Origin of the sequence: Klebsiella sp. CN_Kp097 (assembly GCF_040064495.1) — a bacterium.
GTDB classification, from domain to species: Bacteria; Pseudomonadota; Gammaproteobacteria; order Enterobacterales; family Enterobacteriaceae; genus Klebsiella; species Klebsiella aerogenes.
Map to the genome: position 1 here is coordinate 1 of NZ_JBEAIL010000023.1, position 57,671 is coordinate 57,671.

General features: G+C 57.1%; 45 protein-coding genes and 1 riboswitch (1 of these 46 running past the window's edge). Of the genes, 20 read left to right on the plus strand and 25 right to left on the minus strand.

Annotated features, from left to right (window positions below; translation table 11 throughout):
• From ABLV07_RS19020 to citS, 4 genes are all read right to left on the minus strand, one after another.
• Window positions 1-1,286, minus strand: a 1,286-nt coding sequence (locus ABLV07_RS19020) for an oxaloacetate decarboxylase subunit beta (protein ID WP_116289758.1), incomplete at its 3' end; no start/stop codon positions are given.
• 15 nt (window positions 1,287-1,301) lie between these two features.
• Window positions 1,302-3,062, minus strand: a complete 1,761-nt coding sequence (gene oadA, locus ABLV07_RS19025; RefSeq protein WP_348853714.1) for a sodium-extruding oxaloacetate decarboxylase subunit alpha — start codon at window positions 3,060-3,062, stop codon at window positions 1,302-1,304.
• Between the two features lie 15 nt (window positions 3,063-3,077).
• Window positions 3,078-3,326, minus strand: a complete 249-nt coding sequence (locus tag ABLV07_RS19030; RefSeq protein WP_015703617.1) for an oxaloacetate decarboxylase subunit gamma — start codon at window positions 3,324-3,326, stop codon at window positions 3,078-3,080.
• 157 nt (window positions 3,327-3,483) lie between these two features.
• Window positions 3,484-4,824: a citrate/sodium symporter CitS gene (gene citS / locus ABLV07_RS19035; RefSeq protein ID WP_015368309.1), complete on the minus strand. Its 1,341-nt coding sequence runs from the start codon at window positions 4,822-4,824 to the stop codon at window positions 3,484-3,486.
• A 255-nt stretch (window positions 4,825-5,079) separates the two neighbouring features.
• Between citS and citC the strand changes: the two genes are divergently transcribed.
• The 9 genes from citC (at window position 5,080) to ABLV07_RS19080 (ending at window position 16,059) form a co-directional block, all read left to right on the plus strand.
• On the plus strand, window positions 5,080-6,108 hold the full coding sequence (gene citC, locus ABLV07_RS19040; protein ID WP_348853713.1) for a [citrate (pro-3S)-lyase] ligase: 1,029 nt from the start codon (window positions 5,080-5,082) through the stop codon (window positions 6,106-6,108).
• 30 nt (window positions 6,109-6,138) lie between these two features.
• Complete coding sequence (gene citD / locus ABLV07_RS19045; protein WP_012542888.1) at window positions 6,139-6,432, plus strand: citrate lyase acyl carrier protein; 294 nt, start codon at window positions 6,139-6,141, stop codon at window positions 6,430-6,432.
• Window positions 6,429-7,298, plus strand: coding sequence for a citrate (pro-3S)-lyase subunit beta (gene citE, locus ABLV07_RS19050; protein ID WP_015368307.1), 870 nt, complete (start codon window positions 6,429-6,431; stop codon window positions 7,296-7,298). The genes citD and citE overlap by 4 nt, the downstream gene beginning before the upstream one ends.
• A gap of 10 nt (window positions 7,299-7,308) precedes the next feature.
• A complete protein-coding gene (citF, locus tag ABLV07_RS19055) occupies window positions 7,309-8,835 on the plus strand; it encodes a citrate lyase subunit alpha (protein ID WP_058676292.1) in 1,527 nt (508 codons plus the stop codon).
• A gap of 19 nt (window positions 8,836-8,854) precedes the next feature.
• Window positions 8,855-9,763, plus strand: a complete 909-nt coding sequence (gene citG, locus ABLV07_RS19060; RefSeq protein WP_015704364.1) for a triphosphoribosyl-dephospho-CoA synthase CitG — start codon at window positions 8,855-8,857, stop codon at window positions 9,761-9,763.
• 227 nt (window positions 9,764-9,990) lie between these two features.
• Window positions 9,991-10,812 carry a 4-hydroxy-tetrahydrodipicolinate reductase gene (gene dapB / locus ABLV07_RS19065; RefSeq protein WP_047036906.1) on the plus strand — a complete coding sequence of 274 codons (822 nt, stop codon included), beginning with the start codon at window positions 9,991-9,993 and terminating at the stop codon, window positions 10,810-10,812.
• A 455-nt stretch (window positions 10,813-11,267) separates the two neighbouring features.
• Entirely contained in the window at window positions 11,268-12,416 is a 1,149-nt protein-coding gene (gene carA / locus ABLV07_RS19070) for a glutamine-hydrolyzing carbamoyl-phosphate synthase small subunit (protein WP_015704367.1), read from the plus strand.
• Window positions 12,417-12,433: 17 nt separating this feature from the next.
• Complete coding sequence (carB, locus tag ABLV07_RS19075; RefSeq protein ID WP_020079631.1) at window positions 12,434-15,658, plus strand: carbamoyl-phosphate synthase large subunit; 3,225 nt, start codon at window positions 12,434-12,436, stop codon at window positions 15,656-15,658.
• A gap of 167 nt (window positions 15,659-15,825) precedes the next feature.
• Complete coding sequence (locus ABLV07_RS19080; RefSeq protein WP_015704368.1) at window positions 15,826-16,059, plus strand: YgdI/YgdR family lipoprotein; 234 nt, start codon at window positions 15,826-15,828, stop codon at window positions 16,057-16,059.
• Between the two features lie 52 nt (window positions 16,060-16,111).
• On the opposite strand, the gene ABLV07_RS19085 is transcribed toward ABLV07_RS19080, so the two are convergent.
• Entirely contained in the window at window positions 16,112-18,922 is a 2,811-nt protein-coding gene (locus tag ABLV07_RS19085; RefSeq protein WP_348853712.1) for an autotransporter outer membrane beta-barrel domain-containing protein, read from the minus strand.
• 370 nt (window positions 18,923-19,292) lie between these two features.
• On the opposite strand from ABLV07_RS19085, the gene kefF reads away from it, so the two are divergent.
• The 3 genes from kefF (at window position 19,293) to folA (ending at window position 22,361) form a co-directional block, all read left to right on the plus strand.
• Window positions 19,293-19,826 (plus strand): glutathione-regulated potassium-efflux system oxidoreductase KefF, encoded by a 534-nt coding sequence (gene kefF, locus ABLV07_RS19090; RefSeq protein ID WP_015704370.1) that lies wholly within the window; start codon window positions 19,293-19,295, stop codon window positions 19,824-19,826.
• A complete protein-coding gene (kefC, locus tag ABLV07_RS19095) occupies window positions 19,819-21,684 on the plus strand; it encodes a glutathione-regulated potassium-efflux system protein KefC (protein WP_015368295.1) in 1,866 nt (621 codons plus the stop codon). Before kefF ends, kefC begins: the two co-directional genes overlap by 8 nt.
• Window positions 21,685-21,881: 197 nt before the next feature.
• The gene (folA, locus tag ABLV07_RS19100; protein WP_015368294.1) at window positions 21,882-22,361 is read left to right on the plus strand and encodes a type 3 dihydrofolate reductase; all 480 of its coding nucleotides are present in this window, start codon (window positions 21,882-21,884) and stop codon (window positions 22,359-22,361) included.
• Window positions 22,362-22,991: 630 nt separating this feature from the next.
• Here folA and apaH read toward each other — a convergent pair.
• The 6 genes from apaH to lptD form a co-directional block, all read right to left on the minus strand.
• Entirely contained in the window at window positions 22,992-23,840 is an 849-nt protein-coding gene (gene apaH / locus ABLV07_RS19105; protein WP_015368293.1) for a bis(5'-nucleosyl)-tetraphosphatase (symmetrical) ApaH, read from the minus strand.
• Window positions 23,841-23,844: 4 nt separating this feature from the next.
• The gene (apaG, locus tag ABLV07_RS19110) at window positions 23,845-24,222 is read right to left on the minus strand and encodes a Co2+/Mg2+ efflux protein ApaG (protein ID WP_015368292.1); all 378 of its coding nucleotides are present in this window, start codon (window positions 24,220-24,222) and stop codon (window positions 23,845-23,847) included.
• Window positions 24,223-24,224: 2 nt separating this feature from the next.
• On the minus strand, window positions 24,225-25,046 hold the full coding sequence (gene rsmA / locus ABLV07_RS19115) for a 16S rRNA (adenine(1518)-N(6)/adenine(1519)-N(6))-dimethyltransferase RsmA (RefSeq protein WP_042893971.1): 822 nt from the start codon (window positions 25,044-25,046) through the stop codon (window positions 24,225-24,227).
• Window positions 25,043-26,023 (minus strand): 4-hydroxythreonine-4-phosphate dehydrogenase PdxA, encoded by a 981-nt coding sequence (gene pdxA / locus ABLV07_RS19120; protein WP_042893973.1) that lies wholly within the window; start codon window positions 26,021-26,023, stop codon window positions 25,043-25,045. The genes rsmA and pdxA overlap by 4 nt, the downstream gene beginning before the upstream one ends.
• Before the next feature lie 112 nt (window positions 26,024-26,135).
• Window positions 26,136-27,422 (minus strand): peptidylprolyl isomerase SurA, encoded by a 1,287-nt coding sequence (surA, locus tag ABLV07_RS19125; protein ID WP_015368289.1) that lies wholly within the window; start codon window positions 27,420-27,422, stop codon window positions 26,136-26,138.
• A 54-nt stretch (window positions 27,423-27,476) separates the two neighbouring features.
• Window positions 27,477-29,825 (minus strand): LPS assembly protein LptD, encoded by a 2,349-nt coding sequence (lptD, locus tag ABLV07_RS19130; protein WP_042893977.1) that lies wholly within the window; start codon window positions 29,823-29,825, stop codon window positions 27,477-27,479.
• A 241-nt stretch (window positions 29,826-30,066) separates the two neighbouring features.
• Here lptD and djlA point away from each other — a divergent pair, with 241 nt between their 5' ends.
• Entirely contained in the window at window positions 30,067-30,894 is an 828-nt protein-coding gene (djlA, locus tag ABLV07_RS19135; RefSeq protein ID WP_015704375.1) for a co-chaperone DjlA, read from the plus strand.
• Window positions 30,895-30,926: 32 nt separating this feature from the next.
• Here djlA and ABLV07_RS19140 read toward each other — a convergent pair whose 3' ends face one another.
• Together ABLV07_RS19140 and ABLV07_RS19145 are read right to left on the minus strand one after the other, a co-directional pair.
• Window positions 30,927-31,625, minus strand: coding sequence for a response regulator (locus tag ABLV07_RS19140; protein WP_015368286.1), 699 nt, complete (start codon window positions 31,623-31,625; stop codon window positions 30,927-30,929).
• On the minus strand, window positions 31,615-33,240 hold the full coding sequence (locus ABLV07_RS19145; protein ID WP_032713342.1) for a sensor histidine kinase: 1,626 nt from the start codon (window positions 33,238-33,240) through the stop codon (window positions 31,615-31,617). Before ABLV07_RS19145 ends, ABLV07_RS19140 begins: the two co-directional genes overlap by 11 nt.
• A 274-nt stretch (window positions 33,241-33,514) precedes the next feature.
• On the opposite strand from ABLV07_RS19145, the gene ABLV07_RS19150 reads away from it, so the two are divergent.
• Window positions 33,515-34,879, plus strand: coding sequence for a 2-hydroxycarboxylate transporter family protein (locus tag ABLV07_RS19150; RefSeq protein ID WP_015368284.1), 1,365 nt, complete (start codon window positions 33,515-33,517; stop codon window positions 34,877-34,879).
• Between the two features lie 169 nt (window positions 34,880-35,048).
• Complete coding sequence (gene citX, locus ABLV07_RS19155) at window positions 35,049-35,588, plus strand: citrate lyase holo-[acyl-carrier protein] synthase (RefSeq protein WP_015368283.1); 540 nt, start codon at window positions 35,049-35,051, stop codon at window positions 35,586-35,588.
• Window positions 35,589-35,649: 61 nt separating this feature from the next.
• On the opposite strand, the gene rluA is transcribed toward citX, so the two are convergent.
• The 6 genes from rluA to araB all read right to left on the minus strand — a co-directional run bounded on the left by rluA (window position 35,650) and on the right by araB (window position 45,768).
• Window positions 35,650-36,309 carry a bifunctional tRNA pseudouridine(32) synthase/23S rRNA pseudouridine(746) synthase RluA gene (gene rluA / locus ABLV07_RS19160; protein WP_002888348.1) on the minus strand — a complete coding sequence of 220 codons (660 nt, stop codon included), beginning with the start codon at window positions 36,307-36,309 and terminating at the stop codon, window positions 35,650-35,652.
• A gap of 12 nt (window positions 36,310-36,321) precedes the next feature.
• Complete coding sequence (gene rapA / locus ABLV07_RS19165; protein ID WP_015704377.1) at window positions 36,322-39,228, minus strand: RNA polymerase-associated protein RapA; 2,907 nt, start codon at window positions 39,226-39,228, stop codon at window positions 36,322-36,324.
• Window positions 39,229-39,359: 131 nt separating this feature from the next.
• The gene (gene polB, locus ABLV07_RS19170) at window positions 39,360-41,717 is read right to left on the minus strand and encodes a DNA polymerase II (RefSeq protein ID WP_063410922.1); all 2,358 of its coding nucleotides are present in this window, start codon (window positions 41,715-41,717) and stop codon (window positions 39,360-39,362) included.
• Between the two features lie 79 nt (window positions 41,718-41,796).
• Window positions 41,797-42,492, minus strand: coding sequence for an L-ribulose-5-phosphate 4-epimerase (gene araD, locus ABLV07_RS19175; RefSeq protein ID WP_045411549.1), 696 nt, complete (start codon window positions 42,490-42,492; stop codon window positions 41,797-41,799).
• A 53-nt stretch (window positions 42,493-42,545) separates the two neighbouring features.
• Window positions 42,546-44,048 (minus strand): L-arabinose isomerase, encoded by a 1,503-nt coding sequence (araA, locus tag ABLV07_RS19180; RefSeq protein WP_015368279.1) that lies wholly within the window; start codon window positions 44,046-44,048, stop codon window positions 42,546-42,548.
• A gap of 10 nt (window positions 44,049-44,058) precedes the next feature.
• Window positions 44,059-45,768: a ribulokinase gene (araB, locus tag ABLV07_RS19185; protein ID WP_020079621.1), complete on the minus strand. Its 1,710-nt coding sequence runs from the start codon at window positions 45,766-45,768 to the stop codon at window positions 44,059-44,061.
• A 334-nt stretch (window positions 45,769-46,102) separates the two neighbouring features.
• On the opposite strand from araB, the gene araC reads away from it, so the two are divergent.
• Both araC and ABLV07_RS19195 read left to right on the plus strand, forming a co-directional pair.
• Window positions 46,103-46,948 (plus strand): arabinose operon transcriptional regulator AraC, encoded by an 846-nt coding sequence (araC, locus tag ABLV07_RS19190; RefSeq protein WP_015368277.1) that lies wholly within the window; start codon window positions 46,103-46,105, stop codon window positions 46,946-46,948.
• A 128-nt stretch (window positions 46,949-47,076) separates the two neighbouring features.
• Window positions 47,077-47,844: a DedA family protein gene (locus ABLV07_RS19195; protein WP_015368276.1), complete on the plus strand. Its 768-nt coding sequence runs from the start codon at window positions 47,077-47,079 to the stop codon at window positions 47,842-47,844.
• On the opposite strand, the gene thiQ is transcribed toward ABLV07_RS19195, so the two are convergent.
• The 4 genes from thiQ to sgrR form a co-directional block, all read right to left on the minus strand.
• Complete coding sequence (gene thiQ, locus ABLV07_RS19200; protein WP_032716012.1) at window positions 47,831-48,532, minus strand: thiamine ABC transporter ATP-binding protein ThiQ; 702 nt, start codon at window positions 48,530-48,532, stop codon at window positions 47,831-47,833. The genes ABLV07_RS19195 and thiQ overlap by 14 nt on opposite strands.
• Window positions 48,516-50,126: a thiamine/thiamine pyrophosphate ABC transporter permease ThiP gene (gene thiP, locus ABLV07_RS19205; protein WP_059305362.1), complete on the minus strand. Its 1,611-nt coding sequence runs from the start codon at window positions 50,124-50,126 to the stop codon at window positions 48,516-48,518. Before thiP ends, thiQ begins: the two co-directional genes overlap by 17 nt.
• Window positions 50,102-51,085, minus strand: a complete 984-nt coding sequence (gene thiB / locus ABLV07_RS19210; RefSeq protein ID WP_042893984.1) for a thiamine ABC transporter substrate binding subunit — start codon at window positions 51,083-51,085, stop codon at window positions 50,102-50,104. Before thiB ends, thiP begins: the two co-directional genes overlap by 25 nt.
• Window positions 51,086-51,116: 31 nt before the next feature.
• Window positions 51,117-51,336, minus strand: a riboswitch (TPP riboswitch).
• A gap of 37 nt (window positions 51,337-51,373) precedes the next feature.
• The gene (sgrR, locus tag ABLV07_RS19215) at window positions 51,374-53,029 is read right to left on the minus strand and encodes an HTH-type transcriptional regulator SgrR (RefSeq protein ID WP_015704384.1); all 1,656 of its coding nucleotides are present in this window, start codon (window positions 53,027-53,029) and stop codon (window positions 51,374-51,376) included.
• Between the two features lie 87 nt (window positions 53,030-53,116).
• Here sgrR and sgrT point away from each other — a divergent pair, with 87 nt between their 5' ends.
• Together sgrT and ABLV07_RS19225 are read left to right on the plus strand one after the other, a co-directional pair.
• On the plus strand, window positions 53,117-53,269 hold the full coding sequence (sgrT, locus tag ABLV07_RS19220; protein ID WP_348853711.1) for a glucose uptake inhibitor SgrT: 153 nt from the start codon (window positions 53,117-53,119) through the stop codon (window positions 53,267-53,269).
• A 160-nt stretch (window positions 53,270-53,429) separates the two neighbouring features.
• Window positions 53,430-54,614 carry a sugar efflux transporter gene (locus ABLV07_RS19225; RefSeq protein ID WP_015704386.1) on the plus strand — a complete coding sequence of 395 codons (1,185 nt, stop codon included), beginning with the start codon at window positions 53,430-53,432 and terminating at the stop codon, window positions 54,612-54,614.
• Window positions 54,615-54,657: 43 nt separating this feature from the next.
• Here ABLV07_RS19225 and ABLV07_RS19230 read toward each other — a convergent pair whose 3' ends face one another.
• The gene (locus ABLV07_RS19230; protein WP_015368270.1) at window positions 54,658-55,968 is read right to left on the minus strand and encodes an MFS transporter; all 1,311 of its coding nucleotides are present in this window, start codon (window positions 55,966-55,968) and stop codon (window positions 54,658-54,660) included.
• 230 nt (window positions 55,969-56,198) lie between these two features.
• On the opposite strand from ABLV07_RS19230, the gene ABLV07_RS19235 reads away from it, so the two are divergent.
• Complete coding sequence (locus ABLV07_RS19235) at window positions 56,199-57,095, plus strand: LysR family transcriptional regulator (RefSeq protein WP_042893987.1); 897 nt, start codon at window positions 56,199-56,201, stop codon at window positions 57,093-57,095.
• Between the two features lie 37 nt (window positions 57,096-57,132).
• On the opposite strand, the gene aroD is transcribed toward ABLV07_RS19235, so the two are convergent.
• A protein-coding gene (gene aroD, locus ABLV07_RS19240; RefSeq protein WP_015704389.1) for a type I 3-dehydroquinate dehydratase crosses the window boundary here: on the minus strand, window positions 57,133-57,671 show its 3' portion. The gene runs 217 nt beyond the window's last position; the window shows 539 of its 756 coding nt (coding positions 218-756); its start codon lies beyond the right edge, outside the window — the gene reads right to left on this strand; its stop codon occupies window positions 57,133-57,135.

Here is a 57,671-nt window from a genome sequence, read left to right on the forward strand (position 1 = left end):
TACTTGAGCATCACCCCGGCGGCGATCGCCGAGCCGATCACCCCGGCCACGTTCGGGCCCATCGCGTGCATCAGCAGGAAGTTCTGCCCGTCCGCTTCCAGACCCACCTTGTTGGATACCCTCGCCGCCATCGGCACCGCCGACACCCCGGCGGAACCGATCAGCGGGTTGATCTTGTGTTTACTGAACACGTTCATCAGCTTCGCCATGATCACCCCGGCCGCGGTGCCCACGCAGAAGGCGATCACCCCCAGCAGCAGGATCCCCAGCGTCTGCGGCTGCAGGAACTTATCCGCCACCAGCTTGGCCCCCACCGACAGCCCGAGGAAGATGGTGACGATATTGATCAGCGCGTTCTGCACCGTATCGCTCAGCCGATCCACCACGCCGCTTTCGCGCATCAGGTTGCCGAAGCAGAACATCCCCAGCAGCGGCGCGGCGTCCGGCAGCAGCAGCGCCACCAGCAGCAACAGCACCGCCGGGAAGAGGATCTTCTCGCGTTTGCTCACCGTACGCAGCTGCACCATACGGATCTTCCGCTCTTTGTCGCTGGTCAGCGCCTTCATGATCGGCGGCTGGATCAGCGGCACCAGCGCCATATAGGAGTAGGCGGCCACCGCGATGGCCCCCAGCAGCTCCGGCGCCAGCTTGCTCGACAGGTAGATAGCCGTCGGGCCGTCGGCGCCGCCGATGATGCCGATGGCCGCCGCCTGCGGCAGGGTGAAGTGGATGAAGCCGAAGTAGTTCAGCGTCAGCGCCCCGAGCACGGTGGCGAAGATCCCGAACTGCGCCGCCGCCCCCAGCAGCAGGGTGCGCGGGTTGGCCAGCAGCGGGCCGAAATCGGTCATCGCCCCGACGCCCATAAAGATCACCAGCGGCGCGATACCCGAGCCAATCGCCACCTTATAGAAGATGGCCAGCACTCCGGAGGAGTAGCCCATATCCACCGCCAGCGTCTCCATCTGCCCCTGTACCGACGGCAGGGCCAGCGCCAGCGCTTCCTTGATGGCGTGGACGTCCGGCGCGCAGTTGAGCTTCGCGGCAATCACCGCCAGCTGGACCGGGTCGTGATGGGCCAGCAGATTTTCCAGCGCGCTCAGCGCCAGCCCGGCCTCCGGGATATTGGAGAGCAGGCCGCCGAAGCCAATCGGCAGCAGCAGTAACGGCTCGAACTTTTTAGCAATCGCCAGCCACAGCAGCAGCAGGCTGACCAGCAGCATCGCGGCCTGGCCGGCCTGCAGATGCATCAGCCCCATGCCCTGAATCAGGGCGTTCAGACTTTCCATTTGCGCTCCTCGTCCTTACGCCAGCTGCAGCAGGGTGTCGCCGACCGCCACCGCATCGCCGGATTTCACCGCGATACCGCGTACGGTACCGGCCTGCGCGGCGCGGATTTCGGTTTCCATCTTCATGGCTTCCAGAATCAGCAGCACCTCGCCTTCCGCCACCGCCTGGCCTTCGCTGGCCAGCACCTTCCAGATGGTGCCCGCCAGCGGCGCGGTCACCGGGGTGCCGGCGCCAGTCGGGGCCGGGGCAGCAGCGGCTACCGGCGCAGCGGCGCTGAGCTGGCTGACGTCGCCGCCGTCGCTGACCTTGACCACGAAGGCTTTGCCTTCCACTTCGACGGTGTAGATACCGGAGGCGGCGGCTTTTGCCGGCGCGGCAGATTTTACTTCTTCCACCTGCGGCACCGGCTCAAAGGCCGCCGGGTTGTGGCGGTTTTCGAGGAACTTCAGGCCGATTTGCGGGAACAGCGCCACGGTGAGCACGTCGTCGATGGCGTTTTCGGCAAGCGTGATGCCCTTCTCCTGCGCCTGGCGTTTCACGTCGGCTTCAAGCTCCGCCAGCTCCGGCTTCAGCAGGTCGGCCGGGCGGCAGGTGACGGCGTCGGCGCCGTCGAGCACCCGCGCCTGCAGGGCGGCGTTAACCGGCGCCGGGGTGTGGCCGTATTCGCCTTTCAGGATACCGGCGGTCTCTTTAGCGATAGTTTTGTAGCGCTCGCCGCCCAGCACGTTGAGCACCGCCTGGGTGCCGACAATCTGCGAGGTCGGGGTCACCAGCGGGATGAAGCCGAGGTCCTCGCGCACGCGGGGGATTTCCGCCAGTACCTCATCCAGACGGTGGGCGGCGCTCTGCTGCTTCAGCTGGCCTTCAAGGTTGGTGAGCATGCCGCCCGGCACCTGGGCGACCAGGATACGGCTGTCGGTGCCTTTCAGCTGGCCTTCGAAGGCGTGGTATTTTTTGCGCACCTCGCGGAAGTAGGCGGCGATGCTCTCCAGCTTGTGGATATCGAGGCCGGTGTCGTACGGCGTGCCGGCGAGGGTGGCCACCAGCGCTTCGGTGGCCGGGTGGCCGTAGGTGGCGCTCATCGAGGAGATGGCGGTATCGACGCCGTCGACGCCGGCTTCAATCGCCTTCAGCAGTGCCATCTCCGCCATGCCGGTGGTGGCGTGGCAGTGCAGGTGCAGGGTGACGTCATAGCGTTTTTTGATTTCGCTGACCAGCTCAAAGGCGGCATGCGGGGTGAGGATGCCGGACATGTCCTTGATGGCGATGGAGTCGACGCCGGTCTCCAGCAGCTGTTCGGTGAGGTCGAGCCAGGTCTGCAGGGTGTGCGCCGGGCTGGTGGTGTAGCTGAGGGTGCCCTGGGCGTGGGCGCCGTGGCGGCGGACCGCCTGCAGGGCGGCCTGCATGTTGCGCGGGTCGTTCATGGCATCAAAGACGCGGAACACGTCCATGCCGTTTTTGACGGCGCGCTCGACAAAGCGCTCCACCACGTCATCGGCGTAGTGGCGGTAGCCGAGCAGGTTCTGGCCGCGCAGCAGCATCTGCAGCGGAGTTTTCGGCATCGCCTTTTTCAGCTCGCGCAGGCGGACCCACGGGTCCTCGCCGAGGAAGCGGATGCAGGCGTCAAAGGTGGCGCCGCCCCAGCATTCGAGGGAGCGGTAGCCGACGTCGTCGAGCGCAGCCGCAACGGGCAGCATATCGTCGAGACGCAGACGGGTGGCGAACAGGGACTGGTGGGCGTCGCGCAGGACGACATCGGTAATGGCAACGGTCATGAATTCCTCCGTGAATTAAGAATTAAGGCGGCGATGGTGGTGAATGGCGGCGACAATCGCCGGCTTTAAACGGGCGAAGTCGTCAGCGGGCGCGACGGCCGCAGGCGCCGGTTTGGGCGCGGCAGGCGGCTCAGGGAACAGACGGGTAACGGCGAGAGACATTCCCCGGATGGCGAAAATGAGCAGCAGCAGAAACGCCAGCACGAAGCCCATGCCGAGGAACATCAGGGTGAAGCCTTCGCCTAACAGAACGGCATCAGTCATAAAAAATCTCGAATAAGGGCACGATGGCGCGTTGGTTGGCGAGCTTGTCGACGCTTCCGGCTAAGGAGCAGGGTGGATTTCCCGCAGCCGCCCCCGGCGCTGGTCCCTGACTGGGTCAACTTCTTCGGCCGCTCAACGGCGCCATCGTGCGTATGGGTTAAATCATCATGCCGAACACGATGCTGGCGATGACCAGCACAATACCGCCGCCCAAACGGGAGGAGATTTGCGCATAAGAGATAAGGCTCATACGGTTACAGGCGGACAGAACTTCCAGGTCCCCGGAACCACCGCGGTTAGCCATACACAGGCCAGCGGTGATCGCTGATTCAATTGGGAAGAAGCCCATCATCCAGCCGCCGATCGCCGCGCCGAGCACTGCGCCGATAACGATAATGGCGGCGATAACGACGTTAGCGAAGGTGATGGCATTGATGATTTCCTGCAGGTCGGTGTAGCAGACGCCGACGCCGACCATCAGTACCCACAGCAGCTGTTTAGAGAAGAAATCAGACAGACGCTTGGCGCCGGCTTTGATTTCCGGTGAACACAGGCCGGAGGCGTTCAGCGCTGCAACGATCAGCACCATCCACGCGAAGTAGTGAATCGAAACGCCGCCAATGCTTGGCAGGATTTTCTTCGCGACGACATACGCCAGCAGGAAACAGGTTGTGGCAAGCACCAGACCGACGGCGGTTTCACGATGCGTGATTTGTCCCGCTTTCTCGTCATCTTCGACTTTGAACGAGGCTTTACGCACCAGTTCGCCTTCGCCGCTCATCCAGGTATGTTTTTTGCCGATGATATCGAGGACGGCGGCAAAGACGATGGCGAAGATGTTAGCGATGGTCAGAATAGCGATAGCGGTTGAGTAGTACTCTTCGCGAGAACGACCGGTGACGGAGTGATAGATCTCCGACAGCGGAACCGCGCCCGCGCCGTTGCCGCCGCCCATGATCGGCAGGACATACAGCATCATGATGCGATCCACCGGAATGCCGAACACCAGGCCGATAGCGATGCCGAAAATAGACGCGCCGACAATGCCCATCAGGATGGTTGGAATATAGCCGAGCAGTGATTTCAGCAGCAGGCGGCGGTTCACCGACAGAATTGCTCCGGTAATTAATACCGCGATGAATAAGTTAAGGAAGTTACTCTTATCCATAACGTTGCTGATAGCATCGATTTCTTTCTGCGTAAAAATACCGGCGTAAACAAAATAAGCGGCTACCAGGAAAATCATTACTGGAGCACCACCTATATATTTGTTGAATATTGGCAGGCGTTTGCCAATTTCACCGAATATAGCGCCGATGATAAACATGATGGCAAAACCGCCGACGATGTCGGTGGGTAAAGCGTTATAAAAATGTGAAAGTAATAGCGTAATTAACGCAAACGCGTAAAGGGGAAGCGGCATGCCGAAGATTTTAAATCCCAGCAGGTCGCTAACGCCCTTCTTCTCCGTCGCCGGAGCCTGACTCATGTTAGTCATAAACGTTTTCCTGTTTATTGATGGAGTAATAATACCGGCGCATAGTAATAAATAGCTTTAGTGGTAAGGTGTGATTACCTTCACTGAATACTCGTGTTTTTTATTAATTTAATTGGTTTAATGATGCTGAATTAATTAACAACATAAAAACCATAAAGACAATTAAGCCACGAGAAAAACTGTGACTTAAATACAAGTATCAACAGTCGAACGCTGGCGAAATACAGTTCGTTTTGGAATAACGAAGCGCTAAAAATGACTCTGATATTAAAACGCGTTCAGCTATTAAAAGATAAACCGCGCAGAGATGTGATCGATCGGTTTCTTCGCCAGCATCAGCTGTCGTTAGAAGCCGACTGTGAAATGGCGATCGTCGCCGAGTATCAACAGCGGCTGGTCGGCTGCGGTGCTATTGCCGGCAATGTACTGAAATGTATTGCCATCGATCCCTCGCTGCAGGGGGAAGGGCTGAGCCTTAAATTACTGACCGAGCTCCTGACGCTGGCCTATGAACTGGGGCGCAGCGAACTGTTTTTGTTCACTAAACCTTGCAATGCCGCGCTATTTTCCGGCGCCGGCTTCTGGCCGATAGCCCAGGCGGGCGACCGCGCCGTGCTAATGGAAAATAGCCGCGAACGACTGACTCGTTACTGCCGACAGCTGGCGATGTATCTTCAGCCGGGAAGAAAAATCGGCGCTATCGTGATGAACGCCAACCCCTTCACCCTTGGCCACCGCTGGTTGGTGGAACAGGCGGCCAGCCAGTGCGACTGGCTACATCTGTTTGTGGTCAAAGAAGATGCGTCCTGCTTTTCCTATCACGATCGCTTCAAACTCATTGAACAGGGGATTGCCGGCATCGATAAGGTGACGCTGCATCCTGGTTCGGCGTATCTGATCTCGCGGGCGACGTTCCCCGGCTATTTCCTGAAAGAGCAGGGGGTGGTTGATGACTGCCACAGCCAGATTGACCTGCAGCTCTTCCGCGAGCGTCTGGCCCCGGCGCTGCAGATTACCCATCGTTTTGTCGGCACCGAGCCGCTGTGTCCCCTGACCCGTAATTACAACCAGCGCATGAAGTCCCTGCTGGAAGCGCCAGGCGACGCGCCGCCCATTGAAGTGGTTGAGCTGGCGCGAATCGAAAAAAATGGCGGACCCGTGTCGGCCTCCCGAGTGCGCGAACTCTATCGACAGCGCAACTGGCAGGCGGTCGCGGCGCTGGTACCGCCGGGGACCCTCTCTTTTCTGATGCAACTGGCGGAAAGCGAACATCAAACCGCCTGATTTTTATGCCCTAACTAAGGATTTTCCCCTATGGAAATGAAGATTGACGCCCTGGCCGGCACGCTGGAGTCCAGCGATGTGATGGTCAGGATTGGACCGGCGGCGCAGCCGGGCATTCAGCTGGAAATCGACAGCATTGTGAAACAGCAGTTTGGCGCCGCGATTGAGCAGGTGGTCAGAGAAACGCTGGCGCAGCTTGGCGTGAAGCAGGCCAACGTGGTGGTCGATGATAAAGGCGCGTTGGAGTGCGTACTGCGGGCCCGCGTACAGGCCGCGGCGCTGCGCGCGGCGCAACAGTCCCAATTACAATGGAGCCAGCTATGAAACCACGTCGCAGTATGCTGTTCATCCCTGGCGCCAATGCCGCCATGTTAAGCACTTCATTCGTTTACGGCGCCGATGCGGTGATGTTCGACCTTGAAGATGCCGTTTCGCTACGCGAAAAAGATACCGCCCGCCTGCTGGTGCATCAGGCGCTGCAGCATCCGCTGTATCAGGATATCGAAACCGTGGTGCGCATTAACCCGCTGAATACGCCGTTCGGTCTCGCCGACCTTGAAGCGGTAGTCCGCGCGGGCGTGGATATGGTGCGTCTGCCGAAAACCGACAGCAAAGAAGATATCCATGAGCTGGAAGCGCATGTTGAGCGGATTGAACGCGAGTGCGGCCGGGAAGTGGGCAGCACCAAGTTAATGGCGGCGATCGAGTCGGCGCTGGGCGTGGTGAACGCGGTGGAGATCGCCCGCGCCAGCCCGCGTCTGGCGGCGATCGCGCTGGCGGCCTTCGATTACGTCATGGATATGGGCACCTCCCGCGGCGACGGTACTGAACTGTTCTACGCCCGCTGCGCCGTGCTGCATGCCGCGCGCGTTGCCGGCATCGCCGCCTATGACGTGGTGTGGTCGGATATCAATAACGAAGAGGGCTTCCTGGCGGAAGCGAATCTGGCCAAAAACCTCGGTTTTAACGGCAAATCGTTGGTTAACCCACGACAAATTGAACTCCTGCATCAGGTCTATGCCCCGACGCGCAAAGAGGTCGATCACGCGCTGGAAGTGATTGCCGCGGCGGAAGAAGCCGAAACGCGAGGTCTTGGCGTGGTATCGCTGAACGGCAAGATGATCGATGGACCGATTATCGACCATGCTCGCAAAGTGGTGGCGCTCTCGGCTTCCGGTATTCGTGATTAAGGGGAATAAGATGAAAGAGACAGTAACAATGCTTAATCAGCAGTACGTGATGCCGGAAGGGTTAGCGCCTTATGCGGGCGTGACGGCGAAAAGCCCGTGGTTGGCGAGCGAAAGCGAAAAACGTCAGCGTAAAATCTGCGATTCGCTGGAAACGGCGATTCGTCGTTCCGGTTTGCAAAACGGCATGACCATTTCGTTCCACCACGCGTTTCGCGGCGGTGACAAAGTCGTCAATATGGTAGTGGCGAAGCTGGCGGAAATGGGTTTTCGCGATCTGACGCTGGCATCCAGTTCGCTGATCGACGCCCACTGGCCGCTGATCGAGCATATTAAAAATGGCGTGATCCGCCAGATCTACACCTCCGGCCTGCGCGGCAAGTTGGGCGAGGAGATCTCCGCCGGTTTGATGGAAAACCCGGTACAGATCCACTCCCACGGCGGTCGCGTACAGCTGATTCAAAGCGGCGAGCTGTCGATTGATGTCGCGTTTCTCGGCGTTCCTTGCTGCGATGAGTTTGGCAACGCCAACGGCTTTAGCGGTAAATCACGCTGCGGTTCGCTGGGCTACGCGCGCGTTGATGCGGAACATGCCAAATGCGTAGTGCTGCTGACCGAAGAGTGGGTGGATTATCCTAACTATCCGGCCAGTATCGCCCAGGATCAGGTCGATCTGATAGTCCAGGTGGACGAAGTCGGCGATCCGGAAAAAATCACCGCTGGCGCGATCCGTCTGACCAGCAACCCGCGCGAGCTGCTGATCGCCCGCCAGGCGGCAAAAGTGGTTGAGCATTCCGGGTACTTTAAAGACGGTTTCTCGCTGCAGACCGGTACCGGCGGCGCCTCGCTGGCGGTGAGCCGCTTCCTCGAAGACAAAATGCGCCGTAACGGCATTACCGCCAGCTTTGGCCTTGGCGGCATCACCGGGACCATGGTTGACCTGCACGAAAAAGGGTTGATTAAAACGCTGCTCGATACCCAATCGTTCGATGGCGACGCGGCGCGTTCATTGGCGCAGAACCCAAACCACGTTGAGATCTCCACCAATCAGTATGCCAGCCCGGGCTCTAAAGGCGCCTCCTGCGAGCGATTAAACGTGGTGATGCTCAGCGCGCTGGAAATCGATACCGACTTTAACGTTAACGTGATGACCGGCTCTAACGGCGTGCTGCGCGGCGCATCCGGCGGCCATAGCGATACCGCCGCCGGCGCGGATTTGACCATCATTACCGCGCCGTTAGTTCGCGGCCGTATTCCCTGCGTCGTGGAAAAAGTGCTGACCCGCGTCACGCCGGGAGCCAGCGTAGATGTGCTGGTCACCGACCACGGCATAGCGGTAAACCCGGCGCGCCAGGATCTGATCGACAATTTGCGCAACGCGGGCATTGCGCTGATGACTATTGAGGAACTGCAGCAGCGTGCGGAACTGCTAACCGGCAAGCCGCAGCCGATCGAGTTTACCGAGCGGGTGGTGGCGGTGGTGCGCTATCGCGATGGCTCCGTGCTTGATGTTATTCGTCAGGTGAAAAACAGCGACTAAACGCAGAGGGGGAAGGGCAATGAGCGAAGTGTTAATCAATCCGCAGCGTTCGCTGCGCGTGAAACCGCTGAACGCTGAAGAGGTGGTCAGTGCGGTAGAGCGAGCGCTGTTGACCGAAGTTCGCCTGACCCCAAAGCCCGGGTTGGTGGATATTCGTAACGCTGGCGCCCATCACGATATGGACCTGGCCTCGTTTGAGGCCAGTACCGCGGTGGTGGCGCCGTGGATGGAGAAATTTTTCATCATGGGCCACGATACCGCGGCGATCGTGCCGGAACAGGTGTTAATGATGCTGCGTCCGGTGGGAATGGCCTGCGAGAACGATATGCTGGAGGCCACCGGCGGAGTGAATACCCATCGCGGGGCGATCTTCGCTTTCGGTTTGCTGAGCGCGGCGGCGGGAAGGCTGGTATCGAAAGGCGAGCCGATTGAACAGCATCGGCTATGCGACCAGGTGGCGCGATTCTGTCGCGGCATGGTTATGCAAGAACTCTCCGCTTCCAGCGGCGAACCGTTAAGCAAAGGCGAAGCCCATTTTCTACGTTATGGTCTCTCCGGCGCCCGCGGCGAGGCTGAGAGCGGCTTTCGTACCGTGCGTACCCAGGCGCTACCGGTGTTCAACCGCATGATGGAAGAGACTGGCGATAGCAACCTGGCGTTGCTGCAAACCTTGCTGCATCTGATGGCGTGGAATGATGACACCAATCTGGTCTCACGCGGCGGGCTTGCCGGCCTGAACTTTGTGCAGCAGGAGGCGCAGCGGCTGTTGTGGCAGGGCGGCGTCATGGCTGACGGCGGGCTGGAGGCGTTGCGTCAATTCGATGACGAACTGATTGCCCGCCACCTTAGCCCCGGCGGCAGCGCCGATTTGTTGGCGGTAACCTGGTTTTTGTCCGCTTTTCCCGCCGGTGAGCTTTTCCCTCTTTGATTTAGTACAACAACGCCTTAGCCCGCACCGCGCGGGCGGGGCGCTACCGTACCCCCACCCGAATTCCACTACTTAAACGCCGAATCGCGGCACAATCATATAGTTTTTACTGATATCGACCGCCGTTTGTCATAAATTTCTAATTATCGGCGTTTTTGAGTAGCGGCTATGCAACGGGCTGGTTACTCTGAAAACAATTCACGTGAAGTTAACAAAAGAGAATAGCTATGCAAGATGCACAAATCCGCGTGGCCATCGCCGGCGCGGGAGGCCGGATGGGACGCCAGTTAATTCAGGCTGCGCTGCAGATGGAAGGCGTGGCGCTTGGCGCGGCGCTGGAGCGCGAAGGTTCAAGCCTGGTGGGCAGCGATGCGGGCGAGCTGGCAGGCGCAGGCAAATCAGGCGTTACGGTACAAAGTAGCCTGGCGGCGGTAAACGATGATTTCGATGTATTGATCGATTTTACTCGCCCGGAAGGCACGCTCAACCATTTGGCTTTCTGCCGTCAGCACGGCAAAGGGATGGTGATCGGCACCACCGGTTTTGATGATGCCGGAAAGCAGGCGATTAGCGATGCCGCGCAGGACATTGCCATCGTCTTTGCCGCTAACTTTAGCGTTGGCGTCAACGTGCTGTTAAAGCTGCTGGAGAAGGCGGCGAAGGTGATGGGCGATTATACCGATATCGAAATTATCGAAGCGCACCACAGGCATAAAGTGGATGCGCCATCAGGTACCGCGCTGGCGATGGGCGAGGCGATCGCCGGGGCATTGAACAAAGATCTGAAGGACTGCGCCGTCTATAGTCGTGAAGGTCATACCGGCGAACGCGTTCCGGGTACCATTGGCTTTGCTACCGTTCGCGCGGGCGACATCGTCGGCGAACATACGGCGATGTTCGCCGATATCGGGGAACGTATCGAAATCACCCACAAGGCTTCCAGTCGGATGACTTTTGCCAATGGCGCCGTTCGTTCTGCTTTGTGGTTGAAAGACAAAAAAAGTGGTCTCTTTGACATGAAAGATGTGCTTGATCTGAATTCTTTATAATGATTATTACCCATCGTGATGTGGTTATTGCATTCAATATGTGATTGATTGCAAAGGGCAATATTTTATTGCCCTTTTTTATTTTTGCATCTTGAACTTTTTTTCTTTGTTAGTGGTTTAAAAAACTGACTTATCTCATGATTTATGGTTATTGGATTGTAAATTTTGACCATCTGGTCCACTTTTTTCCCCTCCGGTGAGTGATTTTACAGTTTTCCACGCCCGCAAGCGTTTTCTCAACCAGGTTAGTTGATCTTTTTACCGTAAAAATCGCCCGTTACGCGCCAGTGGCGTAAAATAAGGTTAAAAATATCTGCTTTAAGTTGACTTTTACCCGACATCTCTCCAGAATGCCGCCGTTTGCCAAAATTCTGCGGGCAAAAATTTGCATTGATTCAGATCCATGTATGAATTAATATGCAAATAAAGTGAGTGAATATTCTCTGGAGGGTGTTTTGATTAAGTCAGCGCTTTTGGTTCTGGAAGACGGAACCCAGTTTCACGGTCGGGCCATCGGGGCAACCGGCACGGCGGTTGGGGAAGTCGTTTTCAATACTTCAATGACCGGTTATCAAGAAATCCTCACTGATCCTTCCTATTCCCGCCAAATCGTCACTCTTACTTATCCCCATATTGGAAATGTCGGCACCAACGCCGCCGATGAAGAATCTTCTCAGGTACATGCACAAGGGCTGGTCATTCGCGACCTGCCGCTGATTGCCAGCAACTTCCGCAATACCGAAGACCTTTCTTCTTACCTGAAGCGCCATAACATTGTGGCCATTGCCGATATCGATACCCGTAAGCTGACGCGTTTACTGCGTGAGAAAGGGGCGCAGAATGGCTGCATCATCGCCGGCGATAATCTTGATGCCCAACTGGCGCTGGAAAAAGCCCAGGCATTCCCTGGTCTGAACGGCATGGACCTGGCTAAAGAGGTCACGACCGCAGAGACTTACGCATGGACCCAGGGGAGCTGGACACTGGCAGGCGACCTGCCGGAAGCAAAGGCGGAAAGCGATCTGCCGTTCCACGTCGTGGCTTATGACTTCGGCGCCAAGCGCAATATCCTGCGGATGCTGGTTGACCGCGGCTGCCGCCTGACTATCGTTCCGGCGCAAACGTCGGCAGAAGACGTGCTTAAGCTGAATCCGGACGGTATTTTCCTGTCTAACGGTCCTGGCGACCCGGCGCCGTGCGATTACGCCATCGCGGCGATTGAAAAATTCCTCACCACCGATATTCCGGTCTTTGGCATCTGTCTCGGCCATCAGCTGCTGGCGCTGGCGAGCGGCGCGAAGACCATTAAGATGAAATTCGGCCACCACGGCGGTAACCACCCGGTTAAAGATATCGATAACAATGTAGTGATGATTACCGCTCAGAACCACGGCTTTGCCGTTGACGAAGCGACGCTGCCTGCCAACCTGCGCGTGACCCACAAGTCACTGTTCGACGGCACCCTGCAGGGGATCCATCGTACCGACAAGCCGGCGTTTAGCTTCCAGGGGCACCCTGAAGCGAGCCCGGGCCCGCACGATGCCGCGCCGCTGTTCGACCACTTTATCGAGTTAATTGAGCAATACCGTCAGTCCGCGAAATAATCAGGAGTAAAAGAGCCATGCCAAAACGTACAGACATAAAAAGTATCCTGATTCTGGGCGCGGGCCCGATTGTTATCGGTCAGGCGTGTGAGTTTGACTACTCTGGCGCACAGGCCTGTAAAGCCCTGCGCGAAGAGGGTTACCGCGTTATTCTGGTGAACTCTAACCCGGCGACCATCATGACCGACCCGGAAATGGCCGATGCGACCTATATCGAGCCGATTCACTGGGAAGTGGTGCGTAAAATTATCGAAAAAGAGCGTCCGGACGCGGTGCTGCCGACCATGGGCGGCCAGACCGCGCTGAACTGCGCGCTGGAGCTGGAGCGTCAGGGCGTGCTGGCAGAGTTCGGCGTGACCATGATTGGTGCGACCGCCGATGCGATCGATAAAGCGGAAGACCGCCGTCGCTTCGACGTGGCGATGAAAAAAATCGGTCTCGACACCGCGCGTTCCGGCATTGCGCACACCATGGAAGAAGCGCTGGCGGTGGCCGCTGAAGTTGGCTTCCCATGCATCATCCGTCCGTCCTTTACTATGGGCGGCACCGGCGGCGGTATCGCCTATAACCGCGAAGAGTTCGAAGAAATCTGCGAACGCGGCCTGGATCTCTCTCCGACCAACGAACTGCTGATTGATGAATCGCTGATCGGCTGGAAAGAGTACGAGATGGAAGTGGTGCGCGATAAGAACGATAACTGCATCATCGTCTGCTCGATTGAAAACTTCGATGCCATGGGGATTCATACCGGCGACTCCATTACCGTCGCCCCGGCGCAGACCCTGACCGACAAAGAATACCAAATCATGCGTAACGCCTCGATGGCGGTACTGCGTGAAATCGGCGTGGAAACCGGCGGTTCTAACGTACAGTTCTCGGTGAACCCGAAAGATGGTCGCCTTATCGTTATCGAAATGAACCCGCGCGTCTCCCGCTCTTCGGCGCTGGCCTCGAAAGCGACCGGCTTCCCGATTGCCAAAGTCGCGGCGAAGCTGGCGGTAGGTTACACCCTCGATGAGCTGATGAACGACATTACCGGCGGCCGTACTCCGGCTTCCTTCGAACCGTCCATCGACTATGTTGTGACCAAAATTCCACGCTTTAACTTTGAAAAATTTGCTGGCGCTAACGACCGTCTGACCACGCAGATGAAATCCGTCGGCGAAGTGATGGCGATTGGTCGCACGCAGCAGGAATCTCTGCAGAAAGCGCTGCGCGGCCTGGAAGTGGGCGCCACCGGCTTCGACCCGAAAGTCAGCCTCGACGATCCGGAAGCGCTGACCAAAATCCGCCGCGAGCTGAAAGATGCGGGCGCCGAGCGTATCTGGTACATCGCTGATGCCTTCCGCGCCGGCCTCTCCGTCGACGGCGTCTTCAACCTGACCAATATCGACCGCTGGTTCCTGGTACAAATCGAAGAGCTGGTGCGCCTGGAAGAGAAAGTAGCGGCTGTGGGCATCAACGGCCTCGACGCTGACTTCCTGCGCCACCTGAAGCGTAAAGGCTTTGCCGATGCGCGTCTGGCGAAACTGGCGGGCGTGCGCGAAGCGGAAATCCGCAAGCTGCGCGATCACTACAACCTGCACCCGGTTTACAAGCGCGTGGATACCTGCGCGGCGGAATTCGCCACCGATACCGCCTACATGTACTCTACCTATGAAGACGAGTGCGAATCTAATCCGTCCGTTGACCGCGATAAAATCATGGTGCTCGGCGGCGGCCCGAACCGTATCGGCCAGGGTATCGAGTTTGACTACTGCTGCGTACACGCCTCGCTGGCGCTGCGCGAAGACGGTTACGAGACCATCATGGTCAACTGTAACCCGGAAACCGTTTCGACCGACTACGACACCTCCGACCGTCTGTACTTCGAGCCGGTAACGCTTGAGGACGTACTGGAAATCGTGCGTATCGAGAAGCCAAAAGGCGTTATCGTGCAGTACGGCGGCCAGACCCCGCTGAAGCTGGCGCGTGAACTGGAAGCCGCAGGCGTGCCGGTTATCGGCACCAGCCCGGACGCCATCGACCGCGCTGAAGACCGCGAGCGCTTCCAGCATGCGGTTGACCGCCTGAAACTGAAGCAGCCGGCGAACGCCACCGTGACCGCGATTGAGCAAGCGGTTGAGAAGGCAAAAGAGATCGGCTATCCGCTGGTGGTGCGCCCGTCTTACGTGCTCGGCGGCCGCGCGATGGAAATTGTTTATGACGAAGCTGACCTGCGCCGTTACTTCCTGACCGCGGTGAGCGTCTCCAACGATGCGCCGGTACTGCTGGACCGTTTCCTCGACGACGCGGTTGAAGTCGACGTCGACGCTATCTGCGATGGCGAAATGGTGCTGATTGGCGGTATCATGGAACATATCGAACAAGCGGGCGTGCACTCCGGCGACTCCGCCTGTTCTCTGCCAGCCTACACTCTGAGCAAAGAGATTCAGGATGTGATGCGTGAGCAGGTGCAGAAACTGGCCTTCGAACTGCAGGTTCGCGGCCTGATGAACGTACAGTTCGCGGTGAAAAACAACGAAGTGTACCTGATTGAAGTCAACCCACGCGCGGCGCGCACCGTACCGTTCGTGTCGAAAGCCACCGGCGTACCGCTGGCGAAAGTGGCGGCACGCGTAATGGCCGGTAAAACGCTGGCGCAGCAGGGCGTCACCAAAGAAATCATCCCGCCGTACTATTCGGTCAAAGAAGTGGTGCTGCCGTTCAACAAATTCCCGGGCGTTGACCCGCTGTTAGGGCCGGAAATGCGCTCTACCGGGGAAGTGATGGGCGTGGGCCGCACCTTCGCGGAAGCGTTCGCCAAAGCACAACTGGGCAGCAACTCCACGATGAAGAAACAAGGCCGCGCGCTGCTCTCCGTTCGCGAAGGCGACAAAGAGCGCGTTGTCGACCTGGCGGCAAAACTGCTGAAACAGGGCTTCGAGCTGGATGCAACCCACGGTACCGCGATTGTTCTGGGTGAAGCCGGTATCAATCCGCGTCTGGTGAACAAGGTGCATGAAGGTCGTCCGCACATTCAGGACCGTATCAAGAATGGCGAATATACCTACATCATCAACACCACCGCAGGACGTCAGGCGATTGAAGACTCCAAGCTGATTCGCCGCAGCGCGCTGCAATACAAGGTGCATTACGACACCACCCTGAACGGCGGCTTCGCCACCGCGATGGCGCTGAATGCCGATGCGACCGAGAAGGTGATTTCGGTGCAGGAAATGCACGCGCAAATCACCAAATAAGCGTACCGGCCGGGCCGGATAGCGACACACAGGGGCTGACGATATCGTCGGCCCTTTTTTTTATGGCAATCATCTTCGGAGAGTTCTGCTTTTATCTGCCTGCCGGGTCAGGCTAACTATAGTTAGCACGATAACGATACCAATTGATGAAAAGACAGGAGGATACAATGCGGAACAAAATTCTGGTGGCATCCGCGCTGGCGGCAACGGCGATGGTATTTGTGGCAGGTTGCTCATCAAATCAGTCGCTCAAAACGACAGATGGCAAAACAATTGTGACCAGCGGTAAGCCGCAGGTCGATGATGATACAGGCCTTGTATCCTACAAAAATGCGGAAACCGGTCGCGTGGAGCAGATTAATCGCGACCAGGTGAAGTCAATGGACGAGCTGGATAACTAAAAAAAAAAGCAGTGGCTTCGGCCACTGCTTTTTACCTTTCAGGGTATAGCGATTACCAACGGTGATTCAGCAGAATGTGGCCGCCATACGCGGCGTAGCTGTTTTCACCCCATTCGCCGCTGGCGCGCAGCGAGAGAGTGGTGGTCTCGTTCACATTGCCGGTTATGCCCAGCTCTAACTGACCGCGATCGTCTGGCGTATCATTGCTGACTTTTTCGCCATTGAAGGCCAGATCGTTTTGACCCGCGCCTTTCAGCCAGTTCACGGCAACATAAGGCTGCCACGCTTTAACATCGTGTTGCTCGAAATAGCTGCTCTTCACGCCGAGACGGCCAAACAGGCTATTGTTATCCACGGTCGTTACCCGCACGCCATCCGGATCGGTATGATTTTCCTGATCGAGATAGCTGTAGATCATCTGCGCCTGAGGTTCAATCTTCCAGGTACGCGCATTGTCTGAAGGGATCACCCATGCATGGCCGACTTCGACAGAGGCGGCAAAGCCTTTGCTATCATACTTTTCATTGTTGCGATTGCTGGTGACCGTGTTGTTATACCAGCTGTAGGACGCCCAGGTATCGATGTAGCTGCCCAGACGTAATTTCGGATCTTCCTGCCAGGTCGCGTACAGGCCAACGTTGAAACCGTCGACTTTACCCTGCGCGTCACGCACGTTGTGTTTCGCATCCGAGTCTGTTTTCGCCTGGCCCGCGCCAAACATGCCGCCGGCACGCAGTATCCCTTTGTCCATCGGCTTGCTCATGAAATCACTGCCGACCTGAAGCACGGTGGTAGTGGTGTCATAGCTGACTTTATCGCCGCCGGCATCGTTCTCATGATAGCGGCCCTTAACGTACATCCAGGTGTTCAGATTGTCTTCGTTGCGGAACGTGAGCTGGTCGCGATCGTCACGTTTATGCAGGAACATACTCTGTGCAGCAAGGTAGTTACCCAGATAAGCGCCGACTTCCGGCGCCATCACTTCTGGCGCGGATTGACCGCCATTATCGGTATTGCTGCCGTTATCGCTGCCGCCATCAGTGCCGCTATCACCATCGTCAGTATCATCCGACGGATCGTCAGACGGGGTCGCTTTGGATTCCAGATACCAGTTGCCGTTGTCGTGTTGATACAGACCATACTCATAAGCCCCGGCGACAACCGGTTTGGATAAGGTTAGCTGGGCTTCGGAGCTGCCGCTGACGCTGACAATCTCCATACCATTAACGGTTTGCGCGCCCAGCCCGCCGATATTGGCGATGCTGACGCCAGACTGCCCGTAGCTGCTGCCGGTGATGGACAGATGGTCGGTCGGCGAGCTGTCTTCACCAAGTTGGCTGTTCATCACGATCTGGCTGCCGGCGGAACCGGTATAGTCGCCGTTAATGGTAAAATTGTTGCCAACGCTATTATCGGCGGCGCTGAGTAACAGCGTACCGCTGTTGGTCACATTGCCGTTAATCGTATCGACGCCGGATGTTCTTAGCGTTGCGTTACCTTCAACCGCATTCCACGCCGCGAGGATACCGCCGCTGAGGATATCAATGTTGTTATTCACTTCGCCGGCGCTGGCAAATTGCGCGCCATTTTCGATGGTGATGGTGGCGTCGCTGTCTGCTACACCGAGAGTGGCGCCTTCCGCGACCAGAGTAGTACCGTTTTTCAGAAGGGTATTACCGGTATAGCTATTGGTGCCGGTTAAGGTCAGGGTATTGGCATCGACTTTTTCCACATTGCCGCTACCGATGATGCTGGTGGCAAACGTAGAGTCGCTTCCCTGATTGAAGATCACTGTGCCGTTGTTGGTCATGCTGCCGGTGAGGGTTGCGGTTTTCTGCCCGTTGCCCAACTGTAGCGTGGCCGCTTCCACGACCAGCGTGTTGCCGCTATTAGCGACAGCGCCCGCCAGCGTTAACTGACCGCTATTAACCTGGAGGGAATCGCCGCTGCCGATGATGTCCAGGTTGCCGGTGAGCGTCCAGGCCTCGCCGTTCATTTTCACGGAGGCAAAACCGTCGCCGTCATTCAGGCCGACGAAGTTGCTGTCTTCTGTGCCAGAACCGACCAGCGAGAGTGTATTACCCGTTGAGCCCGTGGAGATGACATCGCCGATGAGGGAAGAGCCGGTATTGAGCACCAGGCTGTTATGTTTGCTGCTGGCAAACATGACGGCCGTACCGCCGCCGCCGAGTAAACCGCTGTTGATGATATCGGCTTTCGCGCTATCAACAACGTTGATCCCGTTCTCGCTGCCCTGCACGGTGCCGCTGTTGTTGATTTTGCTGTTGCCGTCGCTTAACGCAATACCATCGCCAGCGGTACCAGTGATGGCGCCGCTGTTATCTAACCCGACGCCAATTTGCGAACTCAGGCCGTTTTTGCCGCTGATCACGCCGGTATCGGTATTGGTGATATTAATTGCCGATGACTCTTCGCTAACGAAAATACCGTTGTTGGCGCCAGTAATGATTCCACTATTATTAAGGACACCCGCCATTGATTGCACGTTAACGGCATTATCAGTTGCAGATGAAATAATTGCATTTTCATTATTATTAATTTCGACTGATTGCGCATTGATATTAATATCCAGACCGATACCCGCTCCGGCAATATTACCTTCGTTGGTGACTTTTTCGACGTTTATCCCGCTAACGGATACCGCTGGGGTGTTATCTGCGGAGGAGACGGTAACGTCTCTATTAATAACGTATTCGCTATCAGCCGAGAAGTCTTGCGGCGTGGAGGTTGACTGGTCAATGGTTGCCGCGCCGACAACTATTGGCGTTAACATTAATAAGGCGGGAAATATCCTTGCCAGCGTTTTGGTTGTTCTGTTTAGTTCAAAGTGTTTATTGCTCATGTACACATCCATTTGAGTAAATAGCGGTCCGGGATATCGCTATAAATTAGTGTTTATATTTAGTGTAAAGAATGGGCTCAAAACGAAGAGCGTAAAATTATTGGATTTACTTTCTATGGTGTATAGGGTTATTTATTAAATAATGCTTTTAGGCCCTCTTAAAATATATGACGATTGTATTATTGCTAATCATTAATTCGTAGAGTGGATTATTTCGGCAGCAGGGTGGGTTTTTCTGGCAACCATGTCAGCACGACAGGAAAGCTTGCCAATAGCTGCGATTGACTTTTCCCTGGGCGTTCCCCCCTTTCAGTGAGCGAGTTAACTGTCTACACTCACTGCTACAAGAATACAAAAGACAGGCCCATTCATGATTCTGATAATTTACTCGCATCCTTATCCGCATCACTCGCATGCGAATAAACGGATGCTTGAGCAAGCAGGGACGCTTGATGGCGTAGAGATACGCTCCCTCTATGAGCTATATCCCGACTTCAATATCGATATCGCTGCCGAGCAGGCGGCGCTGGCGCGCGCCGATCTGGTTATCTGGCAGCATCCAATGCAGTGGTACAGCGTACCGCCGCTGCTAAAACTGTGGATGGATAAAGTGCTGTCTCACGGCTGGGCGTACGGCCACAATGGTATTGCGTTGCATGGTAAATCGCTGATGTGGGCGGTTACTACCGGCGGCGGCGAAAGCCATTTCGATATTGGTTCATTCCCCGGCTTTGACGTGCTGGCGCAGCCTCTGCAGGCGACGGCGCTGTACTGTGGCATGAAATGGCTGCCGCCGTTTGCCATGCACTGTACCTTTATCTGCGATGACGAAACGCTGCAGGCGCAGGCCCGTCATTATCGTCAACGCTTAATCGAATGGCAGGAGGCGCATAACAATGGATAGCCATACGCTAATACAGGCGCTGATCTACCTCGGATCCGCTGCGCTTATCGTGCCGATCGCCGTGCGTCTGGGGCTGGGGTCGGTACTGGGGTATTTGATCGCCGGCTGCGTTATCGGCCCGTGGGGGCTGCGCTTGGTCACTGACGCTGAGGCGATTCTGCATTTCGCCGAAATCGGCGTCGTACTGATGCTGTTTGTCATCGGTCTTGAGCTGGATCCGCAGCGCTTATGGAAGCTGCGCGCCTCGGTGTTTGGCGGCGGCGCGCTTCAAATGGTGGTGTGCGGCGCGTTTATCGGGCTGTTCTGCATGCTGCTTGGATTGCGCTGGCAGGTTGCGGAGCTCATCGGGATGACGCTGGCGCTGTCGTCGACGGCGATTGCGATGCAGGCGATGAATGAACGTAACCTGACGGTGACGCAACTGGGGCGTAGCGCCTTTGCCGTGCTGTTGTTCCAGGATATCGCCGCTATTCCTTTGGTTGCGATGATCCCGTTGCTGGCGGCCAGCGGCGGCTCAACGACCCTGGCCGCGTTTGCGCTGTCAGCATTGAAAGTCGCCGGCGCGCTGGCGCTGGTGGTGCTATTAGGTCGCTATCTGACCCGCCCGGTGCTGCGCTTCGTTGCCCGCTCCGGTCTGCGCGAAGTATTCAGCGCCGTGGCTCTGTTCCTGGTCTTCGGCTTCGGATTGCTGCTGGAGGAAGTCGGGCTGTCGATGGCGATGGGCGCGTTTCTTGCCGGGGTGCTTCTGGCAAGTTCGGAATACCGTCATGCCCTGGAGAGCGATATCGAACCGTTTAAAGGGTTGCTGTTGGGGCTGTTCTTTATCGGCGTCGGCATGTCTATTGACTTCGGTACCCTCGTCACCCATCCGCTACGTATCCTGATCCTGCTGGTGGGATTCCTGGCGATCAAAGCCCTGATGCTGTGGCTGATTGCTAAACCGCTGGGCGTACCGCGCGCGCAGCGCCGCTGGTTTGCCGTGCTGCTGGGGCAGGGGAGTGAGTTCGCTTTCGTGGTCTTCGGCGCCGCGCAGATGGCCGATGTGCTGGATAGCGAATGGGCGAAGGCGCTGACGCTGGCGGTGGCGTTATCCATGGCGGCAACGCCCATCCTGCTGGTGCTGCTGACGCGGATGGAGAAATCTGCCAGCGGCCAGGAGCGCGAAGCGGACGAGATTGATGAAGAGCAGCCGCGAGTGATTATCGCCGGTTTTGGCCGCTATGGGCAGATTGCCGGGCGCGTGCTGCTTTCCAGTGGCGTGAAAATGGTTATCCTCGATCACGATCCGGATCACGTTGATACCCTGCGCAAGTTCGATATGAAGGTGTTTTACGGTGATGCCACGCGAGTGGATCTGCTGGAATCGGCAGGGGCGGCAAAGGCAGAAGTGCTGATTAACGCCATCGACGACCCGCAGGCCAGTCTGCAACTGGTGGAGCTGGCGAAAGAGCACTTCCCGCATCTGCAGATCATTTCGCGTGCCCGCGATGTCGATCACTACATTCAGCTGCGCCAGGCCGGTGTGGAAGCGCCGGAGCGTGAGACCTTCGAATCGGCGCTGAAAAGCGGCCGCATGACGCTGGAAGCCCTGGGCCTTGGCGCTTATGAGGCCCGCGAGCGCGCCGATCTGTTCCGTCGTTTCAACCAACAGATGGTAGAAGAGATGGTGGCGATGGCGGAAAATGATGCCGCCTCGCGGGTGGCGGTGTTTAAACGGACCAGCGATATGCTTACCGGCATTATCAACGAGGACCGTAATCATCTGTCGCTGGTGCAGCGCCACGGCTGGCAAGGTACTGAAGAAGGACGGCACACCGGAGACGTTCGCGATGAGCCGGAGAATAAGCCTTCAACCTGAGGTGGTAAGCAAATGTTGCGTTAACTTTACAGCTAACATTTTGTTTTCAATTTAGTTCCTGATCTGGCGGCTCATAAGGGTTACGTGGGCTCGCCAGCAAATCTAAAAATTTTCATGTTCTTTACTCTTCGTTCAGTCGACGAAGTATTACGCTTTCCGTATAGTGGCGGCAATTTTTTGCATTCGGGAAATTTTCAATGATTAGTCTGATTGCGGCGTTAGCTGTAGATCGCGTAATTGGCATGGAGAACGCTATGCCATGGGACTTGCCTGCCGATCTCGCCTGGTTTAAACGTAATACCTTAAACAAGCCGGTGGTTATGGGGCGTTTGACCTGGGAATCTATCGGTCGCCCGTTGCCAGGACGTAAAAACATCGTTATCAGTAGCAAGCCGGGCAGCGACGATCGCGTGCAGTGGGTGAAGTCTGTTGATGAAGCGATTGCCGCCTGCGGCGACGCGGAAGAGATTATGGTGATCGGCGGTGGCCGCGTTTACGAGCAGTTCTTGCCAAAAGCGCACAAACTCTACCTGACCCATATTGATGCGGAAGTTGAAGGGGATACCCATTTCCCGGATTACGATCCGGACGAATGGGAATCGGTATTCAGCGAGTTCCACGATGCTGATGCGCAAAACTCCCATAGCTACTGCTTCGAGATCCTCGAGCGCCGTTAAGCGAAATCACATGGATTAAAAAACCCCGGTCGCGTCAGGCGTGGCCGGGGTTTTGTTTTATCAGGAATCTCCCGGCGACCATCCGGTACAGGCCGTAGGTCGGGTAAGGCGTAGCCGCCACCCGGTAAACAAACGGCGCCGTGGGTAGATACTGTTATCAGTTTGCAATGGTTTCGCTCCTGGAAAAGCGGTTGTTCTGTGCTGTTTCCGAACATATTGCGCTCCCAATATTTCTTCTGCGTTATGTCTCTCATGGCGCAGGGAGCGCACAGAGGGCGGCCAGTCGCCGCCGCCCTCTGTACTCCCGGGCTCTGGCCGCCAAAATCGCCACTTCGTGGTACCTTCGACTTATCCCTGCAGGCTTCGGGTCGGGCCGAGGCAGCGTCCTTGCAAATCACGGCCCTCAGCCCGCATCCATGCGGGCTGCCCCGGCCTTCCGGGAACGTCTCAGCGATTTTGAGGCCACCAACACCGGCAGTTTCAGTAGCCATGGGGAGAGAGGTAGAGTTGAGAGCTTCAGCTCACAACGGTACAGGCCGTAGGTCGGGTAAGGCGTAGCCGCCACCCGACAAAAAAACGGCGCCGCGGGTAGCCCGGATAAGGCGCAGCGCGCCACTATCCGGGATCGACTCAGGAGGCGACCGCTTCGCCCTCGTCGAGGCTTTTCTGGCGGTTGGAACGCTGGGTGAAATACGTTTTATCTTCCCAGCGCAGGCAGGTCAGATCGCCCCCCCAGCAGCAGCCGGTATCCAGCGCGTAGATCCCTTCCGGCGTACCGCGGCCTTCCAACGACGCCCAGTGGCCAAAGGCGATACTGTACTCGCGAGCGACAGGGCCCGGAATGGCAAACCATGGCTTCAGCGGGGCGGGCGCGTCTTCCGGCGCCTCTTTGCTGTACATATCCAACTGGCCGTTCGGGAAGCAATAGCGCATGCGGGTGAAGGCGTTGGTGATAAAGCGCAGGCGCGCCAGGCCGCTGAGCTCATTGCTCCAGTGGTTCGGCATATCACCGTACATCGCGTCGAGGAAGAACGGATAGGAGTCGCTGGCTAGCACGGCTTCGACATCGCGCGCGCACTGTTTGGCGGTTTCCAGATCCCACTGTGGCGTGATGCCGGCATGAGCCATCACCAGCTTTTTCTCTTCGTCCACCTGCATCAACGGCTGGCGACGAAGCCAGTTAAGGAGTTCGTCAGCGTCGGGCGCTTCCAGCAGCGGCGTCAGGCGGTCTTTGGGTTTGTTGCGGCTGATGCCGGCAAATACCGCCAGCAGGTGCAGGTCATGGTTGCCCAATACGATGCGCACGCTATCGCCGAGCGTTTTCACAAACCGCAGCACTTCCAGAGAGCCGGGGCCGCGTGCGACCAGATCGCCAGTGAGCCACAGTGTGTCCGTATCAGGGTTAAACTCCACCTGCTCCAGCAATGCGATCAGTTCATCGTAGCAACCATGAACGTCGCCAATAAGGTATGTAGCCATTGTTTTAATGTATAAGCGTTGGAACTGCGAGACGGAAGACAGGGATCTCGATATTGAACGGCACGCCGTTGCTATCAATCATCTCATAGTGACCCTGCATGGTGCCCAGCGGCGTTTCGATAACCGCGCCGCTGGTATATTGATACTCTTCGCCGGCAGGGATGTGCGGCTGTTCGCCGACCACCCCTTCACCCTGGACTTCCGTCTCGCGACCGTGTCCATTGGTGATAAGCCAGTAGCGGCCGAGAAGCTGAACCTGACTCCGCCCCAGGTTGCGAATGGTGACGGTGTAAGCGAAGACGTAGCGCTCTTCTTCCGGAGAAGATTGCGATTCGATATAGACGCTTTGCACCTGGACGCAAACACGAGGCGAATTAATCATGGTTAGTTCTCCTTCGAAGGCAGATTGTTGGATAACCAGTTGGCCATCTTACAGTACTGCTCTACAGAAATATTTTCCGCACGTACCGCCGGGTCGACGCCCAGCTCCGCCAGCACTTCAACGCTAAACAGATTGCCGAGACTATTACGAATGGTCTTACGGCGCTGGTTGAAGGCTTCAGTAGTGATACGGCTCAGCACGCGGACATCCTTCACCGGGTACGGCATGGTGCGGTGCGGCACCAGACGCACGACGGCAGAATCCACTTTTGGCGGCGGCGTAAAGGCGGTCGGCGGAACTTCAAGTACCGGGATCACCTGGCAGTAGTACTGCGCCATTACGCTTAAACGACCATACGCTTTACTGTTCGGCCCGGCAACCAGACGATTAACCACTTCCTTCTGCAGCATAAAATGCATATCGGCAATGGCATCAGTATAGCTGAAGAGGTGGAACATCAGCGGCGTTGAGATGTTGTACGGCAGGTTGCCGAAGACGCGCAGCGGTTGGCCCATTTTCTCCGACAGTTCGCCGAAATTCATGGTCATCGCATCCTGCTGGTAAATGGTCAGCTTAGGTCCGAGGAACGGATGCGTCTGTAGGCGGGCCGCCAGATCGCGGTCCAGCTCGATAACGGTTAATTGATCGAGGCGTTCGCCGACCGGTTCGGTCAGCGCGGCGAGACCTGGGCCGATTTCGACCATCGCCTGGCCTTTCTGTGGATTGATGGCCGAGACAATGCTGTCGATCACGAACTGATCGTTGAGAAAGTTTTGCCCGAAGCGTTTACGGGCTAAATGGCCCTGATGGACTCGATTATTCATTGGGTATTAACAATCATTTTGATGGCGAGATTAAGCGCCGTGATAAAACTGCCGACGTCCGCTTTTCCCTGACCGGCTAATTCCAGCGCGGTACCGTGGTCAACGGAGGTACGAATAAAAGGTAAACCGAGCGTAATATTCACGCCACGGCCAAAGCCCTGGTATTTTAGCACGGGCAGGCCCTGATCGTGGTACATCGCGAGTACCGCATCGGCATTATCGAGATATTTTGGCTGAAAAAGGGTATCCGCAGGCAGTGGACCGCTAAGATTCATGCCCTTCGCCCGCATCTCTTCCAGCACCGGAATGATGGTATCGATCTCTTCCGTCCCCATGTGGCCACCTTCGCCGGCGTGGGGATTCAGGCCGCAAACCAGCACATGCGGTTGAGCGATGCCAAATTTATGCCGCAGATCGGCATCCAGGATGGTAATCACTTCGCGCAGCAGCTCCGGCGTAATCGCCTCGCTTATTGCCTTCAGCGGAAGATGGGTCGTGGCCAGCGCGACCCGCAGCTCTTCGGTCGCCAGCATCATCACCACTTTACTGGCGTGAGCGCGCTCTTCGAAGAACTCGGTATGACCGGTAAAGGCGATGCCGGCGTCGTTGATGTTGCCTTTGTGCACCGGCCCGGTAATCAGCGCCGCGAATTCGCCATTAAGGCAGCCATCGCAGGCGCGCGCCAGCGTTTCCACCACATAGCTGCCATTCTCGACATTGAGCACGCCCGGCTGCACCGGCGCGTTGAGGGGGACGGGAAGCAGCGTGAGCGTTCCTGCCCGCTGCGGCTGCGGAGGGCGCGTTGGATCGTAGGGGAGGAGCGATAAAGGAAGACCGAGCTGGCGGGCTCGGTCAGTTAACAGGGCGCCATCGGCGCAAATAACCAGTTCAACCGGCCAGTCGCGCTGCGCAAGCTCGGCGACAAGGTCGGGACCAATCCCTGCGGGTTCGCCGGGAGTGATAACAACACGTTGCATAGAAACGTTCCTTCGGGCTCGTTATTGCCCGGCTACGCAGTCAACCCCAGCGTTTGCTGGGGTGACCGGTCTACCCTCCGGCACGTCTTAACGTGGCGCAGAGGGCTGAACTTTAGTTGCTCAGAATTTTGACGTAAGCGCTGGCGCGCTGTTCCTGCATCCAGGTTGCCGCTTCTTCAGAGAATTTGCGGTTCATCAGCATGCGGTAAGCGCGGTCTTTCTGCGCGGCGTCGGTTCTGTCGACGTTGCGGGTATCCATCAGTTGGATTAGATGCCAGCCGAAGGAGGAGTGAACCGGACCGCTAGTCTGGCCTTTGTTGAGGCGCATCAGCGCATCGCGGAACGCAGGATCGAAGATATCCGGCGTTGCCCAGCCTAAGTCGCCGCCCTGGTTGGCGGAGCCCGGGTCCTGAGAAAACTCTTTCGCTGCTTTATCGAAAGTCGTTTTACCGCTCTTAATGTCTGCCGCAATCTGCTCCAGCTTCGCCTGGGCCTGGGCGTCATTCATGATCGGCGACGGCTTCAGCAGGATGTGACGGGCATGAACTTCGGTGACGGAGATATTCTGGCTGCCGCCGCGCATATCGTTCACTTTCAGGATGTGGAAGCCGACGCCGGAACGAATCGGACCGACAACATCGCCTTTCTTCGCGGTACTCAGCGCCTGCGCGAAGATACCCGGCAGCTCCTGAATACGGCCCCAACCCATCTGGCCGCCTTTCAGCGCCTGCTGGTCAGCGGAATAGGTGATAGCCAGTTTGCCGAAGTTAGCGCCGCTACGGGCCTGTTCAACGACGGACTTCGCCTGTTCTTCCGCAGCCGCAACCTGATCGGAGGTCGGGTTTTCCGGCAGCGCGATCAGGATGTGGCTCAGGTTCAGCTCGGTGCTGGCATCGTTCTGATCGCCAATCTGCTTGGCCAGCGCTTCAACTTCCTGCGGCAGCACGGTGATGCGGCGGCGCACTTCGTTGTTACGCACTTCCGAAATCAGCATCTCTTTACGGATCTGGTTACGGTAGGTGTTGTAGTTGATGCCTTCATAGGCCAGACGGCTACGCATCTGATCCATCGACATGTTGTTCTGTTTGGCGATGTTAGCGATGGCCTGATCAAGCTGATCGTCGCTGACTTTTACGCCCATTTTCTGCCCCATTTGCAGAACGATCTGGTCCATGATCAATCTTTCGAGGATCTGATGACGCAGGGTTGCGTCATCCGGCAGCTGCTGTCCCGCCTGACCAGCGTTGAGCTTCACCGACTGCATCAGACCATCGACGTCGCTTTCCAGAACAACGCCATTATTGACGACAGCCGCTACTTTATCGACCACCTGCGGGGCGGCGAAACTGGTATTCGCGATCATGGCGATACCGAGAAGCAGCGTTTTCCAGTTCTTCATACTTTTTCCATTTCAATTAACCGCAAATGCGGATTACGTTTTAAACCAGACGCCTTACAGGGAGCTCTGGTACGGCAAAATGTTCGAGCGCAGCATCTGCTGGGTGCCAAGACCGTAGTTGGAGCTCAGACCACGCAGTTCGATGTTGATACCGAAGGTGTTATCGTATTTGCTCTCGCCGCCGTTGCTGTTGTTATCCCAGCCGTTGAGCTTACGTTCGTAGCCAAGGCGGATAGCGTAGCAGCAAGAGTTGTACTGCACCCCTAACATCTGGTTAGCCGCTTTTTTGGTATTGGTATCGAAGTAGTATGCGCCGACCACAGACCAACGATCGACAATCGGCCAGCTGGCGGTCATACCTACCTGAGAAATACCCTCTTTGTACTGCTGAGCGGTGGAATACGAAGGCAGCGTCGCCTGAATATATTCCGGACTCGCATAACGGTAGTTCAGTTGCACTAAGCGGTTTTCGTCGCGGCGGTATTCAATGGTTCCGTTGCCGGTTGCGACGTTATCCAGACGCGTATCATACTGGATCCCCCCGCGTAAACCCCAGTCATCGGAGATGCGCCAGTAAGTGTCGCCGGCCCACACCAGTGAACCCGTGGTGTCGTTATTCTCCCAGTTGATGTTGTCCGCACCGGTCCGAGACTCGGTGAAATAGTAGATTTGACCAACGGAAATATTAAAACGTTCAACGGCCGCGTCATCATATACGCGAGATGTGAGACCGGTGGTGACCTGGTTTGCCGAGGCAATACGGTCCAGACCGCTGTAGGAGCGGTCGCGGAACAGGCCGCTATAGTCGGACTGCAGCAGGGTCGAGTCGTAGACGCCGATGTGGCTCTGGTCGCGATACGGGATATACAGGTACTGCATGCGCGGTTCCAGGGTTTGGGTATAACCCTCCTGCATATCGCGCTCGAAGACCAATTTGCCGTCAATTTTGAACTCTGGCATCACGCGGTTAACGGAATCTTTGTAATCGGTACCGTTGGCCGCGTTGTACTTATCGAGATTGCTCTGCTGGTAATGCGTCGCCAGCAGCTTCGCCTCGGTGTTGATGCTTCCCCAGCCGTTAGACAGCGGCAGGTTGATCGTCGGCTCCATGTGCAGACGCGTTGCTTCCGGCATATCGCCGTTGGTGTTGACGAAGTGCACCGCCTGCGCATACAGATGGGTGTCGAACGGGCCAACGTCATTCTGATAGGCGTTAACATCCAGCTGCGGTTCGGCGCCGTAGGAGTTGCTTGAGCTACGGTCGAAGACCTGGAACTGCTTAGTCGACACGGTGGCGTCAAAATGCTGGTTAACGTAACCGGCGCTGAATTTCTGCGTCGCGTAGCCGTCGGTACTGGAGCCGTACTTAGAGCTAAAGTCGTTAAAGTAATCCGGGTCGCTGACTTTGGTGTAGTCGGCGTTCAGACGCCACACCTGATCGATAACCGCGTTGTGGTTCCAGTAGAACATCCAGCGGCGGCTGTTGCTGTCGTTGGAGTGATCGTCTTCGTACACTTTATCGGAAGGCAGGTAATCGAATTCGAATAAACCTGCGCCCGCCTGGGTCAGATAGCGGAATTCGTTTTCCCACATCACGCCGCCGCGTTTATTCATGTAGTGCGGCGTAATCGTGGCGTCGAAATTCGGTGCGATATTCCAGTAATAAGGCAGCGAGAACTCAACGCCATTTTTAGTACTGTATTTGGCGTTAGGGATCAGGAAACCGGAACGGCGCTTATCGCCGACAGGAAGCTGCAGATACGGGCTATAAAAAATAGGGACGGAACCAAGCTTAAAGCGCGCGTTCCAGATTTCGGCAACCTGCTCTTCGCGGTCATGGATAACTTCGCTGCCGACGACGCTCCAGGTATCAGAGCCCGGCAGACAGGAGGTGAAGCTGCCGTTTTCAAGTATGGTATAGCGGTTTTCGCCGCGCTGCTTCATCAGGTCGGCAGTACCGCGCCCCTGACGGCCAACCATCTGATAGTCGCCTTTCCAGACGTTGGTATCCTTGGTATTCAGGTTCGACCACGCCTTCGGGCCTTTCAGAATAACCTGGTTATCGTCGTAATGAACGTTGCCAAGCGCATCAACGGTACGCACCGGCTGCGGTTGTCCCGCCGGCTGCTGCTGATGCAACTGCACCTCGTCGGCCTGCAGGCGACTATTCCCCTGATTAATATCAACGTTGCCGGTAAATACCGCATTATCAGGGTAGTTGCCTTTCGCATGATCGGCGTTAATCGTCACCGGCTGATCGTTAGGCTTCCCTTCAACGAGAGGGCGATTATAGCTTGGCACGCCAAGCATACATTGCGTGGCGAGATCGGCGGCCATGCCCTGTTGGCTATACAAGGCGCTGGCGATCATGGTGGCCAGGAGGCTGGGGATACGTTTTTTCATACGTTTTATTTGTTGTTCCGTCATCTTGTGGCAGCGGCTTGCAAACGGTCAGAGCCTAACGTACTCATCTTAATCGCGCTAGTCTTAATCCGCTCGTTTCGTTTCTGAGCGTTAGGCACCGTGTAGAATGGCGAGTATGATAAAGCAAATTATAGGCGATGTCCCACATGACCGTGGCGTCAACGCTTGGTAACGTGCGGTCAGATATAGCTTAACTGGTAGCGGAAAGATTGGGGAGTCTATGCAGTATTTGGGTAAAGTGATTGGTGTAGCGGTTGCATTATTGATGGGTGGCGGCTTCTGGGGCGTGGTGCTTGGCTTTTTAGTCGGCCATATGTTTGACCGGGCCCGTAGCCGTCGCCTGAATTTATTTGCCAACCAGCAGGAGCGGCAGTCGCTGTTCTTTTCCACCACTTTTGAAGTGATGGGGCATCTGACCAAATCGAAAGGCCGCGTCACGGAAGCCGATATTCATGTGGCGAATGTGCTGATGGATCGAATGAACCTGCACGGCGAGTCGCGCACCGCGGCGCAGCAGGCTTTTCGCGCCGGTAAGGCCGATAATTATCCGCTGCGCGAGAAAATGCGTCAGCTGCGCAGCGTCTGCTTTGGTCGCTTCGATTTAATTAGGATGTTTCTGGAAATTCAGCTGCAGGCGGCCTTCGCCGACGGCGAATTACATCCCAATGAGCGCGAAGTATTGTTTGTTATCGCCGACGAGCTCGGTATCTCGCGCGCGCAGTTCGAGCAGTTCCTGCGTATGATGCAGGGCGGCGCGCAGTTCGGCGGCGGCTCGCAACAGCAATCCTATGGTCAGCGCGGCGGCAATGGCGGCTGGCAACAGGCGCAGCGCGGCCCGACCCTTGAAGACGCTTGTAACGTGCTCGGCGTGAAACCGACCGATGATGCCACAACCGTCAAGCGCGCCTATCGTAAATTAATGAGCGAACATCATCCGGACAAGCTGGTGGCCAAAGGGCTGCCGCCGGAGATGATGGAAATGGCGAAACAGAAAGCGCAGGAGATCCAGAAAGCCTGGGAGCTCATCAAAGAGCAGCGCGGCTTCTGAAAACCGTGAGGCTTCTCCTGCGGGGAGAAGCCTTAGTTCGCGCCCCGCGCGCGGCGATACATCCGCCGCGGGTGGCCAATCTTACCGTACAGCATTTCCACTTCCAGAAAACTCACTTCTACGCAGTGCTCGAGATAACGACGGGCGGTGGTCTTGCTCAGTCCGGTTTCGCTGACCACTTCGTCCACTGAAAAGCAGTGCGTTTCGCGGCCATGAAATAAATTTTGCACCAGCGCCAGGGTCTTTTCCTCGATGCCCTTGCTGCCGTTATCGGCGCGAAAATTTTTAGCCTGCAGCTGATACAGGGAATCAACGTTTTGCTGATCGACGATTTTCCATTCCCGCTGCTGGTCATAAAACTGAATAAAGCGCTCCAGCGACTGGCTCAGCCGTTTCCATGAGACCGGCTTGAGAATGTAGTCGAAGGCGCCATTGCGTATCGCCTGGCTGCAGGTTTCCATATCGCTGGCGGCGGTGATGAAAATGACCGAACAATTGGCGTTGGCCAGAAGCGGGTCGGTCATCAGCGTAACGCCTTTGCCGTCCGGCAGATAATTATCCAGCAGGACCAACTGCGGCGGTCTGGCGTTCAGCATCTGCCGTGCCTGGGAAAGCGAGGCGGCCGTTCCCGCCAGCCGCATGCGCGGGTGTTTCTGAATGAGCTCGGCGTGCAGGCGGGCCAGCTCGTTTTCATCTTCGATGATCAGCACATCGACCAGATCATGATGCATCGTTGGTCTCCGGTTGCGGATGGGCTGGCGGGTCGGCGGGAATAAACAGAGTAAATATCGTTCCGCGCGGCGCATTATCGGCGACTTCAATCGTGCCGCCAGCCTGAGTCACATAATGTTCAATAAGATACAGACCAATACCGTGATCGCCACGGGTTTTCGTCGTCACTCCACGTTCAAAAATACGCTCGCGGATATCCGGGCGGATACCGACACCGCGGTCGGCCACCTCAATCATCAGCTCGCGGGCGTTGAGTTGAATCAGTACCTCGACCGGCTCGTGCGGTAGTTCGGCGCGTTGCGTGGCTTCAATGGCGTTATCCAGCAGATTGCCGATGATCGAAATAAGTTCCGACTCCATCAGCGACGACAGCGGGCGATCGATACGGCAGGCCGGATCAAAGCTCAGTTCAACGCCTTTTTCATAGGCGCGGGTGGCTTTACCCAGCAGTAGGCCGCATAGCGTCGGCGATCGGAAACGCGAGGAGATGAAGTCCAGTAGCTCCTGGGCATGCTCCGATTGCGCCTGTATATAGCGAATGGCTTCGTCGTAGTGGCCCATATGCAGCAGGCCGGAGAGCGTGGTCATGCGGTTGAGCTGTTCGTGGCGCATAATGCGCAGGTTATCGACATAGCGTTTCACCTGGCTTAGCTGAGCGGTGAGGGCGTTAATTTCATCGCGGTCGCGGAAGGTGATCACCCAACCCTGCAGCGAGTTTTCCAGCATGATGCGCACCCGGCTGGCGAGTACCGTCAACTGGTTAAAGCGACACAGTTCATCATGAGTATCATTCGCCAGCATTGCGCCGCTGGCGAAGAACGGCTGAGGGGCGATCACGCTATCAATCGATTTGCCGCGCAGCAGATGCGCGGGCTGCTTAAGCCCCAGCAGGCTGCGGGCGGCGTGGTTAATCACCTCAATCCGTCGCTGGCTGTCGATAACGATAACCCCTTCGAAAATCGATTCCATCATCGCTTTTTGCTGGCGCACCAGCAGGCCAATTTCGCGCGGCTCCAGCGAAAAAATCTGTTTTTTAATACTGCGGGTAAAATACCAGGAGAAGATAAACAGGGCGATCAGCAACAGAATGGCGGCGACAAAAATATTCACCACCTTTTGCACGGTGATGCTGTCGAGATAGCTGGTCAGATAGCCGACGGAGACGATGCCAATCACCCTCCCGTTATCATCGACAATGGGCGTTTTACTGCGTAGCGAGACGCCTAAACCACCTTTACGGATGGTGGTGATAGTTTTGCCTTCCAGCACCGCCTGGTTATCGCCGCCCACTAAGCGGGTGCCGACCCATTCCGGGTGGACGGAATGAAACAGGTGCACGCCTTTATCATCACCGATGACGATAAAGCTGGCGTCGCTGTGGACGGCGATTTGCTTCATGAAGGCGCCGATAGCCTGCGGGTCGTGCAGGCTAACCTGCTGGCGCAGATTGGGCATCAGCGCAATCTCTTCGGCCTGAATTTTCGCCCTGGCGCTCATTTCCTGATACAGCTGGCGGCTGGCGTCGAGATAATAATAAACGCCAAGCAAAGCGAATAAGATGGAGAAAAAGGCCACCAGGGAGATGAACAGCTTAAATTGAAATGAAACTTTCATAGTTATGCGCACAGTATTTGAGATGCGGCAACGATATCGTCAGCGGCAGAGGGACAATTTATCTACTGGCACCTATTTATAAAGGGTAATTATCCGGTTATTAAAAAAACCATAAAAACCACGCTAAGAAATTAGATATATATCACTAGAGTCAATAGAAACCATAAAAACCATAATGACCATTAAAACTTCTTTTTTAATCTGCCTTTTCTCACATTAACGCCGTGCTCCCCCCTCTACCCTGAACAGGAATAATAACTACAGGGCTGAATTTATGAGCACCACAGACAACGCATTCTCTGCAACCCTTGAACCTATTAACAAACCGAAGGCCTCGCTGAAGCAGCGCTGGTGGCACGTGATGGATAGCTGGAAAGTGGGGATTATCCCGCTGCCGCTATTTTTGCTGGCCGGCGGTCTTATCGCGCTGGACTGCCTTGGCGGCAAGCTGCCGAGCGATATCGTGGTGATGGTGGCGACGCTGGCCTTCTTCGGTTTTGCCTGCGGCGAGTTCGGCAAGCGCCTGCCGGTACTTGGTAAGCTTGGCGCGGCGGCGATTTGCGCCACCTTTATTCCTTCCGCGCTGGTCCATTACGGCCTGCTGCCGGATGTGGTGGTTGAATCCACCACCAAATTCTATAAATCGACCAATATTCTTTATCTCTACATCTGCTGCATTATCGTTGGCAGCATTATGAGCATGAACCGTACCACGTTGATTCAGGGGTTCCTGAAGATCTTCCTGCCGATGCTGTGCGGCGAAGTTGTCGGTATGCTGGTCGGCGTGGGAGTTGGCAGTCTGTTGGGGATGGATCCGTTCCAGGTCTTCTTCTTTATCGTGCTGCCGATTATGGCCGGCGGCGTGGGCGAGGGGGCGATCCCGCTGTCGATTGGCTATGCGGCGCTGATGCATATGGATCAGGGCGTTGCGCTGGGACGCGTGCTGCCGATGGTGATGCTGGGCAGCCTGACGGCGATTGTCATCGCCGGCTGTCTGAACCAGCTTGGTAAACGCTTCCCGCATCTGACCGGCGAAGGCCAGCTAATGCCGAACCGCAGTAATGAAACCCGCAGCCTGAGCGAAAGCGAAGGATTTGGCGGTAAAACGGATGTGGCGACGCTGGCCTCTGGCGCGCTGCTGGCGGTGCTGCTGTATATGATGGGCATGCTGGGACACAAATTGATTGGCCTGCCGGCGCCGGTTGGCATGTTGTTCCTCGCGGTGCTGTTGAAGCTGGCGAATGTCGTTTCGCCGCGTCTGCAGGAGGGCTCGCAGGTGGTGTATAAATTCTTCCGTACCGCGGTGACTTACCCGATTCTGTTTGCCGTTGGCGTGGCGATTACCCCGTGGCAGGAGCTGGTAAACGCCTTCACGCTGACCAACCTGCTGGTCATTGTTTGCACCGTGTCGGCGCTGGTGGCCACCGGGTTCTTCGTCGGCAAAAAAATGGGGATGCATCCGGTCGACGTGGCGATTGTCTCCTGTTGCCAGAGCGGGCAGGGCGGCACCGGCGACGTCGCCATCCTGACTTCCGGCAACCGTATGAACCTGATGCCCTTCGCCCAGATAGCCACCCGTATCGGCGGCGCGATTAATGTGTCGTTAGGGCTGCTGTTCTTAAGTCATTTCTTATCGTGATTTAGTGCTGCGCTAATAGCAAAAACTGCCATTTCCCTCCGCAGGACGAAGAAAATTTCTTTGTCCTGCGCCCTAAATTCTGTGCAATTAGCGATACAATAGGCGGCGTTATCCGCGATAGCGACGGCAGCCCCGAGCTGTCTTTTTGATCATTAAAGGAGAGGAAAGAATGTCAGTGCATACTCCCGCCCGGGCGGGCGTCAGCATGGAAAATCTGCTGGCGGCGAAAGAGCAGCGCGCAGCCCGTCAACAAGACTGGCTCAACCATTATCAACAACCGGTCATTTCTCTCACCCTGGTAACGCCTGGGGCGGTAAAAGACAGTATTCGCTATCGCAATATGATGGGTGTTGCGCTGCAGGCCTGTGACCAACTTCTGTGGCAGCAGCGTTGGAAAACGCTCGACCGCCAGGTGTTGTGGCTGCCTACCGGCCCGGAAGCGATGTGGTGCGTTGAGCACTCCGCGGAAGAGATCAAAGCGCTATGCAGCGAACTGGAACAGAATCATCCGCTGGGTCGCCTGTGGGATATCGACGTCATTTGCCCGCAAGCGGGGCTGATTAGCCGCCAGGCGCAGGGCGAAGCGATGCGCCGCTGCCTGCTGTGCGATGAACCGGCCCACGCCTGCGCACGCAGCCGTCGTCACGACACCGGGCTGGTGGTCGCTCGCGTTGAACAGATGATTGATGCGTGGTTTGCCCGCGATTAATCGCGTTAGCGTTAGAGATTTCCCCGGCGGCGTAGCGCGACCGGGGCGTCCGGATAACGACTTAAAAGTCGATCGGCGCGCGGAAGGTCATCGCGTTGCCGTAGGCGGGATGGGTGATGGTTAACGTTTCTGCATGCAGTAGCAGGCGCGGGGCCATCGCCAGCGCCTCCGGCGTGGCGTAAAAGCGGTCGCCGAGGATCGGATGCCCTAACGCCAGCATATGCACGCGAAGCTGATGCGAGCGCCCGGTAATCGGCTTCAGGCGCACGCGGGCGGTGTTGTCCTCCGCGTACTCCAGCACTTCATATTCGGTTTGCGCCGCTTTGCCGGTTTCATAACACACCTTCTGCTTTGGCCGGTTCGGCCAGTCGCAAATTAGCGGTAAATCCACCAGACCTTCCGCAGGCTGCGGATGACCCCAGACGCGGGCGACGTACTGCTTTTTCGGCTCGCGCTCGCGGAACTGACGCTTTAGTTCACGCTCGGCGGCCTTATTCAGCGCCACCACAATCACGCCGCTGGTAGCCATATCCAGGCGATGCACCGATTCGGCCTGCGGGAAATCGCGCTGGATACGCGTCATCACGCTATCCTTATGCTCCTCCAGCCTGCCGGGCACGGACAACAAGCCGCTCGGCTTGTTGACCACCATAATGTGCTCATCCTGATACAGAATCACCAGCCAGGGATCCTGCGGCGGATTGTAGTTTTCCATCGCCATTTTCGCGTTCCGTTACTGGTGAGTGACGACGATCAGACGCAGCGCGTCCAGACGCCATCCGGCCTGCGCCAGCGCATCCATCACCTGCTGGCGGTTGCTTTCGATAGCCGCCAGTTCGTCGTCACGGATGTTCGGGTTCACCGCCTTCAGCGCTTCGAGACGCGACAGTTCCGCCGTCAGTTTATCATCGGCTTCGTTACGTGCCGCGTCGATCAGCGCCTGCGCCGCTTTGGCTATCTGCGCTTCGCCCTGCTGCAGAATCGCGTGAACGTCCTGCTGCACCGCGTTGACCAGTTTGCTACCGGTATGGCGGTTGACCGCGCTCAGCTGGCGGTTGAAGCTTTCGAACTCCACCTGCGCGGCGAGGTTGTTGCCGTTTTTATCCAGCAGCATGCGAACCGGGGTCGCCGGCAGGAAGCGGTTAAGCTGTAATTGCTTCGGCGCCTGCGCTTCGACGACGTAGATTAGCTCCAGCAGCAGTGTGCCAACCGGCAGCGCCTTGTTCTTCAGCAGCGAAATGGTGCTGCTGCCGGTATCGCCGGAGAGGATCAGATCCAGACCGTTGCGAATCAGCGGGTGTTCCCAGGTGATGAACTGCGCGTCTTCACGCGACAGCGCCACGTCACGCTCGAAGGTAATGGTGCAGCCATCTTCCGGCAGGCCCGGGAAATCCGGCACCAGCATATGATCGGACGGGGTCAGGACGATCAGGTTTTCGCCGCGGTCATCCTGGTTGATGCCGACGATATCGAACAGGTTCATCGAGAAGGCGATCAGGCTGGTATCGTCATCCTGCTCTTCGATGCTCTCCGCCAGGGCCTGCGCTTTTTCGCCGCCGTTGGAGTGGATCTCCAGCAGACGGTCGCGGCCCTGTTCCAGCTGCGCTTTCAGCGCTTCATGCTGCTGGCGGCAGGATTTGATCAGATCGTCGAAGCCATCGGTGGATTCTGGCGCGGCAAGGTAGTTTATCAGCTCATCATGGACGCTGTCGTAGACGGTACGGCCGGTCGGGCAGGTATGTTCGAAGGCGTCGAGCCCTTCGTGATACCAGCGCACCAGCACCGACTGCGCGGTTTTTTCCAGATACGGCACGTGGATCTGGATATCGTGCGCCTGGCCGATACGGTCGAGACGGCCAATACGCTGCTCCAGCAGATCCGGGTTAAACGGCAGGTCGAACATCACCAGGTTACTGGCGAACTGGAAGTTACGCCCTTCGGAGCCGATTTCGGAACACAGCAGCACCTGCGCGCCGGTGTCTTCTTCGGCAAACCACGCCGCGGCGCGGTCGCGTTCGATAATCGACATGCCTTCATGGAATACCGCGGCGCGGATACCTTCACGCTCGCGCAGTACCTGCTCCAGCTGCAGCGCGGTAGCGGCCTTGGCGCAAATCACCAGCACTTTCTGCGAACGGTGGCTGGTCAGGTAACCCATCAGCCATTCGACGCGCGGATCGAAGTTCCACCAGGTGCCAGTATCGCCTTCAAACTCCTGATAGATCTGCTCCGGATAAAGCATATCGCGCGCGCGCTCTTCCGCGGTTTTGCGCGCGCCCATAATACCGGAGACCTTGATGGCCGTCTGGTACTGGGTAGGTAGCGGCAGGCGAATAGTGTGCAGCTCGCGTTTCGGGAAACCTTTCACGCCGTTACGGGTGTTACGGAACAGCACGCGGCTGGTGCCGTGGCGGTCCATCAGCATCGAAACCAGCTCCTGGCGCGCGGCCTGAGCATCTTCACGATCGCTGTTGGCAGCCTGCAGCAGCGGCTCGATATCCTGCTCGCCGATCAGATCGCCAAGGGTATTGAGTTCATTATCGTTTAGCTTGTTGCCCGCCAGCAGCAGGGCGACGGCGTCGGCGACCGGGCGATAGTTTTGCTGTTCTTCAACAAACTGTTCAAAATCGTGGAAGCGGTTTGGATCCAGCAGACGCAGGCGCGCAAAGTGGCTCTCCATGCCCAGCTGTTCCGGCGTCGCGGTCAACAACAGGATGCCCGGTACGCGTTCGGCCAGCTGTTCAATGGCCTGATATTCACGGCTCGGCGCCTCTTCGCTCCACACCAGGTGGTGCGCTTCATCGACCACCATCAGGTCCCACTCGGCGTCGCACAGGTGCTCCAGGCGCTGCTTGCTGCGGCGTACGAAGTCTAAGGAACAGATCACCAGCTGTTCGGTTTCGAACGGGTTGTAGGCGTCGTGCTGCGCTTCGGCATAGCGTTCGTCGTCAAACAGCGAGAAGCGCAGGTTGAAGCGGCGCAGCATTTCCACCAGCCACTGGTGCTGGAGGGTTTCCGGGACCACGATCAGCACGCGCTCGGCGGCGCCGGAGAGCAGCTGCTGGTGGAGGATCATCCCGGCTTCGATGGTTTTACCTAAGCCCACTTCATCGGCCAGCAGAACGCGCGGCGCGTGACGACGGCCTACGTCGTGGGCAATATTTAACTGGTGCGGGATCAGGCTGGTGCGCTGGCCGCGCAGGCCGCTCCACGGCATGCGGTACTGTTCGCTCTGGAACTTACGCGCGCGGTAGCGCAGGGCAAAGCGGTCCATCCGGTCGATTTGCCCGGCGAACAGGCGGTCCTGCGGCTTGCTGAAGGCGAGCTTACTATCGAGCAGGACTTCGCGCAGGGTAACATGTTCTTCTTGCGTATCCAGGCGGGTGCCGGTGTAGGACAGCAGCCCATTTTCTTCATTTACTTCGTCAACGTGGAGCTGCCAGCCTTCGTGGCTGGTAATGGTATCACCCGGGTTAAACATCACGCGGGTAATCGGGGAATCGTTGCGAGAGTACAGACGGTTTTCGCCGATGGCGGGGAAAAGGAGAGTGACCATGCGCGCATCCAGCGCTACCACTGTCCCTAGTCCTAGTTCGCTCTCTGTATCGCTAATCCAGCGTTGACCAAGTGTAAAAGGCATATGTGTTCGGCTCTTTGTTCTTTAATTGCAGGCAATAGTGCATCCTCAGCATAGTTACGCTGAGGAATCAAAATTGGGTCCAGGAATGGAAAGGGCGCTATGGTACTGGATGCCGCGGTGTTAGTCACCTGTCAAAATAGCCCCAGTTGCCCTGTCACTATTGTAGCAAAGTCGTCGTTGACGAAGGGAAGGATTCCTTCCGCCACCGGCTGCAATTGCTTTGACAGATAGTGATCGTAATCGAGCGGCGACTGCTGGTAATCCACCGGCTCCGGGCCGCCGGTAGTCCAGACATATTTAATGGTGCCGCGCTGCTGATACTGCTGCGCCCGTCCAAGCTTCACGTTGTGTTCATCCGCCAGCCTCGCGGCGCGCACGTGCGGCGGCACGTTACGTTGATACTCTGCCAGCGGTCGGCGCAGGCGCTTGCGATAAACCAGTTGCTCATCGAGCTCGCCGTTCATCAGCCTGGCGATAGTCTCCCGCACATAATCCTGATACGGCTGATGGCGGAAGATGCGTAGATACAGCTCCTGTTGAAACTGCTGGGCCAGCGGCGTCCAGTCGGTGCGTACCGTCTCCAGCCCCTTGAACACCATGCGCTGGGCATCGCCTTCCTGAATCATCCCGGCATAACGTTTTTTACTGCCGGTATCGGCGCCGCGGATCGTCGGCATTAAAAAGCGGCAAAAGTGGGTTTCGTACTCCAGCTCCAGCGCGCTGGTCAGTTGGCTTTTACCCAATTCCTGCGCCCACCAGTCGTTGACATAGGCAACCAGCTTGCGGCCGATTTCCGCCGCCTGCGCTTCGCTATGCGGGCGTTTGAGCCAGACGAAGGTGGAGTCGGTATCGCCGTAGATAACGTCATAGCCCTGGGCTTCAATCAGCGCTTTGGTCTGGCGCATGATCGCGTGGCCGCGCATGGTGATCGACGACGCCAGCCGTGGATCGAAAAAGCGGCAGGCGCTGGTCCCCAGCACGCCGTAAAAGGCGTTCATGATGATCTTCAGCGCCTGCGACAGCGGCTTATTATGCTGACGCTTGGCTTCATCGCGGCCGTGCCAGATCTGCCCGACGATGCCGGGCAGGCAGTGCTTTTCACGCGAGAAGCGGGCGCCGAGAAATCCTTCGGTGCTGTGGCGGTCATCGGGCTGCGCCAGCCCTTCAACCAGGCCGACCGGATCGATTAAAAAGGTGCGGATGATCGACGGATACAGGCTTTTGTAGTCCAGCACCAGTACCGAGTCATACAGGCCGGGGCGGGAGTCCATGACGTAGCCGCCGGGACTGGCCTGCGGGGGAATTTCGCCGAGATTCGGCGCCACGTAGCCCAGCCGGTGCATGCGTGGGAAATAGAGATGGCTGAAGGCGGCGACCGATCCGCCGTGGCGATCGGCGGGCAGACCGTTGACCGTCGCCCGTTCGAGCAGAAACGGCATGATCTCCGTCTTGTGAAAGATCCGTGTCACCAGCTCGCAATCCTGTAGGTTATAGGTGGCCAGCGCCGGTTTATCTTCATGAAAGCGGCGATCGATTTCGTCCATCCGATCCCACGGGTTGTCGATAGCTTTACCTTCGCCCAGCAGCTCGCGGGCGACGGCCTCGAGTGAAAATGAGGAGAAGTTCCAGAACGCCGATTTTAGCGCTTCGATGCCGTCGATAATCAGCCGGCCGTTGGCCTGGGCGAAAAAGACGCCGTTCTTAAAACCGTGCTCGCGCCACTCCAGCTCGCTATTGCCGCGGCCGAGCAGCAGCGGGATGCGGTAGCGCTCGGCGTGTTTTTGCAGGACCCGCAGATCGAACTGCACCACGTTCCAGCCGATCAGCACGTCGGGATCGTGTTCGGCAAACCAGGCGTTGAGCTTTTCCAGCAGCAGCGGACGGCTGGCAACGTAGACCAGGCTGAAGCCCACATCCGGCGGCGTAGCGGGCTCGGGGCCCAGCATGTAGACCACCCGCTGGCCACAGCCTTCCAGGCCGATGCAGTAGAGCTCGCCGTGGCGGCTGGTTTCGATATCCAGCGAGACCCATTTCAGCGGCGGGCGATAGTCCGGATGCGGTTTCATGCGCGCGTTAACCAGCTGCGAACCGCGCGTTTCGCCTTCTACCCAAACCGGGGCGGTGATAAAGCGCTCCATCAGGTAACGCTCCGGCGGGCGGATATCGCCTTCGTAAACGGTGACGCCGTTTTCACGTAGCTTTTTTTCCAGCCGCATCAGCTGGCGATGGCCGCGGCAGTACAGGCCGAAAACCGGCTGGCGATGGAAATCTTTTAGCGCGAGCTGGGCCAGACGATAGCCGTTTTCACCCTGCAGCAGACGTTCAGCCTGCGGCCGCTGCGCTTCGGGAATAAACGCGACGGATTCCTGCGGCGGCAGCGTCACCTGCAGCGGGCCGTTATCGGTCGCCAGCCAGAAGGCCAGTTCCGTTCCCAGCGGGGTATCCCGCCAGTGACGGGTGAGTAAAAATCCTGCTTGCGGCTGCGTCACGCGTGCTCTCAACGATAAAAAACCAGGCCTGATTATAGCCTGGTTTCACGATGGGTGCTGGGGTTTTATACAGGGGTGATTACTGGCCGTAGTAGGCTTTGGCCCCGTGCTTACGCAGATAGTGCTTATCGAGCAGCGTCTGCTGCATATCCGGCAACTGCGGCGCCAGCTGGCGGCAGAAGATCCCCATATAGGCGATCTCCTCCAGCACGATGGCATTGTGCACCGCGTCTTCGGCGTTTTTACCCCAGGCAAACGGGCCGTGGGAATGCACCAGCACGCCGGGCATTTGCGCCGGATCGATTCCCTGCTGACGGAAGGTTTCGACAATCACATTGCCGGTTTCCCACTCATATTCGCCGTTGATCTCCGCATCGGTCATCAACCGGGTGCAGGGGACCGGGCCATAAAAATAGTCTGCGTGGGTGGTGCCGGTCGCCGGAATAGATTGTCCGGCCTGCGCCCAGATGGTGGCGTGGCGCGAATGGGTATGCACAATCCCGCCAAGCGTCGGAAACGCCTGATACAGCAGGCGATGGGTCGGCGTATCGGAAGAGGGCTTTTTGTTGCCTTCCACCACTTCACCGGTATCCAGACTGACGACGACCATGTCGTCAGCGGTCATCAGGCCGTAATCTACGCCGGAGGGTTTAATAACCAATACCCCTTTGTCACGATCGACGGCGCTGACGTTACCCCAGGTTAAGGTCACCAGATTATGCTGCGGTAGCGCTAAGTTGGCCTCCAGCACCTGGCGTTTGAGATCTTCTAACATCTTGTTCTCCCTGCCCGATGAGCGGATTGTCATCGGGCGTTCTGCTTGTGCGCTTAGCGTTTGCTACCGTAATAGACTTCATTCCAGCGCAGCGCGTCTTTGAACGACGGCAGGCGGGTGTCGTTGTCGATGACGGTCAGTTCAATATCCTGCAGCTCGGCAAACTGGCGCATATCGTCGAGGGTTAGCGCATGGCTGAAGACGGTATGGTGCGCGCCGCCGGCGATGATCCAGGCTTCCGAGGCGGTACGCAGATCCGGTTGCGCCTGCCACAGCGCGTTGGCCACCGGCAGCTTCGGCAGATCGTGCGGCGTCGCGACGGTTTCGATGGTGTTGACCAGCAGGCGGAAGCGATCGCCTAAATCAATCAGGCTGGCGACGATCGCCGGGCCGGTTTGGGTGTTGAAGATCAGACGGGCCGGATCGGCCTTACCGCCAATTCCCAGCGGCTGGACGTCGAGGATCGGCTTCTCGGCGGTAGCGATAGTCGGGCACACTTCCAGCATGTGCGAGCCCAGCACCAGATCGTTGCCGTTGTCGAAGTGATAGGTGTAATCCTCCATAAAGGAGGTGCCGCCCTGCAGACCGGTCGACATCACTTTCATGATGCGTAGCAGAGCGGCGGTTTTCCAGTCGCCTTCGCCGGCAAAGCCGTAGCCCTGCTGCATCAGGCGCTGTACGGCGAGACCCGGCAGCTGTTTCAGGCCGTGAAGGTCTTCAAAGGTGGTGGTAAAGGCGTGGAAACCGCCTTGCTCAAGGAAGCGTTTCATCCCCAGTTCGATGCGCGCGGCGTCCAGCACATTCTGGCGCTTATCGCCGTGCACCTGCGCTGCTGGCGTCAGGCGGTAGCTGCTTTCGTATTCATCGACCAGCGCGTTGATATCGCCGTCGCTGATGCTATTCACCACCTGCACCAGATCGCCGACCGCCCAGGTGTTGACCGAGAAGCCGAACTTAATCTGCGCCGCCACTTTATCACCGTCGGTTACCGCCACTTCTCGCATGTTATCGCCGAAGCGGCACACTTTCAGATGGCGGGTATCCTGCTTAGAAACCGCCTGGCGCATCCACGCGCCGATGCGCTGGTGCGCTTCTTTATCCTGCCAGTGGCCGGTGACGACGCTGTGCTGCTGGCGCATGCGCGCGCCGATAAAGCCGAATTCGCGGCCGCCGTGCGCGGTCTGGTTGAGGTTCATAAAGTCCATATCAATGCTGTCCCATGGCAGGGAGGCGTTGAATTGGGTATGGAATTGCAGCAGCGGCTTGTTGAGAAGCGTCAGGCCGTTAATCCACATTTTCGCCGGTGAGAAGGTGTGCAACCAGACCACTAATCCGGCGCATTTATCATCGTAGTTGGCGTCGCGGCAAATATGCGTGATTTCATCCGGCGTGGTGCCGAGTGGTTTCAGCACCAGCTTGCACGGCAGTTTTGCTTCCGCATTCAGGCTATTCACCACATGTTCGGCATGTTTCGTCACCTGGCGTAGGGTCTCCTGGCCATACAGGTGCTGGCTGCCAATTACGAACCATACTTCATAGTTATCAAAAATCGTCATTTTCGTATCCTTAATGGGTGAGCGCTGCCGGAGATTGCGGGGCGTTTTCCGCCTTTGCAGCCGAAGGGAGATAGTGTTGTTCCGCGCTAGCCGACCACTGCTGGTAGCGCTGATACAGTTGTTCGAAACGTTGCGCCTGTTGCGCGCGCGGCTGCAGGGTGTTTTCCACCTCGCTTGCCATGTTGCGCTGCGCGGCAGGGATATCCGGATAGACGCCCGCGGCGACGGCGGCGAAGATGGCGGCGCCCAACGCGCAGCATTGATCGGAGGCGACGATTTGCAGCGGGCGGTTCAGGACGTCGCAGCAGGCCTGCATGATGACCTGGTTCTTGCGCGCGATGCCGCCGAGCGCCATCACGTTATTCACCGGAATGCCCTGCCCGGTGAAGCACTCCATAATGGCGCGGGCGCCGAAGGCGGTGGCGGCAATCAATCCGCCGAACAATGCCGGGGCGTCGGTGGCCAGATTTAAATCGGTAATAACGCCTTTCAGCCGCTGGTTGGCGTTCGGCGTGCGGCGGCCGTTGAACCAGTCCAGCACCACCGGCAGGTGATCGAGGGAGGGATTATTGGCCCAGGCTTCGGTGAGCGCAGGCAGCAGCTGTTTTTGACTGGCTTTGATTGGCTCGCGCAATTCAGGGTGCTGTTGGGCCAGCTGTTCCAGCGGCCAGCCGAGAATGCGGCCAAACCAGGCATAGATATCGCCGAATGCCGACTGACCGGCCTCCATACCAATGAAATCCGGCACCACGCTGCCGTCCACCTGGCCGCAGATACCTTTTACCGTGCGGTTGCCCACGCTCTGTTTATCAGCGATCAGGATGTCGCAGGTGGAGGTGCCGATCACTTTAACCAATGCGTTAGGCTGCGCGCCGGCGCCGACCGCGCCCATATGGCAATCGAAGGCGCCGCCGGAAATGACCACTGTTTCCGGCAGACCGAGGCGCTGCGCCCATTCGGCGGTCAGGTTGCCGACGGGGAGATCCGCGGTCCAGGTGTCGCGGAACAGTGGCCAGGCAAGGTGGCGGTTAATAATCGGGTCGAGTTCGTCGAAGAAGCTGGCGGGCGGCAGTCCACCCCAGCTTTCGTGCCACAACGATTTGTGCCCGGCGCTACAGCGACCGCGACGGATATCCTGCGGACGGGTGGTGCCGGAAAGCAGGGCGGGTACCCAGTCACAAAGCTCAATCCACGACGCCGCGGCCTGCGCGACGGCGCTATCTTCGCGAGTGACGTGAAGGATCTTGGCCCAGAACCATTCGCTGGAGTAGATGCCGCCGATATAGCGCGAGTAGTCTTCTTTACCCGGCGCGTGGCACAGGCGGGTGATGGCCTCCGCCTCTTCCACCGCGGTGTGATCTTTCCACAGCACGAACATGGCGTTCGGGTTGTCAGCGAATTCTTCGCGCAGCGCCAGCACGTTTCCGTCTGCATCAATCGGCGCCGGGGTTGAGCCGGTGCTGTCGACGCCGATACCGACCACCGTCGCCCGTTGTTCAGCGCTTAATGCCGCCAGTACGCTTTTCAGCGCTGATTCCATGGATTCAATGTAATCACGCGGGTGATGGCGGAAGCGGTTATTCGGCCCATCGCAGAACAGCCCTTCCTGCCAGCGTGGATACCACTCTACGCTCGCGGCCAGTTCCGCGCCGGTAGCGCATTCCACCGCCAGCGCGCGTACTGAGTCACTACCAAAATCGAGGCCAATCGCAATTGCCATCTTGTTACTCCATGCTGAAATCATTCATGCAGCAACAGTAGATATCCCCGGCCAAATCCGTCAGGCCGTATTCGCTAATCTTATGGATTATATTGCTGTCACCTTGCAAAGTGTGACGCCGTGCAAATATTCGATGTGGACTTTCCTGCCGTATTTATAGACACTTTTGTTATGCGCTGGATCAACCCGGAATGCGTGCTGGTAGCGCTTTTTTCGCTAGCCGTGCGGGTTTTTGTCTAAATTCCCACCGGTATCGCAGTCGAAACAGCGTGGATGGCGATAAAATGATGAATATGGACAATTGGTGTCAAAAAACTCGTGGAGAACGACGCTTATGGCCGAAACGCAAAACGATCCGCTGCTGCCGGGCTACTCCTTTAACGCCCATCTGGTCACCGGCCTGACGCCGATTGAGGCGCAGGGATATCTCGATTTCTTTATCGACCGCCCGTTGGGCATGAAAGGCTATATTCTCAACCTGACGATCCGCGGCGAGGGGGTGATCAACAACCACGGCGAACAGTTCGTCTGTCGCCCCGGCGATATGCTGCTGTTTCCGCCGGGGGAGATTCACCACTATGGCCGCCATCCCGACGCCAGCGAGTGGTATCACCAGTGGGTCTATTTCCGCCCACGCGCCTACTGGCATGAATGGCTCAACTGGCCAACGATCTTCGCCCATACCGGTTTCTTCCGCCCGGATGAGCAATGGCAGGCGCGGTTTGGCGAACTGTTCGGGCAGATCGTTGACGCCGGGCAGGGGGCGGGGCGCTATTCCGAACTGCTGGCGATTAACCTGCTGGAACAGTTGCTACTGCGGCGCATGGAGGCGATTAACGAATCGCTGCATCCGCCGCTGGATAACCGGGTGCGCGACGCCTGTCAGTACATCAGCGACCATCTGGCGGACAGCCATTTCGATATCGCCAGCGTCGCCCAGCACGTCTGTTTGTCGCCTTCTCGTTTGTCGCATCTGTTTCGCCAGCAGTTGGGGATAAGCGTACTTGGCTGGCGGGAAGACCAGCGAATTAGCCAGGCCAAACTGCTGTTGAGTACCACCCGGATGCCGATTGCCAGCGTCGGCCGCAACGTTGGCTTCGAAGATCAGCTCTATTTTTCGCGAGTCTTTAAAAAATGCACCGGCGCCAGCCCCAGTGAATTCCGCGCAGGATGTGAATAAAAAGTAAAGAAAGTGAAATGATGACCCGCTTAAATGTCACAGCCAGTAAACTATTAAGACAATTGGTGGCTTGACGACGACGTGACGGCTCCGGAGAATCCGGGCTTCGTTTTTTAACCGGGTACATTATGCAGGCATTGCTGGAACACTTTATCACCCAATCCACGGTCTACTCGTTGATAGCCGTGATGCTGGTGGCATTTCTTGAGTCGCTGGCGCTGGTGGGGCTTATCTTACCCGGCACGGTCATGATGGCTGGTCTGGGGGCGCTTATCGGCAGCGGCGAAGTTAACTTCTGGCAGGCGTGGCTGGCGGGGATTGTCGGCTGCCTGTTGGGAGACTGGATCTCATTCTGGCTCGGCTGGCGTTTTAAAAAGCCGTTACACCGCTGGTCGTTTATGAAAAAAAATCGCGCGCTGCTGGAGAAAACCGAACACGCGCTGCACCAGCACAGCATGGTGACGATTCTGATTGGCCGCTTTGTCGGGCCGACGCGGCCATTGGTGCCGATGGTCGCCGGGATGCTCGACCTGCCGGTAGCGAAGTTCGTGCTGCCGAATATTATTGGCTGCCTGCTCTGGCCGCCGCTCTATTTCCTCCCCGGCATTCTGGCGGGGGCGGCGATAGATATTCCTGCCGATGAAAACAGCGCCAGCTTCAAGTGGCTGCTACTGGGCGCGGCGCTGCTGGCGTGGCTGGCGGGCTGGCTGTGCTGGCGGCTGTGGCGGAGCGCAAAAACTTCCGGCGATCGTCTGACCCGTTGGTTACCGCGTGGACGCCTGCTGTGGCTGACGCCGTTGATGGTGACGCTGGCGGTAGCGGCGCTAACGTTTGTCTTCCGCCACCCCCTGATGCCGGTCTACCTTGAGATACTGCATAAGGTCATTTCGCGCTAATTCCCAACAGCGCCGAGGCGCTGCTGTTGCCGCTTAGTAGGTCGTCAGTGGCGCCGTCCCAGGCAATGCGCCCTTCGGCGACCACGATGGAGCGAGGCGCAATGCGCGCCGCATCCTCCACGCTGTGCGATACCATTAACAGCGTCAACTGCTGCCGCTGACAGACATCGGCGACCAGCGTTAGCATCTCCTGGCGCAGCGCCGGATCGAGCGCCGAGAAGGGTTCATCAAGCAGCAGCACCGGCTGTTGGCGTACCAGACAGCGGGCCAGCGCCGCCCGCTGCCGCTGGCCGCCGGATAGCTCGCCAGGCAGGCGATCCAGCAGCGTATCCATTCCCATCTGTCCGGCTATCGCCGTGACCTGTGCGCGCTGCTCGCGGTTCAGCTTCAGGCCGGGGTGAATGCCGAGGCCAATATTCTGCCGGACGGTGAGATGGTTAAACAGGTTGTTCTCCTGAAACAGCATAGAAACCGGACGCTGTGCCGGCGGCGTGGTGTTATGCTTCTCGCCATCGATCAGCAGGCTACCGCTGGCGGGGGGCAGAAACCCGGCAATCAGATTCAGCAGCGTGCTCTTTCCGGCGCCGCTGGGACCGAGCACGGCGATGCGCTCTCCGCGCTCGACGCTGAGCGTAAAGCGCATCGGCAAGTGCTGATACAGCCAGGTGACATCATTGAGTTTTAGCATCGCGTCCCGGTAGTTTCTCGATCAAAGTAAAAAGGATAAAGCACAGCAACAGGAGCAGGAGGGCGGTGACCGCGCCGTCCTGGCTGCGGTAGGAGCCGATCTGCTGATACAGATAGAACGGCAGCGTGCGGAAAGATTCATTGCCGAATAGCGCCACCACGCCGAAGTCGCCGATTGACAGCACGCAGGCGAAAGCCAGGGCCTGCGCCAGCGGCCGTTTCAGCGCCCGCACCTCCACCACCCGCAGCCGGTTAAAACCTTGTAGCCCCAACGACTGACACAAAGCGCCATAGCGGGCGGCAAGATCGCGCATTGGATTTTCCAGCACTTTCAGGGCATAGGGGATAGCCATCAGCGCGTTGGTAAAGATGACAATCCCGTCGGCGGATTCCGGCAGGCCGACGCTGTTATTGAGCAGCAGGAAGAAACCGGTCGCCAGCACAATCCCCGGCATGGCGAGGATGAGCATACCGCTGAGCTCCAGCGTCTGCCCGGCCAGCGGCAGGTTGCGGGCACGCAGTTCGCGACTGCTCCACAGCAGCATCATGGTCAGAATGACGCTGAGCACACCGGCGGCGAGGGCGATACGCAGCGAGGTCCACAGCGCCTGCCATAGTGCGGCTTGGCCCAGCACCTTCGGCAGATTGACGTTGAGACCATCGACGATCACCGCCAGTAGCGGCGGAAGCAGCAGCAGCAGAGCGAGCGCGATTAGCGCGTAATCACACAGGCGACTATGCAGACGGTCGTCGGGGTCGCGCCAGCCTTGTAACTGACTGGCGCCGATAGCCACGGCTTTGCTCAGGCGCTGGCTCAGCAGCACCAGCCCAAGGCAGCAGATCATTTGAATAATCGCTAACAGCGCCGCCCGTGCCGGGTCGTAATCAAAGCTCAGCGCCTGATAGATAGCCAGCTCAATGGTGGTGGCCCGCGGCCCGCCGCCTAGTGACAGCACGGTGGCAAAACTTGCGAAGCACAGCATAAAGATCAGCGCGGCCACCGGTGGGATCTGTCGACGCAGCCACGGCCATTCCACAAGACGGAAGAAGACGAAACCGCGCATGCCGAGCTGAGCGGCGATTTGCCGCTGTTCGCCGGGGATGTTTTCCAGCGCCTGCAGCAGCAGGCGGGTCGCCATTGGCATATTAAAGAACACATGGGCCAGCAGGATGCCCTGTAAGCCATACGGCGAGAAATCCCACTGCCAGCCGAGCGCGTGGAACAGCGCGGCGAGCCACCCCTGGCGGCCATAGACGCTGAGGATGCCGAACACCGCCACCAGTACCGGCAGGATCAACGTCATCGCGCACAGGCGCAGCAGCAGCGTGCGCCCCGGAAAGCGGCGGCGATACAGGGCGCGGGCGAGGAATATCGCCGGCACTACCGAAAATAGCGCCGACAAAAACGCCTGCCAGAAAGAGAAGCGTACGACGTGCCAGAGATAGCTATCGCTGAGGATCGTCTGCCAGGGCGCCAGCGGCGCCTCCAGCCACAGCGCCAGAAACGCCGCCAGCGCTACGATGACCAGTAAGCAGGCCGCGGCGCCGCCGGGGATCAGCCAGCCGAAACTTAGCGGCTGACGGCGCGTTGCCATGAACCGATCCAGTTTTGACGTTCAGCGGCGACCTGCTGCGGGGTGAACTGCAGCGTGGTTTGCGGTTTGGTTAGCGTATTGAAGCCGGCCGGCAGCGCCACCTGGGTCACCGGGTACATCCAGTTGCCGGTGGGGATGGCGTTCTGGAAGCCTGGCGAGACCATAAATTTCAGGAACTTCTCAGCCAGTTCCGGCTGCTTGCTGGCGGCGGTACGCGCGGCGACTTCAACCTGCAGATAGTGGCCTTCGGTAAAGTCCGCCGCGGCATAATTATCTTTTTTCTCTTCGATGAGGTGATAAGCCGGCGAGGTGGTATAGCTCAACACCAGGTCGCTTTCGCCTTTCAGGAACAGGCCGTAGGCTTCGCTCCAGCCCTTGGTGACGGTGACGGTTTTGGCCGCCAGCTTCTGCCAGGCTTCCGGCGCCTTATCGCCATACACCTTTTGCATCCACAGCAGCAGGCCGAGCCCCGGCGTACTGGTGCGCGGGTCTTCGTAAATCACGCGCCATTTCTGCGGGCTCTCGACCAGCTCTTTCAGGCTTTTCGGCGGGTTTTTCAGTTTGTTTTTGTCATACACGAAGGCGAAGTAGCCGTAGTCGTAAGGCACGAAGGTGTCGTTATCCCAGCCGCCCGGTACGCTAAGCGCGCTGGCCGGCACGCCGCTTTTGGCAAACAGTTTGCTCTGCGCCGCCGCTGCCAGCAGATTGTTATCAAGGCCGAGCACGACATCGGCTTTGCTGTTTTTGCCTTCCATTCGCAGCCGGTTAAGCAGCGAGACGCCATCTTCGAGGGCGACATATTTCAGTTCGCAGCCGCAATCGGCCTCAAAGGCCTTTTTCACCGCCGGGCCAGGACCCCAGTCGGCGGAGAATGAATCGTAGGTGTATACGGTCAGGACCGGTTTAGCAAAGACCGGGGCGGCGACCAGCGCCAGCAGGGGAAGCAGTTTTTTCAACACTTTGCACCTCAGTATATGGGGAGGCAAAGGATTTTGAGTAGGCCTCAAATCCCTTCGCCGGCGTTATCCGGATCAGGTTCGACGGGTATTTTCTCAGCCCATACGCTTCATCCTTCAAGCCGCATCTGGGTTAGCTTCGCGCGTTCACCCCAGTCACATAGTTATCTATGCTCCAGGGGATTCACCCGCTTGCTGCCTTGATGCAACTTGAATGATATTGCGTATGTTTATTAGCACCCCGTTGAGAACGGCGATAGTGTAATGATTTTGTTAGATGACGCAAAGCATTCAGGGCTCCGGCGGGGCGAACCACGCCGATTTAAAGTCGAACCAGCCGAGGGTGTTCATGCGCACGCCGCGCATACTGCGCTGGCCCTGAATCATTAGCCAGTGGTGGATCAGCGGTACAATATGCTGCTTCTCCAGCAGTTGCTGGCTCCAGGTCGCCGGGTTGAACTCGCCTGCGCGCCAGCGGTTGGCGTCTGCCTCCCAGTCGATGGGAATGCAGTGATGCATCAGCGGCACTTCATATAAATAGGCGAACAGGGAAAAATCGATCGGCAACGTGAAATTGACGCTGTTGAGCCAGATATCGCTCACCGTTTCGCCGCGATGCCAGTCGTCGTACTCCAGCTCCTGAATGTTCAGCCTCACCTGATGTTCCGCCAGCAGCGCCCGCATGATCCCGCCAATGACCCGATGTTCCACATGATCGCGATAGTAGGTGAGGGTAACTGACTCCAGGCCGGCTGGTTTATCGCAGGCGTGACTGCGGGCGTGGTGCCAGCGCGGCAGCAAGCCGTAGGCCGGGAACCAGTTGCCTTGATAGTGCTCGCCGGCGTGATACAGCAGGTTGGCGGGCTGGAACAGATAACTTAACCAGCGGCGCACGTCATCATTGCCGCCCAGCGGGCTTCGACTATCAAAGAGCAGGTAATAGCACCCCTCTTCCAGGCGGCTCTCTACGGCTTTTTCGCTCTCGGTATTGCCCTGCAGGGTTAAGCCGCCGTTGGGTTCTTCGCTAATTTCCGGCAGCACCCAGACGTTAACCTCATCGATCAGCGCCCGATAGCCGAAGTACTCTTCGAAGGCATGGATTTTCAACTGATTTTGATTATTGCGCGCGACCGCGTAAGGGCCGGTACCGATAGGCATACTGGAAAAGTTCTCCATCGTCCGCCATTCCTGCGGCAGCGCCATCGCCGGGACCTGGCCTAACAGCCAGGGCAGCCAACGATCCGGCTGGCTAAGGTGAATATCCAGCGTCCAGGCGGTCGGCGAGACGATGCGCTCGATATGGGAAAATAGCGGCAGTTCGCTGCTGCGCTGTAGCGAGGAGATAACGTCGGCCATCTCCAGCTCCCGGCCATGATGGAAATGAATGCCGGGACGCAGGAAAAAGCGCCAGTGGTTAGGCGAAATTTGCTGCCAGTGGTGGGCGATATCGGCCTCCAGTTCCCCATTTTCCTCATTTACCCGCGTCAGCGCGCTAAAAATTTGCCGTGCGATGTGGGTCTCCGAACGGCGCAACGCGCTGCCGGGCAGCAGATTCTTCATCGGCCGATAGTAGAGCACGCGCAGGATGTGGCGCCCCTGGCGGAAGCTGCGGCCAAGATGGGAGATCAACATCTGTCTGACCGCGGTTTTATCGCCAACCAGTTGCACCAGCTGATCGATGCGATCCTGCTCCAGTAGATCCTCGGCGCGCTGCTGCTGCAGCGCCAGACCGGTATAAAGGAAGGTCAGTCGTGAACGCTTGCCGCGCCCGGCTTCGGATTCCCAGGCAAGCCAGCCGCGCGCTTCCATCAGATTAAGCAAGGTGCGCATATGGCGGCGCGAACAGCTGAGCATTTCCGCCAGTTCGTTGAGGGTGGTCTGCTGCGACCTGCCGTCGCAGCATTGCCACAGGCGGATGAACTGTTGTTGCAGACGACTGGAAGGCATAAAAGAGGAACTCCTGACGAAAACTCAGCAATTTATCAGTTCCTATATTAAGCCAATAATGGACCTCGATGAAGTAAGGAGATGAATATGACGAGGTCAACCACTAATCAGTTCTATCAACGGTACTTTTCTGCGACGCAGGGAGCGTCCTGGCTGGCCCGCCAGTTAGCAGGTAGGCAGCAGAAAATGCTGGAGGAATTGATGCAGTGGGGAGTTACGTCGCCGACCTCCGATCGTTGACTTGCCGACATCATGTGTGACTGAGTATTGGTGTTATACTCGCCATCTTCAGGCTGCAAGCGCATTGGCTGCAACTCGAAATCCAGAGTATTGAATCACCCGCCAGCAGATTGCTTCTGCTGGCTTTTTTCGTTTACTTCGCGTGTGTTAAGGATATTTCATGCTGTGGTTGATGACGATGGGGCGACGGCTAAACGGCGTCTACGCCGCCTTTATGCTGGTGGCTTTTATGATGGGGGTGGCCGGGGCGCTGCAGGCGCCGACGCTTAGCCTGTTTCTCAGCCGCGAAGTCGGCGCGCAGCCGTTCTGGGTTGGCCTGTTTTATACGGTGAATGCGATTGCCGGTATCCTGGTGAGCCTGGCGCTGGCCAAACGATCCGATAGCCGCGGCGATCGTCGGCGGTTAATTATGTTCTGCTGCCTGATGGCAGTGGGTAACGCGCTGCTGTTCGCTTTCAACCGCCATTATCTGACGCTTATTACCTGCGGCGTCATGCTGGCTTCGGTCGCTAATGCGGCAATGCCGCAGCTGTTTGCCCTCGCCCGCGAATACGCCGATAGCTCTGCCCGCGAAGTGGTGATGTTCAGCTCGGTGATGCGCGCCCAGCTGTCGCTGGCGTGGGTCATTGGCCCACCGCTGGCTTTTATGCTGGCGTTGAATTATGGCTTTACGACCATGTTCTCCATTGCCGCCGGGATTTTTGTCATCAGCCTGGCGCTGATTGCCTTTAAGCTGCCTTCGGTGGCGCGAGTGACGCAACTGCAGGAAGGCAGCAGCCTGCCGGAGCTGGAAGGCGGCTGGCGCGATAAAAACGTGCGCATGCTGTTTATCGCTTCTACGCTGATGTGGACCTGCAACACGATGTATATCATCGATATGCCGTTGTGGATCAGTAGCGATCTTGGCCTGCCGGATAGTCTGGCGGGGATACTGATGGGCACGGCTGCCGGTCTTGAAATTCCGGCGATGATCCTGGCTGGCTACTACGTTAAGCGTTGGGGTAAACGCAAAATGATGGTGGCGGCAGTCGCCGCCGGCGTGCTGTTCTATGTGGGGCTGATTATGTTCCATGGCCGCACGGCGCTGCTGGCGCTGCAGCTATTCAATGCTATTTTCATCGGTATTATCGCCGGGATCGGCATGTTGTGGTTCCAGGATCTGATGCCGGGGCGCGCCGGGGCGGCGACCACGCTGTTTACCAATAGTATCTCCACCGGAGTTATTCTGGCCGGAGTGATTCAGGGAGCGCTGTCGCAAAGCTATGGTCACGGTAGTGTGTACTGGACAATCGCGGCGATTTCTCTGCTGACGCTGTTTTTGACCAGCCGGGTTAAAGATATTTAAGTCATCTCCCGCGCCGGCCATGCTGGCCCGGCGCGGGATAGCGTTACTTCAGTACGATTCGCTTGATGTCGCCGATAATAAAGATGTAGGCAATCACCCCGATCAGCGCGGTCACGCCAACGTAAATGAGGGCGTAAAAGAAGTTACCGGTGGCTGATATAATCACGCCAATGATGAGTGGCGCAATAATTGATGCCAGGTTGGCGCAGAAGTTAAATATACCGCCGGTCAATCCAGCCATATTATCCGGGGCAATATCAGATATTAACGTCCAGCCCAGACCGACCATTCCCTGACCAAAGAAAGCGATCGACATAATAATAATCACCGTCGAATTCGCGCTGACCCAATTGGCGGCGATAATGCAGCTGGAAAGGAGTAATCCAGAAATTATTGGAAGTTTTCGGCTTATATTTGCCGAGCCGGTACGCTTAAGTAGCCTGTCGGAAAGCCAGCCGCCGAAGATGATGCCAACCGCGGCGGCCAGGAAGGGCCAGGTGGCGAAAAAACCTACATGAAGCCACGGTAGATGGCGTTCGTTGGCCAGATAGGTTGGAAACCAGGTGAGGAAAAAGACCAGCGTGGTGTTACCGGCAAACTGCCCCAGGCTGGCGCCGATAATTTGTCGGCAGCACAGTAGCCGCCTGGCATCACGCCAGTTAAATGGAATGTTTTCACTCTTATTGGCAATCTGGTTGGCGCCAATATAATCCAGTTCTGCTTTATTTGCTGTTTTCGATTCATGTGGCTCATGATAAAAACGCCACCATACGAAAGTGAATAAAATTCCAAGCCCTCCGGTCAGAAAAAATAAGGTGCGCCAGCCGTGGTGTTCGAGGATTAAAAATAACAATGGCGAGAAGGCGGCTAACCCAATGTATTCACCAACCGTATAAGTTGCGGTAGCCCTGGCCCGTTCATGCTGGGGAAACCATTTGCTGACGATGCGGCTATTGGCCGGAAAGCAGGGGGCTTCACTGACGCCCAGGCCCAGACGCAAAAGGAGCAAAGATTTCAGCCCCAGAGAGAAGCTTTGCAGCAGCGTAAACAGAGACCAAAAGAAGATGGAGAGGGCGTAGGTCAATTTATTACCGAATCGGTCTAAAAACATGCCGCCAGGAATTTGCGCCAGCGCATAAGTCCAGGCAAAAGCGGAAAAAACAATGCCCATCATCGCCGGATCAATATGGATTTCAGTGGTTAATTTTGGAGCAACGATTCCAAGAATGGTACGATCGAGATAATTAATCATCGTACCCAGCGATAACAGCGATAAAATAAAAATACGCGTTCTGCTTCTTTTTAGCGTGCCGGGCGATGATGCCAGACTCCCTTGAGCGTCAGGTATGCACATAAAGATTTCCTTTAAAGTTTAAAATATTTTTGCATGTATTTATGCATGCAGAAATACTCTAAGGATTCATAGACTGGGTCTATGAATGGCAATGCTTTGTTACGCACAAAAGGAAATATCAAATAATATTTGATGTGAATCTGATATTGACTCGTTGTAGCGTATTATCAACCTGCCGCATGGTATATTAAACGCAGTGGTCTTATTCTTATATTATACGGACAAAAATAATGAACCTGAAGCAACTTTATTATTTTAAGCGATTGAGCGAGACGGAGCATTACACCGAGGCAGCATCCAGTCTGTTCATTACTCAACCCTCGCTAAGCCACGCCATATCTGAGCTGGAGAAGGAACTTGGCGTGGCGCTGTTTGCCAGAAAAGGACGCAACGTCAAAATTACGCAAAACGGTAAACGTTTTTTGCCCTATGTGGAGGATGCGCTCGCTTCTCTGGAGAACGGGCGTCTGACGCTGCAAAACAATGATAGTGAAAAGAAAGAGAATATTCGTATCGCCTTTATTTATACGATGGGTGAATCTGTTGTTCCGCAGTTAATTAATAAATACACTAATTCACCTTCCAGTCACAAGGTGACTTTTTCCTTTACGCAAGGCACTTCGCTTTCGTTATTACAGGCGTTAAAGGCAGGAAAAACCGATCTGGCGATTTGTTCATATATTGCCGATGAACCCGAAATCGACTTTATTCCTATTATTCAGCAGGAGTTGGTGGTGGTGACCGCGAAAGATCATCCGCTTGCCCGGCTGTATGATAATGAGGTCGATTTGGTAGAGACGGTTCACTATCCCTATATCTATTTTTCAGAGAACAGCGGTCTGCGGCCTTTTATTGATAATGTCTTTATGCAACAAAAACTGGTACCGGATATCGCCTGCTACGTCGATGAAGATACTGCGATGGCGGGGCTGGTTAGCATCGACTATGGCATTGCGATTATGCCGAGAATCTCCGCACTGGCAAATTATAACGTGCGCATTCTGAAGATTAAAAATGCGATCCCACCTCGTTATATTTACCTCGCAACAATGAAGGAAAGGGTACTTTCCTCAGCGATTCAATCGTTTAAAAACGTCATCATTAACGATAGCCAGAGAATCAACTGAGCAAGCGCCCGGAGACTGGCTCCGGGCAGCCTGTTTATCAGGACAAAATGTCCATTAGTTCGCGCAGCTTAGCGATGGCTATTTGGCCCGGCGCGGAGGCCTGGCCGACGGTGCCAAAGGTCATCGCTGAACCGAACAAGCGACCGGTTACCCGGCTAACGCCGCCGGATTTGCCCATCGACATGGTGATCAGCGGGCGCGTCGCATACTTCTCTTTCATGGTCAGCGTGGCGGAAAGCAGAGTGAGAACGTCCTGAGGCGTCTGCGGCATCACCGCGATCTTCGGCAGATCGGCACCCAGATCCTGCATTCGACGCAGTCGATAGATGATATCTTCCTGCGCCGGTGTTTTATGGAAATCATGGTTGCTCATGATCACTTTTACGCCGGCCTGATGGGCGTCGTTCACCAGCGCGCGAATTTGCGCTTCATCGTTAAACAACTCGATGTCGATAACATCGACTAATCCGCTTAGCGCCGCCTGGCGGTTAAGTTCAAAATACGCTTCGTCGCTGATTTCCGTTTCGCCGCCTTCTTTCTTACTGCGGAAGGTGAACAGCAGCGGGAGTGCTTTCA

Coding starts and splice junctions, on each gene's coding strand:
- surA (WP_015368289.1), bottom strand. CDS start 27,422: ATGAAGAACTGGAAAACGCTGCTTCTCGGTATCGCCATGATCGCGAAT.
- ABLV07_RS19140 (WP_015368286.1), bottom strand. CDS start 31,625: ATGCATCATGATCTGGTCGATGTGCTGATCATCGAAGATGAAAACGAG.
- araA (WP_015368279.1), bottom strand. CDS start 44,048: ATGACGATTTTTGATAACTATGAAGTATGGTTCGTAATTGGCAGCCAG.
- apaH (WP_015368293.1), bottom strand. CDS start 23,840: ATGGCTACATACCTTATTGGCGACGTTCATGGTTGCTACGATGAACTG.
- oadA (WP_348853714.1), bottom strand. CDS start 3,062: ATGACCGTTGCCATTACCGATGTCGTCCTGCGCGACGCCCACCAGTCC.
- kefC (WP_015368295.1), top strand. CDS start 19,819: ATGGATAGCCATACGCTAATACAGGCGCTGATCTACCTCGGATCCGCT.
- ABLV07_RS19195 (WP_015368276.1), top strand. CDS start 47,077: ATGCAGGCATTGCTGGAACACTTTATCACCCAATCCACGGTCTACTCG.
- citE (WP_015368307.1), top strand. CDS start 6,429: ATGAAACCACGTCGCAGTATGCTGTTCATCCCTGGCGCCAATGCCGCC.
- thiP (WP_059305362.1), bottom strand. CDS start 50,126: ATGGCAACGCGCCGTCAGCCGCTAAGTTTCGGCTGGCTGATCCCCGGC.
- ABLV07_RS19235 (WP_042893987.1), top strand. CDS start 56,199: ATGAACCTGAAGCAACTTTATTATTTTAAGCGATTGAGCGAGACGGAG.
- pdxA (WP_042893973.1), bottom strand. CDS start 26,023: ATGCAACGTGTTGTTATCACTCCCGGCGAACCCGCAGGGATTGGTCCC.
- ABLV07_RS19150 (WP_015368284.1), top strand. CDS start 33,515: ATGAGCACCACAGACAACGCATTCTCTGCAACCCTTGAACCTATTAAC.
- citS (WP_015368309.1), bottom strand. CDS start 4,824: ATGACTAACATGAGTCAGGCTCCGGCGACGGAGAAGAAGGGCGTTAGC.
- apaG (WP_015368292.1), bottom strand. CDS start 24,222: ATGATTAATTCGCCTCGTGTTTGCGTCCAGGTGCAAAGCGTCTATATC.
- araD (WP_045411549.1), bottom strand. CDS start 42,492: ATGTTAGAAGATCTCAAACGCCAGGTGCTGGAGGCCAACTTAGCGCTA.
- citG (WP_015704364.1), top strand. CDS start 8,855: ATGAGCGAAGTGTTAATCAATCCGCAGCGTTCGCTGCGCGTGAAACCG.
- carB (WP_020079631.1), top strand. CDS start 12,434: ATGCCAAAACGTACAGACATAAAAAGTATCCTGATTCTGGGCGCGGGC.
- kefF (WP_015704370.1), top strand. CDS start 19,293: ATGATTCTGATAATTTACTCGCATCCTTATCCGCATCACTCGCATGCG.
- citF (WP_058676292.1), top strand. CDS start 7,309: ATGAAAGAGACAGTAACAATGCTTAATCAGCAGTACGTGATGCCGGAA.
- citX (WP_015368283.1), top strand. CDS start 35,049: ATGTCAGTGCATACTCCCGCCCGGGCGGGCGTCAGCATGGAAAATCTG.
- ABLV07_RS19080 (WP_015704368.1), top strand. CDS start 15,826: ATGCGGAACAAAATTCTGGTGGCATCCGCGCTGGCGGCAACGGCGATG.
- sgrR (WP_015704384.1), bottom strand. CDS start 53,029: ATGCCTTCCAGTCGTCTGCAACAACAGTTCATCCGCCTGTGGCAATGC.
- rsmA (WP_042893971.1), bottom strand. CDS start 25,046: ATGAATAATCGAGTCCATCAGGGCCATTTAGCCCGTAAACGCTTCGGG.
- dapB (WP_047036906.1), top strand. CDS start 9,991: ATGCAAGATGCACAAATCCGCGTGGCCATCGCCGGCGCGGGAGGCCGG.
- rluA (WP_002888348.1), bottom strand. CDS start 36,309: ATGGCGATGGAAAACTACAATCCGCCGCAGGATCCCTGGCTGGTGATT.
- folA (WP_015368294.1), top strand. CDS start 21,882: ATGATTAGTCTGATTGCGGCGTTAGCTGTAGATCGCGTAATTGGCATG.
- rapA (WP_015704377.1), bottom strand. CDS start 39,228: ATGCCTTTTACACTTGGTCAACGCTGGATTAGCGATACAGAGAGCGAA.
- citC (WP_348853713.1), top strand. CDS start 5,080: ATGACTCTGATATTAAAACGCGTTCAGCTATTAAAAGATAAACCGCGC.
- sgrT (WP_348853711.1), top strand. CDS start 53,117: ATGACGAGGTCAACCACTAATCAGTTCTATCAACGGTACTTTTCTGCG.
- thiQ (WP_032716012.1), bottom strand. CDS start 48,532: ATGCTAAAACTCAATGATGTCACCTGGCTGTATCAGCACTTGCCGATG.
- araB (WP_020079621.1), bottom strand. CDS start 45,768: ATGGCAATTGCGATTGGCCTCGATTTTGGTAGTGACTCAGTACGCGCG.
- ABLV07_RS19225 (WP_015704386.1), top strand. CDS start 53,430: ATGCTGTGGTTGATGACGATGGGGCGACGGCTAAACGGCGTCTACGCC.
- djlA (WP_015704375.1), top strand. CDS start 30,067: ATGCAGTATTTGGGTAAAGTGATTGGTGTAGCGGTTGCATTATTGATG.
- ABLV07_RS19230 (WP_015368270.1), bottom strand. CDS start 55,968: ATGTGCATACCTGACGCTCAAGGGAGTCTGGCATCATCGCCCGGCACG.
- lptD (WP_042893977.1), bottom strand. CDS start 29,825: ATGAAAAAACGTATCCCCAGCCTCCTGGCCACCATGATCGCCAGCGCC.
- citD (WP_012542888.1), top strand. CDS start 6,139: ATGGAAATGAAGATTGACGCCCTGGCCGGCACGCTGGAGTCCAGCGAT.
- ABLV07_RS19085 (WP_348853712.1), bottom strand. CDS start 18,922: ATGAGCAATAAACACTTTGAACTAAACAGAACAACCAAAACGCTGGCA.
- ABLV07_RS19030 (WP_015703617.1), bottom strand. CDS start 3,326: ATGACTGATGCCGTTCTGTTAGGCGAAGGCTTCACCCTGATGTTCCTC.
- araC (WP_015368277.1), top strand. CDS start 46,103: ATGGCCGAAACGCAAAACGATCCGCTGCTGCCGGGCTACTCCTTTAAC.
- ABLV07_RS19145 (WP_032713342.1), bottom strand. CDS start 33,240: ATGAAAGTTTCATTTCAATTTAAGCTGTTCATCTCCCTGGTGGCCTTT.